Genomic DNA, 57,671 nt, shown 5'->3' with positions numbered 1-57,671 from the left:
GCAACCCCGGATCCGAGTACAGCCACAACCGGCACAACGTCGGCCAGATGGTCCTGGACGAACTCGCCTCGCGCGTCGGCGGTGGCTTCAAATCGCACAAATCGCGTGCCCAGGTCCTCGAAGGGCGCCTGGGCATCGGCGGACCCCGGATCGTGCTGGCCAAGCCGCTGTCATACATGAACGTCTCCGGCGGCCCGGTGTCTGCCCTGGCCCAGTTCTACGGCATCGATCCGGCCCACGTCATTGCCGTCCATGACGAGATCGACATCCCCTTCGACACCGTGCGGCTCAAGATCGGCGGCGGCGAAGGCGGCCACAACGGACTGCGCGACATCTCCAAGGCCCTGGCCACCAAGGACTACCTGCGCGTGCGGGTCGGCGTCGGGCGTCCGCCCGGACGGATGGAGACCGCGGACTTTGTCCTGCGTGACTTTTCCGCGCCGGAGAAAAAAGAACTGGCCTTCCTCATCGACTCAGCTGCCGACGCCGTCGAAGTCCTGGTCCGGGACGGCCTCACCGCCGCCCAACAAAAGTTCCACCCCGCCAAGGCGACGTAGCCCCTCCCGGACGTAAAACGCAGGCAAAACAGCACGCAGCCGAAACGCCCCGACCGCGGGCCGGCCCGGGCCGGCGGCAGGCGGGCGGCGACTAAGTTGCATGCCGATTGCGTGTTTCCTTTCCAAGCTTTCCGCATTCCAGCTATGATCTGTCTACTCTCACGTCGGGGGATAGGGATACGCTACTTCTAAGTGGGCAGTCCGGGGTTGCTGTCTGCAAAGCGGTACGAAGGAAACTACATGTCGAGGGATTCGCTGGGCTGGGGGAATGTTTCCACTACATTGGCACCCGCCGAAGAAGAACATGCTGCCGGCCAGGTCGCGAGACACGGCTGGTCCGGTTTGGCGCGGAACGCTGATGCCGAGCGTGTCCGCCAGGAACTGCTTGCCCAGGACCGGATGGGCGTCGTCATCACCGGCGACCGCGGCGTGGGCAAAACGCTTGTCGGCCGGACCGCCCTCGCGGGCTTCGGCCCCGAGGTGTACACCATCCAGCTCCGCAGTTCGGGGCCGGGTTCGGCAACGCCGTACGGCTGCCTCGCCTTCACCCTTGCGCGGCTCCCGCAGAGTTCCCTGGGCTCGCCGACCGCCATCCTGCACGGCATTACCTCGCTGATCCGCGACGACGCCGCCGGCCGCCAGTGCGTGATCCTGCTCGACAACGCCGGCGCCCTCGATGAACTCAGCACCGGGGTCCTGCTCAACCTGCTCCAGACCCGGACCGCCCGGTTGATCGCAACGGCCCAGCGCACCACTGACCTTCCGCCCGATTTCTACTGGCTCATCACTTCCGGCCAGCTCGCCGAGGTCCGGCTCGCCAACCTGACCGAGCTCGAGACGCTGGAGGTCCTGCAGTCAGCTTTGGGCCATCGGGTCTCGACCGCCCTGGCAAGCCAGCTGCACCAGCTGGTCGGCGGCAGCCCCACGCTCCTGCAGGCCGTCGTCTCCGAACAAATCGAACGCGGAAACCTGGTCCTGTCCGGATCCGTGTGGACACTGCTCGATGAGGTTGTGCTGGATGGCCGCACGGCGCTGGAGGATATCGTCCGGGCCAGGTATGCCAGGGAAACACCCGAGGCCCGGGAGGTCATCGACGTCCTCTCCTGCGCCCGGACCCTGCCCCTGTCCCGGCTCGCCAGGATGTACAGCCCCGGTGTCATCGCCGACATGGAAGAGGCCGGCCAGATCGTGGTCGACCGCGCGGACCGGCACCTCGTTACACTGGGCGACCGCTACCTCGGCGACATTGTCCGCAACTGGCTCAGTGTGGAGCGCCGGCTGGAGCTCCGGGACAAGGTCCCCGGACACCAGGAACATGAACTGGACGAACTGACAGTCGAAGACCTGCTGGCCTACGCGGCGTGGACCCACGACTGCCACGCCCAGCTGGCCCCCGCCCACGCCGTCGCGGCTGCCAGTGCCGCCGTCAAGCTCTTCGACCCGAAATTTGCCCTTAAATGCGCCGGCAGCCTCTCTCCCTCGGACCCTGAATGGGCCGAAGGGCAGCTCCAGAAATCGGCTGCCTACCTCCAGCTCGGCCTGCCGCTGCAGGCCATGTCCGCGCTGGACGACGTCTCCGAACGGCAGGTCAACGGCCTTGCGGCCGAGAACTTTGCCGAATTCATCGCGGCGAAGGCTGACTGCATGGCGTGGCTGGACGACCGCTCCGGCCAGGTCCCCGAACTGCTTGGGCAGGCCAGGGTACGGCTCCAGGACCTGAGCCTGGACGAGCCGTCCCCCGCCCCTGCGGCGCTTGCCCGGGCGGGGCTCTGCCTGGATCTGTGCGAGTTCAACTATTTCTCTTTCATCGGGGATTTCCAGCCCATGATGCAGCGGCTTACCACCGCGGCCACCACGGACGTGCCCGGCGCCGATCCCGTGCACCGGCTCAGGTCGGCCATCATCCTGATGGAGGCCTGGTCCATGACCGGCCACGAACTCGACGCCCGCAAACTCATGCGGGAAATCGGCGGACAGCTGGGCGAGTGGTCCAACGTGCCGCGCATCCGGGAAAACTTCGCCTGGCGCTCTTTCAACGTGCTGCTCCTCTCGGGCCTGTGGCGCCAAGCCATCGACATGCTCAAGGACGCGAGCGGCCGGGCCGGGCACGGGCTGCATTCCGGCAGCGCCGCAACGGACCTCGCCGTCGGACTCGCCTATGTCTATGCCGGCCGCGGGTACATGGCTCTGGATCCGTTGCTGGCCGCGATCGCCCAGCTGGAGGTCCGGGCGAGCCTGCAGTCCCTGCGCCAGGCCTACGCCGCTACTGCTTTTGCCTACGCCCAGACCGGCAACTCGGTCCAGGCCACGATCTACCTGGACCGGGCCCGCTCGGCTGACGGCCCTGCCCGCTTCACGGTCGGCAGTTCCACCGAGTTCTGCATGGATATGGCGTCGCGGTGGCTCGGTGACCCCGAAGCCAAGGACCGGCTGATACGGACCGCGGAGGAGCATTTCCGGAAGGGCCGCTACACCCTGGCCGGCATCTGCATGCTCGGGGCCACCGTCAACGGCACCGTCAAGGATTTTCTTTTCATGGAGGAAATCGCCGGGCTGCGGCAGGGGCCGCTGGCCGAGCTGTCCCGGACGGTCGCCGTCGGCAGCCGGAAGAAGGACGCCGCGATCATGCTCGAAGCCGCCGGGCAGGCCGCGGGCCTCGAACTGGACGCCGTCCAGGCCCGGTGCGCCGCGCTCGCATTCGACTTCGCGAAGGGCGCCGGGCTGACCGCCAGCGCCAACGCCGCCTACAGCATGCTGGAGAGCCTCTCGGAGTCCGTACCGGCGCTGCCCGTCATGCCGCGCAACAAGGGCCCGCTGCTGACAGACCGGGAGCGGCAAATCGCCACCCTGGCCGGGAACGGGGTCTCCAACAAGGACATCGCCCTGGAAGTGGGCATTTCCGTCAGGACCGTGGAGGGCCACTTGTACCAGGTGTTCACGAAGCTCGGCGTTTCTTCGCGAAGTGATCTGCTTGGACTCATCTAAGGGGCCGGCGGGAAACCCCGGCACGGCGCCGGCCCGCGCCTTGACCGGGAGGTCGGAAGATTTGATGTCTGCAGTGGAAGCCCTCCAGGGCGGCAGCCATGTGGCCGTGTTCGTCCTCGGCGACAGCGGGATGGGCAAATCAAGGCTCATCGATGCCGTCGTCGGGGAACTGGGCCCCGAGGTGACGCCGGTGCCGATCCACGGCAGCGCGTCGCTGACCAAGGTGCCCTACGGTGTCCTGGGTCCCTTCATCGTCGGACTGCCGGTCCAGGAAGCAACATCGCAGCTGGCCGTGCTGAGGACGCTGTGGGCGCATCTGGAAGAGCAGAAGCGGGCCACCCAGAAGCCCCTCCTGCTGGTCGTTGACGACGCACACGATCTCGACGAGGCGACGGCCGGAATCCTCGCGGAGCTGGCGGCGGCCGGCTGGGCGAAACTGCTTGTGGGCGCGGCGGCCCGGCCCGGACTGCCGGAACCGCTCCTGCAGCTCTGGTTTGAAGGCATCGCCGAGCGGCACGACCTGCGCCCGCTCACCCTCGCGCAGACCACAGAGATGCTGGAGGGCGAGCTCGGCTCGCAAGTGCTGCCAAACGTCGCCGAGATCCTCTGGGAGGCCTCCGGCGGCAACCCGATGCTCCTCAACGGGCTCCTGGACGACGCCAGGAACGACGGGACGCTGCTGCGGCGCAACGGTGTCTGGTTGTTCACCCGGCACCTGAACAGCCACGGTGACCGGCTGACCGACGTCGTGCGCCGCCAGTTGCTGCTGCGCTCGCCGGAAGAACGGCAGGCCCTGAACCTCGTGGCGCTGGCCGAACCCGTGTCCCGGGAACTGATCGAGTCGGTGGCCGGCGAAGAGGCCGTGGGATCACTGATCGACAGCGAACTGATCCGGGTCACGGACACCGGGACGGGTGAGCTGCGGCTGTGGCATACCGTGTACGGCGACACCTTGCGGAACCTGATTTCACCGGCCAGGAGCCTGCAACTTCGGCAAAGCCTGCTGCGCAAGATGGACAGCGAGCCGACGTCTGCCGAGGGACTGCTGCGGCAAGTGAGCTGGTCGATCGAATGCGGCGCGGAGGTCGAGGACCGGCAGCTCCTGAGGGCGGCCGTGCTGGCGAGCCGGCTTTACGAGGACGAGCTCGCCCGCAAGGCTGCCGTCCTCGTCAAGGATCCGGAACTGCAGATGGCGGCCCGCGCCGTGATAGCACGGACCCGCTACAACGCCTCCGACTACATGGCGGCCCGGGACATCCTCGACGCCGATTTCGGGCAGGGAAACAGCATCCCCGGGCTCCTGGCCGGATCCCTCCTGTGGGCCGCAACGATGTCAGCGCTGGGCCACACACCGGCAGAGATCATCAAGCGGGCACAGGTGCTCCGACGCGCCGCCGAACGCCTCGCCGCGGCCCGGCCCGACGACGCCGAAGCCATTCACCGTGCCACGGAAGAGCGGCTGGAGATTCTGGAAGCCATGGTCCTGGCGCTGGCGGGCGAGTACGCGGCAGCCCCGGCCGCGGCGGCGTCCGGCGAGGACGCGGCTGCCGGCACCCCACACTCGAACACCCCACCCTCGAACACCCCACACTCGAACACCCTCGTACAGGCGTTCCGGCTCTGCCTCGACGCGGAGCGGCTCCTTGCCGGCGGCAAGGGACTGAGCGCCCTCGCCGCGATGACCCGGGCCATCGAGGCCGCCGGGGCCGATCACGATGAGCTCTACTTCCTCACCGACTTCCTCGTCGTCCGATCGGCGGCCGCCGCAATCCACTCCGGCGACTGGCAGGGGGCGGAAAGCCTCCTGACCGGCTTCGTCGCCGGATCCGGGCCCAACCTGATTTCCTTCGGCGGGGGAGTGCACGCGGCGCACGGCATCATTCTGCTCTACCAGGGCAAGGCCGCCCAGGCCCTGAACACGCTAAGTGCCGCGCTCGAAGCGCTGCGGTTGACCGACCCCCAGCAGCTGTTCGCGCTCACGGCGGCCATGGCCTTCGCGGCAGCCGCCGAAGTCGGTGCCCAGACGAAGGCGGAGCTACTCCTCGCCGACTTCGAGGCAGCACCCGCGGCCCTGCCGCGGTACATGCGCTCGCTGGCCGCGATGGCCGTGGTCTATGGAAAGGCCCGGCTCGGGAACTACCCGGGTGCCATCGCGGAACTGAAGCGGCTCGGCCGACCTTACCCGGAAGTGGACACCGCCGGGCTCGAACTCGACGCGCTGGCCTTCTGCCTGGCCCTGGGGGACACGGACTCGGCGCCGAGGCTGCTCGAACTCCGGGCCGGGCTCGAGGGGCCAAGGCCCGCCGCGATCTGCGCCTACGCCGCAGCCATCAGCGCGGACAACGCCGCAGACCTCCTTGAGGCCGCGAAAGCCTGCGAAGCGGCGGAATTGTGGGCCTTTGCCGCCCTCGCCTACGACGCCGCGGCGCACGCCTACCGGGCCGCGGGCGACACCCTCAGGGAGCGCATGGCCAATTCCCAGCGGAAGCGGTGCCTGGACCGGGCCGATGACCTTCCCGGCGACGAAGCGGCCAAGAACGATGACTCGCTCGGCATACTGACCCGCCGCGAGCGCGACATTGTGGCGCTGGCGGTACGCGGCCTCACTGACCGGCAGATTGCCGCAGAGCTCCAGGTGTCCGTGCGCACGGTTGAAGGCCATCTCTACCGCAGCTACGCGAAGCTCAACGTCAAGGGCCGTGAGCAGCTTCCCGGTATCGTCGGGCACTAGCGGCAAGCAAGGGAGAGGCCGCGTGGGTCCGTGTCCGCCGGCCGGCCGGCCGTGGCGGGGCTGCTTCCCCGGTGTCCGGGCCGCTACCGGCGCCGGACACGTGCGGCGGGATGGCGACTACTTGGTTTGGGCCTTGCGGCAGCGCCGGTCCAACTGAGTACAGCTACGTAGAGCGGGCGGAATACTCGCTAGGTAATCGAGTACTACTTACGCATACCGAAAATACGCGTAGTCCCTACCGTTGAGGTATCACCGCTCACACTTTGATTGCGAAGGTCTCTCATATGTTCCAGCAAGACGCCGGCTTGCCAACGGGCAGCGGCCAGACAGAAATAGTGTTTCCGGCGCAAAGAAACGGTCATGGCCGCAGTAAGGACAGACCCTTCACCCGCCAGGAGGTCGTTGCCGACATCGTTGAGACCCTGACGTCGGGTTCCGGCTGCGGCATCGTGCTCGTGGGCGACCACGGGGCCGGCAAGTCCTTTATCGCCCAGCGCGCCCTGGAGCAGCTCGGCGACGAGTACCTGGTAGTCCAGGTCAGGGGCAGCTCCATATCCTCCAAGCTTCCCTACGGGGCCTTGAGCGTCCTGCTCAACGACCTCGACGCCTCCCACCTCGAGCACCCGCTGATGGTGTTGCGCGGACTGACCCAGCTGCTCCACAACAAATCCGAAGGCCGGCGAATCGTCCTCTTCGTGGACAACGCCCATGACCTCGACGAGCTCTCCAGCATGATGGTGGCCCAGTTGAGCGCCGGGTCCCATGTCACGTTGCTGGCGGCGTGCGTTGACATGCCGCACATTGGCGGGGACATCATGGGCCTGTGGAAGGATGACCTGCTCCGACGGGTGGACCTCGGACCGTTCGACTTCGCAGAGACGGCAACAACGTTGCACCACGAATACGGCGGCCGGTTCTCCCTGACCGCTGCCCGGGCGCTTTGGAGTGCGAGCGGGGGCAATGCCTTGTTCCTCCATTCCCTGGCCCGGGAGCAGATCAAGCTGGGCACAGTGATCCGCCAGGACGGTGTATGGTTCCTGGGCAACGGCCCCATCGCCTTGACCGGAGAGATCCGGGACGTCGTGAAGGCACGCCTCAACCGGCTCGGCAACGGCCAGCGCGACGTCTTTGAACTGCTGGCACTCGCCGGGGCAGTCCCGCTGCAGACCCTCATGCTCATCGCCAACCCGCAGGATATGGACGCGCTCCAGGAGCGGGCCCTGATCCGGGTCACCCATGACCATCCGCCGATGGTCAGCATCGCCAATCCGGTGACCGCCGGAATTGTCGCCAACGTGGTCCCGCCCGGGCGCAGCGCCGAACTCCGCCGCCGGCTCACGGCCGTTCTCCAGGAATCGGACGCGCTGGACACCGGCGGCTCGGCCGGCGTCGCCTGGGCGCTGGATTGCGGGGACGAGGTGAGCTCCCAGGTCGCCCTGGCCGCCGCACGCGCCGCGAACGGTGCATCCGACCACGCGGCCGCCTTGCGATTTGTCCAGGAGGTCGAAGGAAGCGAACCCGCTGCCCTGATGGCCATCGAAACAGTCAATGCCCACATCTCGGTGAACAACGAGGACTCCGCACGCCGGGTTCTGGAGGCACTGGATGACGGCGCGTGCGCCAAGCTTCCCCTGACCGAGTGGACCGCTTTGCAGCTGCTGCGCGTGGAACTGGACAAACGCAGCACCGCCCCGGGCGCCGACCCCGAAGCCCGGATACAGGAGTTCGCCGAGCGGCTGGCTGCCGAGCCCGCCGCACAGAGTTCAGTTGCCGTTGCAGCCCGGGAGCGGCTGCGCCTGGCGGAGGCTGGGCTCGCCGCTTTCCGTGGACGCTACGACGAAGTCCTGGCCATAACCGACGGCGTGGACGCGGGGGACCTGGGCAGCGAACCAAGGATCCTGACCGCCAGCGTGCGCAGCGAGGCCCTGGCCGTCACCGGCAACGTGGTGCGGGCGCTCGCCCTCGGAAAGCAGATCCTGGCGGCCACAGCCGGCGTGCAGCTCCCGGACCATGCGGTTCGTGAGATCAGGGGCAGGTTCCTCCTCCTCCTTTTGCTCTCCGGCAAGTTCAGGGAAACGTCCGTCTATCTTGAGGAGACGTACAGCGGCGCAGAGCCCCAGACCAGGCTGGGCGGGATGTTTGAGATCGGGCACGGCGTCATGGACCTGCATGCCGGACACCTCGACGACGCCTTGTCCCGGCTCCAGGCGGGCCGGTGGCAGCTCCGGGCGCAGGACCCCGACGCTTTGGGCGGCCTGGCCGCGGCCGTGTGTGCCTATGCCGCCGCACTCCAGGGCGAAGAGGAAATGGCCGGCCTGCTACTGGACGATCTTGCCCAGGCCCGGCCGCCCGCGGCCTGGCTGGTGGAACGGCTCACACGCTATTTCGAACTGTCGGCCCAGGCCGAGCTCGGCCAGAGGGCAATGTCCATCCGTGCGCTCTCGGCCGAAGCGGGCAACGACGCCGAAACGTCAGCACTGGCCCCCGCGCTCCTGTTCCAGTCCGCCGCGGCCCGGCTGGGAGACCGCCAGACGGGCCAGAAGCTCGGCAGCCTGAGCGGGAGGGTGACCGGACAATTTGCGGCCCTGTGCTCGCGGCTGGCCGAAGGCATGCGCGAGGCTGACAGCGAGCAGTTACTGGCAGCATCCAAGGAAGCTGAGGCATGCGGCAACACCGTGTTCGCCCGGGACGCGGTGCGGAAAGCCGTCGGCTGCGCGAACGACGCCGGCAACCGCATCGCGCTGCGGATCGCCCAGCGGGCGCAGCAGTCTCTCGATGACAAGTTCGGCAGTCCGAAGAACGGGCTGCGGTCGCTTACAACCTCAACCCTGACGGCGAGGGAATGTGAAGTGGCGGTCCGGGCCGCTGCCGGTACGTCCAACCGCAAGATCGCGGAACAGATGCACGTATCCGTCCGCACTGTGGAGGGACACCTCTATCAGGTGTATTCGAAGCTGCACGTCGCCAGCCGATCGGAACTCAAAGATGTCATCTCGACTCCGGCAGACAGCGCCAGGCTCGGCTGAGCCCGGCAGACTGCAGGCGGCAACCCGGACGGCTATTCAAGACGGGCAGAAACTGGCAGGAAGAACCGGCGATGGAAAGCCTGGCTGAGACCTCGGCACTGATCGAGCGCTCGGCGCTGGTCAAGGACCTGGTGCGTTGCCTGCGTGACGACACCCGATCAGGTGCGCTCATCATCGGCGGCGCGGGCGCGGGCAAGACCGCCGTCCTCAAGGCCGCCATCCGCGAACTCGAGCCCCACCGCCGCCTGATTCGGCTGACCGCCACTCCGGCCCTGGCCAGCGTTCCTTTCGGTGCCTTGGCGCCGTACTTGTCCCGGCTTCCTGACCGGGAACTCGACTCCTACGCAGCCGTCGTGGAAGCGATGGCGCGCAGCCTGAAATCCGAGGCGGACCGCCCTCTGTTTGTGGTCGACGACGCGCATTGCCTCGATCATGGGACCGTCCGGCAGTTGGCTCAGGCGGCGGCGACCGGCGCCGCGGGAATCCTCGTGGCCTGCCGTCCCGGGCCGATGATTCCGGAAGAGTTCCTCGCGCTTTGGGACGACGGGATAATTGCCAAGTTCGACCTTTACCCGCTGAGCCGGATCGGAACCCACCAACTGTGCGAGCAGGTCCTGCGGGCCGACGTCTCTCCGTGGGTTAGTGCGTTGTTCCATAAGGCGGCCGACGGCAATCCGCTCATGCTGATGTCCCTGATCCAGCATGCCCGTGCCAGCGGCGCCTTGGGCCTCCGGCACGGAGTGTGGTTCCTGCTGGCCAACCCCGACATGGCCCAAGTTCCGGCCGCCGACGTTGTGGACCGGCAGTTGCGCTCCATGACACCGGAGGAAAAGACCGCCGCCACGATCGTTGCCATGGCCGGACCGCTATCCCTGTCCCAGATTCTGCGGATCAGTGGTCCTAAGGCCGTCGATGCCCTGGACACCGCGGGCATTATTGCCGTCTCCACGGGACATGACCGGCTGGTACGGCCCGCCAGCCCGATCCTTGGCGAAATTATCCGCCAGCGGGTCCCGGCCGGCCGCAGTTCGGCCCTGCGTTCGAGTGTGCTGTCGCTTCCGTCAGCGCGTGCCGCGGCGCCGGGAGCGGCACTCAACCGGCTGCGCTGGTCCATGGACTGCGGCGTAGAGATCCCTCCGATCCAGCTCCTGCAGGCCGCTGTCGCCGCGAACACGGACCTGGACCCTGCGACCGCGTCCCGGGTGGCTGGCGCCATCCGGGACGCCCGGTTCCTCCCCGAGGCCCGGATCCAGTTGGCCTATTCGCACTTTATCGCGGGGCGCACCGAGGCCGCTGTGGCGTGTCTGGAGGCCGCACAGCCGGTGCCCTCCGGACGGCCGTCCTACCTGGCTGCCCTCCTCGCAGCCCGGCTCGGGTCCGCAACGCCGGCCCGGCAACAGGAAGCCGACGCCGGGACGCACCGCCCGGCCTTTGGACTGTCCATGGAACCAGGGCTCCTGGAATCGCGGGCCCGGGATTCACTGTCTGCGGATTTCGCAACGTGCACCGACCTTTCCGGGCGCGCTCCGGCGGGACGGCCGTCGGACGTGACAGCTGCCGGGGGACTGGCCACAGAGCTTCTGAGTCACTCGTGGGACGGGAAGTTCATGGCAGTTGGAACCGTGCTGCGCGAACTCATCGCCGCGTCCGGCGCCTATCCCGAAATCCGGGTCCCGGCAGTTTCCCTCCTCGCCGAACTCTTGACCGCCCAAGGTCAACTCCGCGCAGGGCTGCGATTGGACGGAGAGGCATGGGGCGGCGCCCGAACCGCAAGCCTGGAACTTCCCTTGGTCTACGAGGACCTCGTGGTGCGCCACTGCCTGAATCTGATCTGGGCCGGCGACTGGGACCGGCTCGGAAATGTCCTGGACGATTACGCGGCCCGTGAGCCTGGGCGTCTGCTGTACAGCGGCGGCATGCTGCACCTCATGCGGGGCTATTCGCGGTTGCGCCAGGGCAGGATGCGTGAAAGCTTGGCCGAACTTCGGCTGAGTGTCGAAGAGCTTACTATCGCCGACCCGTTAGGTCTGTTGCCGTTTGCGCGCGCCGTTGCGGCCTACGCCGCAGGCGCCGTCGGACGCCACCATGAGGCCAGCCAGCATGTGCTGGCCTACCGGCTCTCGGAGTACCGGGAGCCGAAAACCCTTCACCTGCTGGCAGAGGCGTACTGCCGGGCGGCTGAACCCGGAGAAGGGCCCGGAGGGAGCGGTGCCGGAGCTTTGGCGCGGCTGGCGGACGAGGCCCTGCACGAGAGCCTGCGGGGCGTTGAAACCGATATCAGGCGGCTCGCGCTCCGCGGCGGTGACACCTCGGGCGCCGAAGCCCTCGCCCTCAGCAGCGGCGCAGTCGACGGCCCGGAAGCCAGGCTGGTGGAGTCCTACGCGCGAGCGGTGTCGGCGTCCGATGCGTCCGACCTCATTGGCATCAGCGACGACGCGCTCAATGCAGGGCACGGGCTCCTTGCCCTTGAGGCCGCCCAGCAGGCCGAGCGGATCCTGGCAGACGACCCGGAGCGGTGGCGGCTTACCGCGGTCCAGCGCCGGGTCCATCACCGCCTGGTGGAGGCCGGAATGTTGTCGCAATTGGAGGTCGTCCGCAGCGATCACGGCGCCCCGTTGACTGCCCGCGAGACCGAAGTCCTGGAACTGGTGTCGGGCGGGGCCACGAACGCCGAGATCGCCACCGCGCTCTGTGTGTCACTTCGGACAGTGGAGGGGCACCTGTCCCGGATCTTCGCCAAGCTCGGCGTGGGCCGGCGGGCGGACCTCCTGGACCTCGGCCCGCTGCCCTCCTGACCGGCCCGGCCCGGCATGGCGTGACCTGGCTGTGGCGTGCGTACAGCACGGGTGGCCTGCGGGACCAGCGGGAGTAGCTCCAAGTAGTGCCATGGCGAGTAGGGCGTCAGAAATCGGGTAAACGCTACTCGTGTGCAGAGTCCGTTCGGGCGATTGACTTAAGCCAGTCCCACGAACAGCCCCATCCCGAACAGCTCCACCCCGAACAGCCCCATCCCGAACAGCTCACAAAGGTCTCAAAATGAGGAACTTGAGGGCGGTCAGCAACCGCAAGCATGGCCCGAGGAAAGTGTGGTCTCAAATTCCTTGCTTGCGGATGCGGCCACTGCCACCATTAGAGGTGATCGGGCCGTAATCTTTCCCACTAACTCCTTCATTGGAATCGTGCGGTGCCTCAACAGGCAGCCGCGCGCCAAGGTCGGAGCCGGCGGCGTCAGAGCCTTCTGAGACCGAGGCTCTCCCCCCAGCCGCCGCCGGCTCCCTTAATCGGTCTACACGCGGGTCCGCGCCATCGAGAAGCGCGGACCTGACACCGGCGCCGTCGGGCATCGCCGCAGGGGGTAGCGGCGCGTGACGACGTCTTGTGTGCAAGCCCTCGCCGGCCCTGGCGTCACGCGCCGGCATGTCGGGCGAGCCTTGCGCCGCGCAGGCCTTGCGCCGTAGCAGTGAGAGCCGGCCGGATGTTCCGGTGCCCCTGTTGCATGTCGCTTTTTGGATGCCGCTGCTGGATCCCGTCGGCCCACGGCTCCCGCCAATGGGTCCAGGCGACGCACACCCGCGGCCCCTGCGATCATCGCCGCGGCCGCTATCGGTTGTCGTCTGCCATTTTCGGGCAGCACCAGCCCAACCCGCCTGGCTGGGGGTTGATTGCGGCTGCCCTTGGGCAATGCTCCTGTCGCGGTCCGGGTCTTGGCCGCCGAAGGGCACCGCCGCGGGAGCCGATGGCCGCCGGAGCCGGCTAACGGGGCGCGGACCTCCGCCCGGGTTCCGCGGTGTGCGGGTCCGCGCGGTGGCCGCGCGGTGGGCGCGCAGGAGGGCTGCAGGAACGTGGGATAATTAGGTTTAATCTGTGTGACGTATTTTGCACGCTGGCCGCCCGGCCGGCGCGGTGTACGCCGCAGCGAACGCCGATCCAGGAGTCTCCGCCATGGTTGCCACCCCAGCCCATCTCCGCCGCTCTGCCGCCGCGCTCGGAAACGAGGAGGTCCTGAGGATCCGCAACGACTTCCCGATCCTGCAGCAGCACGTCAACGGCAGGCCGCTCGTCTACCTGGACTCCGGTGCCACCTCGCAGAACCCGCTCAGCGTGCTCGAGGCCGAGCAGGAATTCTATGAGCAGCGGAACTCCGCGGTCCACCGTGGGGCACACCACCTCGCCGTCGAGGCCACCGAGGCGTTCGAAAACGCCCGGGAAACGGTGGCGGACTTCGTCGGGGCGGAGTGGGATGAGCTGATCTGGACCTCCAACGCCACGGAGGGCCTGAACCTGCTCACCTATTCCTTCCTCAACGCTTCCCTGCCGGGCGCCGGACCCGAAGCGGCCCGGTTCGCCCTGGCCCCGGGCGACGAGCTCGTGGTCACGGAGATGGAGCACCACGCCAACCTGATCCCCTGGCAGGAGCTGGCGGCCCGGACCGGCGCCGTCGTGAAGTTCATCCCGATCGACGACGCCGGCGCCCTTGACCTGGAGGCCGCTGCCGGCATCATCGGCCCGCGCACCCGCGTCCTGGCGTTCACGCACGCGTCAAACGTCCTCGGCACCATCAACCCGGTGGCCGCCCTGGTGGCCCTGGCCCGGTCCGCGGGAGCCCTCGTGGTGCTCGACGCCTGCCAGTCCGCACCGCACCTGCCCCTGGACGTGAAGGCGCTCGACGTCGACTTCGCGGTGTTCTCCGGCCACAAGATGCTTGCCCCCACCGGCATCGGCGCCCTCTATGGCCGCTCGGAGCTGCTCAACGCGATGCCGCCGTTCCTGACCGGCGGCTCCATGATCACCACCGTCACGATGGAACGGGCGGGTTTCCTGCCCAGCCCGCAACGCTTCGAAGCCGGCACCCAGCGCATTTCGCAGGCCGTGGCACTCGCCGCGGCGGTAAATTACCTCAGCGAAACCGGGATGGACCGCATCCACGCCTGGGAAGCCGAACTCGGCCAGCGCCTCGTGCGCGGCTTGGAGTCCATCCCCGGGATCCGGGTGCTGGGTCCGGCGGCCGGGCAGGAGCGGATTGGCCTGGCGGCATTCGACGTCGCTGGCGTCCACGCGCACGACGTCGGCCAGTTCCTGGACAGCCGCGGCATCGCCGTGCGGGTCGGCCACCACTGTGCCCAGCCCCTGCACCGCCGGCTCGGGCTGACGGCGACGACGCGCGCCAGTACGTACCTTTACAACACCACGGACGATGTGGACGCGTTCCTGAACGCGGTCGCCGATGTCCGTGCCTACTTCCAAGCCTAGGACGGACATCCATGAGTCTTGACCAGCTTTACCAGCAGATCATCCTCGAACATGCCAAGGCCCGGCACGGCAGCGGCCTCGCCGCCGCGGACGCGCCCAAGGAGGCCAGCTGCGGGCAGTCCCACCAGCTGAATCCGACCTGCGGCGACGAAATCACGGTCCGGGTGTCCGTGGCCGGCGGGAAGGTCAGTGAGCTGCGCTGGGACGGCGACGGCTGCTCGATCTCGATGGCCTCGGCGTCCGTGCTGACAGACCTCGCCGAGGGCATGACGGTCGAGGAACTCAGCACCGTCATTGACAGCTTCCGCGAGGTGCTGCGCTCGCGCGGCAAGGTGCCGGCCGACCCGGAGGTGCTGGGCGACGCCGCGGCGTTTGAGGGCGTGTCCCGTTATGCTGCCCGGGTCAAATGCGCCATGCTCTCCTGGGTGGCCGCGGAGGACGCCCTCGGCCAGGCGCTGACGGCCTGACGGCAACACATCAGGGCCGGCCCAGGCCCTTGTAGGTCCAGCCGGCCGCCCGCCACTTGGCAGGGTCCAGGACGTTGCGGCCGTCCAGGATGCGCGGCGCCGACACGAGGGCTTTGGCCGCGTGCGGATCCAGCTCCCGGTACGCCTGCCACTCGGTCAGCAGCAGCACGGCATCGGCCCGGTGCAGCGTCGTCTCCAGGTCCGGTTCCAGCTGGAGTTCGGGGAAGCGCTTGGCGGCATTGGGCAGGGCCTGGGGATCGGTGACCGTCACCACGGCGCCCTGCAGCTGCAGCTGCGCGGCGGCGCTCAACGCGGGGGAGTCCCGGACGTCGTCGCTTTCGGGCTTGAACGCCGCGCCCAGGACGGCGACCCGCTGGCCCAACAGGGACCCGCCGCACAGTTCGCGTGTCAGCTCCACCACCCGGGTCCGGCGCCGCATGTTAATCGCATCCACTTCCCGCAGGAAGGTCAGAGCCTGGTCCGCCCCCAGCTCGCCGGCGCGGGCCATGAAGGCACGGATGTCCTTGGGCAGGCACCCGCCGCCGAATCCGATGCCTGCGTTCAGGAACTTCCGCCCGATCCGCTCGTCGAGCCCGATCGCATCGGCCAGCCGGGTGACGTCGGCGCCGGTGGCTTCGCAGACCTCGGCCATGGCGTTGATGAAGGAGATCTTGGTCGCGAGGAACGAGTTGGCTGCCGTCTTCACCAATTCCGCCGTGGCGTAGTCCGTCACCAGCCGGGGTGTCCCGCCCGCCAGGGGAGTCTCGTAGACCCTGTCGAGGACGGCCACCGCGGGATGGTCTTCGCTGCCGTCCGGCGTGCCGTAGACAAACCGGTCCGGGTTCAGGGTGTCTGTCACGGCATGGCCTTCGCGCAGGAACTCGGGATTCCAGACCAGCGAGGCGCCGGGCTCTGCCTCCGCCAGCACCTCGGCCAGGCCCGCGGCGGTTCCCACAGGCACCGTGGATTTGCCGGCGACGACGTCGCCGGGGGAGACGTATTCAGCGAGCGAGGCGACGGCGGCGTCGACATAGCGCAGGTCGGCGCCGTTTTCGCCGCGTTTCTGCGGCGTTCCGACGCAGATGAAGTGGACCTCGGCGCCGCGGGCGGCCGCCATGTCGGTGGTGAACCGCAGCCGGCCCGATTCCTCAAGTTGGGACAAGAGTTCGTCGAGCACGGGTTCGTAAAAGGGGGCGTGGCCTGCTGAAAGCTGTGCCACCTTGTGTTCGTCGACGTCGATTCCGACGACGTCGTGACCCAGCTTTGCCATGCATGCGGCATGGACCGCGCCCAGGTAACCGCAACCAATAACCGAGATCCGCATAGTTCCGATTTCCTCCCGTCGGGCCCTGTTCACAGGGTACGTGGTGGACGTCGGGATCGCACAGCCTCACGGCGCGCCATGAACAGCCTGGCCACGAGCGCGCCGGCCATGGCGCCGATCGTGTTTGCGGCGACGTCGGCGACGGACGGAAAGCGCGCCGGCAGGAACGCCATCTGGCCGAGTTCGATCACGACGGAGAGGATAAACCCGGCAACGGCCCCGCCCCACCAGAGCCGCAGGCCCAGGATGATGGCGACCAGGGCGCCCAGCGGAATAAACAGGATCACGTTTGAGGAAAATTCCACCACCCCGTAGTCGAACCAGGGAGGGACGCCCCAGCTGTGCAGTTGCCGGAGCCACCGCATGAGGTAGGTGGCCGCGCCCCGGTCAACGGGCACCGGCCAGAAGGCAATCAGGCCGAGGACCGGAACGCAGGCGCACAGGCCCCAGATGGCGACGCGGCGGGGTAGCAACTGGCGTCCCCTTTCAGCGGTCCACCTTTTTGCTGATTCTAGCGGCCGGCGGCGGCAGGCGCAGGGTGCGCGTGCCGCCGCCGGTGTGCCGGATGCTAGCCGAGCAGCCCGGCCACGCCAATCGCCGCCGTCGCGGCCCCCAGCAGCATGGAGATGCTGACCAGGACCACATGGACGGTCAGGAAGCGCGTGGCCTTGCCGTTGGCGTCGCGGGCACGCGGATCCTTCATGACCCGGCGCAGGAACTGCGGCCAGACAACAAGGGACCAGACGCCGGCGACGATCAGGACGACGGCGAGGACCGCGGGCAGTTCCACGGGGTCAGTGGCTTTCGAGCCAGGCCTGGGCCTGCTGGGACTGCAGGTTCAGGGCCTTGCCGACCATCGGTTCTGCGGCGTCGGCGATCTTGCCGCCAAGGAACGGCACCGAGGAGGTCACGTCGCCCTCGAGCTCGATCCGGGTGCTGCCGCCGTCGGACACGAGACGCTGGACAGCCTTCACGTCCAGCGGGGCGCCGGAGACCTTCAGGGAGATCTTGCTCTGCCGGGAGCCGTCGGCGGCGGGGGCCTCCCAGGCCTCCAGCTGCGTCACCTTCAGGCTTTCGCCAACAAATTTCCGGGCAATGTCGGGCATCCGGGTGGTGGGGATGGTCCGCACCGTGGTGGTGTTGAAAGCGCCGGCGGTGTCACCGTCGATGGCGAAGGATTCCAGGGTGCCGCCGACGAGTTCGCTCGTGTGGCGCAGGAAGTCTTCATTGACGAAAACCGCGGTAACGCGGTCGACGCTGTGCGGAACGGTGGTGGATGCACTCAGGGCCATAGGGGGGTCCTCCGTGATGTGGAAGTGGACGTTTCGGGCTCCAACATCCTACGTGGTGTGCCGGGCTGGCTCCGATTCGAGGTTTTCCAGATCCCGGGCGGCGGCGGTGATATTCCGCGACATGGCGGGAAAAATGACGCTGTGGAACGGCAGCACTGCGAGCCAGTAGAGGCGGCCGCTGAGGCCCTTGGGGAAGAAGATGGCGCGCTGGCGGTAGCGGCTGCCCGTCCCCTCCGGCTCCACGGAAAGTTCGAGCCAGGCCCGGCCCGGGGCCCGCATTTCGGCCCGCAGCCGCAGCAGCCGGCCACGGTCGATCCGCTCGACCCGCCACCAGTCCACCACCTCGCCCTCGGCCAGCAGGTGCGGGTGCCGGCGGCCGCGCAGCAGCCCCGCCCCGCCGGTGAGCTTGTCCAGCCAGCCGCGCACCTGCCAGGCCAGTGGCAGGGAGTACCAGCCGTTCCGGCCGCCGATTCCTTCGATGACGGTCCACACATATTTGGGGTCCACGTCGCTTTGGAAGCTTCGCTCGTCCACGTACACGGCGTGTCCGGACCAGTCCGGGTCGCTCGGCAGGGGATCGGCGTCGACGCCGGCGCTGGCCCACGTGGTCTCCACCTGGCCGTCGCGTTCCTTGCCCAGGGCGAGGGCCACGGCCCGCCGGTAGGGGGTCAGGCCGCCCTCCGGCGCAGGGATGTACGCGTCGATGTCGTGCTCGGCGGCGACGGCGTCGTGCTGGAGTGATTCGACGAGCGGCAGGGACATGGAGAGCGGGATGGGGGTGGTCAGTGCCACCCACAGACCGGCCAGTTTGGGGGCCGGCACCGGCAGCGCCAGCACCACCCGGTGCGGCAGGCGGGCCTCGGCGGCGTATTCCTGCATCATTCCGGCGTAACTGAGCACCTGGCGGCAGCCGATGTCGAAGGTCCGGTTGATGGGTCCTTCCAGCGACGCTGCCGCCACGAGGTAGTACAGGACGTCACGGACCGCGATCGCCTCGATCTTGTTGCGCACCCAGCTCGGGGCGGGCATCAGCGGCAGCGTCTCGGACAAATGCCGGATCATTTCGAACGACGCCGAACCCGAGCCGATCACGACGCCGGCCTGGAACACCACCGCGTCCACCGGGCTGTCCAGGAACACCTTCCCCACCGCCTCGCGGGAGCGCATGTGGGTGGACAGTTCGGCCCCGGCCGGGTGCAGGCCGCCGAGGTAAACGATCCTGTCCACACCGGCGGCGGCCGCGGCCCGGGCGGCCGTCCCGGCCATCGTCTTTTCCTTGGCCTCGAAGCCGGCCCCGGCCGCCATGGAATGGACCAGGTAGTACAGGACGTCGACGCCGTCGAGCGCCGCCTGCAGGGCGTCCCCGTCGTCGAGGCTGCTGTGGATCACCTCGACGTCGTCCAGCCAGGGCACGCCGGCAATCTTGGCCGGGGTGCGGACCACGACTTTGACCCTGTGCCCGGCTTCCAGGAGCCGGGGGACAAGCCGGCCGCCGATGTAGCCGGTGGCCCCGGTGACGAGCACGGTCTTAGGGGATGAGGCCTTCGCGGTGGCTGCCTGCGGGGCTGGAGCAGGGGTTCCAGCGGGTTCGGGGGTTGCGGTTGTGGCGTTCATGGTGACTCCTTGTCAGCCAGCAGTTGGCGGGTGGCCTACCAAGCCATTCGGTGCGCGGCCCGCGTTGGATGGGCCGCCCGCTCCTGAAGCCAGCCTAGCCCCGTCGGCGGCGCCCCGGGCAGGTCCCGCCGGCCGGGCCCGTCGGCGGGCCCCGAGGCTCCGCGGTAGGCTTGGAGGGCCCGGGATTCTCGCGAATTTCGGCTATTCGTGTTGCCTGCACCCCGTGATCCCATCAGGAGCAACAGCTATGAGCCTCAACGGCCCCTCTCTCACCGGTTTGCGCCGTGTCCTCGCCGAAGACCGGAACTACGCCCGGATCCAGGCCGAGGCCGCCCGCGGGTTCGCAGCCCGCAGCGAGGATTACCAGATCAGCGCCCCGGCCGGAATGCGGTCCACGCTGCTCGCGGAAATGGCGGACGGACTTGCGACCCTGGCGGGAAACGAAACCGGCTCTGCAGGGGCTGGCCGGGGCGTGCCCGTGGTCCTGGCCGTCACCGCGACCGGCCGCGAGGCCGAGGACCTGACAGAGGCCCTGCGCGCCTTCCTGCCGGCCGAGACGATCGCGGAGTTCCCCAGCTGGGAGACGCTGCCGCATGAGCGGCTCTCCCCGCGCTCGGACACCGTGGGCCGGCGGCTGTCTGTGCTGCGGCGGCTCGCGCACCCCGAATCATCCACCGCCGGTGCGCTGCGCGTGGTGGTAGCCCCCGTCCGCGCCGTCGTGCAGCCGATCGTCGCCGGCCTCGGCGAACTGGTGCCGGTGACCCTGACGGTCGGCCAGGACGCCCCCTTCAGCGGTGTCGTCAAGAGCCTCGCCGACGCCGCCTACGCCCGGGTGGACATGGTGACCCGCCGCGGCGAATTCGCCGTCCGCGGCGGCATGCTGGACGTCTTCCCGCCCACCGAGGACCACCCCATCCGGGTCGAGTTCTTTGGTGACGAGGTGGAGCAGATGCGCTGGTTCGCCGTCGCCGACCAGCGCTCGCTGACCGCGCCCGGCCTGCACCATCCCACCGAACTCCATGCCCCGCCGTGCCGCGAAATCCTGATCACACCCTCCGTCATGTCCCGCGCCGCGACCTTGAAGTCCCAGCTCCCGGCCGCCGCGGACATGCTGGAGAAAATCGCCGGCGGCATCGCCGTCGAGGGCATGGAATCGCTGGCCCCCGTGCTGGTGGACGCCATGGTGCCGTTCCTGGACCAGCTCCCGGCGGGTTCCATCGCGGTGGTGATCGAGCCGGAGAAGGTCCGCACCCGGGCCCACGACCTCGCCGCCACGAACGAGGAATTCCTCGAGGCCGCCTGGTCCACGGCGTCCGACGGCGGCACCGCACCTCTTGATCTGACCTCTGCGGCGTCCGAAGCGCTGCACTCGGCCAGCTTCCGCTCGCTGACCGAAACCCGCACCGCGGCCCTCGAGCACGGCGTCTCCTGGTGGTCCATCACCTCGCTGGCCAGCGACGAGGAGCTGCTGCCCGACGTCGACGTGCTGAACCTGCACGCCCGGGAACCCCGCGGCTACCAGGGCGACGTGGCGGAAATGATGGACTTCATCGGCTCCCGCGTCCGGGACCAGTGGCGGATCGTCGTGGTCACCGAGGGCCCGGGCCCGGCGCAGCGCCTCGCCGAACTCTTCCACGACAACGACATCCCGTGCGCGCGGGTGGACACGCTCGAGGCCGATCCGCAGGCCGGGCTGATCGAGGTGACCACCGCCGCCGTCGGCCGCGGTTTTGTCCTGGATCCGCTCAAGCTGGCGCTGCTGACCGAGGCTGACCTGCTGGGCCGGACCTCTGCCGGTTCCACGAAGGACATGCGCCGGATGCCGTCCAAGCGGCGGAATGCCGTGGATCCGCTGCAGCTCGTGGCCGGGGACTCCGTGGTGCACGAACAGCACGGCATCGGCCGGTTCGTGGAACTGATCCAGCGCAAGGTTGCCGGTGGCGGCGAGGGCGTGCGCGAATACCTGGTCCTGGAGTACGCCCCGTCCAAGCGCGGAGCCCCGGGCGACCGGCTCTTCGTGCCCACCGACCAGCTGGACCAGGTCACCCGGTACGTGGGCGGCGACACTCCGGCGCTGAGCAAGATGGGCGGCGCGGACTGGGCGAGCACCAAGTCCAAGGCCCGCAAGGCGGTCAAGGAGATCGCCGGCGAGCTGATCCGGCTGTACTCGGCCCGGATGGCCTCCCGCGGCTACGCCTTCGGCCCGGACACCCCGTGGCAGCGGGAACTGGAGGAGGCCTTCCCGTACGTGGAGACCCCGGACCAGCTGACCACCATCAACGAGGTCAAGGCCGACATGGAGCGGGAGATCCCGATGGACCGGCTGATCTCGGGCGACGTCGGCTACGGCAAGACAGAGATCGCTGTCCGGGCCGCGTTCAAAGCGGTCCAGGACGGCAAGCAGGTCGCCGTGCTGGTGCCCACCACGCTGCTCGCCCAGCAGCACTACGAGACGTTCACCGAACGGTTTTCCGGCTTTCCCCTCGTCGTCAAGCCGCTGTCCCGCTTTCAGACCGGCAAGGAGGCCAAGGAAACCGCCGACGGCGTCAAGGCCGGTTCCGTGGACGTCGTGATCGGCACGCACCGGCTGCTGTCCAAGGACTTCGGCTTCAAGGACCTCGGCCTGGTGATCGTGGACGAGGAGCAGCGCTTCGGCGTCGAACACAAGGAAGCGCTGAAGAAGATGCGCACCAACGTCGACGTCCTGGCCATGAGCGCCACCCCGATTCCGCGCACCCTGGAAATGTCCCTGACCGGCATCCGCGAAACCTCCACCCTGGCCACCCCGCCGGAGGAACGGCACCCCGTGCTGACGTATGTGGGACCGTACACGGACAAGCAGACTTCCGCCGCGATCCGCCGTGAGCTGATGCGCGAAGGCCAGGTGTTCTTCGTCCACAACCGGGTGTCCACGATCGACCGCACCGCGGCGAAGATCCGCGAACTGGTCCCTGAGGCCCGGGTGGAGGTGGCGCACGGGCAGATGTCCGAGAGCCGGCTGGAGCAGATCATCGTGGACTTCTGGGAAAAGCGCTTCGACGTCCTGGTCTGCACCACCATCATCGAGACCGGCCTGGACATCTCCAACGCCAACACCCTGATCGTGGACGGCGCGGACAAGTACGGCCTCTCCCAGCTGCACCAGCTGCGCGGACGTGTGGGACGCGGCCGTGAACGCGCCTACGCCTACTTCCTCTACCCTTCGGAAAAGCCGCTGGGCGAGGTGGCGCTGGAACGGCTCAAGGCCGTCGCAACGCACAACGAGCTCGGCGCCGGCATGCAGCTGGCCATGAAGGACCTGGAGATCCGCGGCGCCGGCAACCTGCTCGGCGGCGAGCAGTCCGGCCACATCCAAGGCGTCGGCTTCGACCTCTACATCCGGCTGGTCGGCGAGGCCGTAGCCGAATACCGGGGCGAGGCGGAGGAGAAGGCCGCCGAAATGAAGATCGAACTGCCGGTCAACGCGCACCTGCCGCACGACTACGTGCCGGGCGAACGGCTGCGCCTGGAGGCTTACCGCAAACTCGCCAGCGCCATCACCTACGAGGCGATCGAGGAGGTCCTCGCGGAGCTCGTGGACCGTTACGGCGAGCTGCCGCTGCCGGCCACCAACCTGATCGACGTCGCCCGGTTCCGGGTGGGCGCCCGCGAGGCCGGATTGTCCGACGTCGCGCTGCAGGGCAACTTCATCAAGTTCTCCCCGGCGCAACTGCCCGAGTCCAAGCTCATGCGCCTGACCCGGATGTACCCCGGCGCGCAGGCGAAGCCGGCTCTGGACGCCGTGCTCGTTCCGAAGCCCAAGACGGCCAGGATCGGCGGCCGGGACCTGCAGGACGCCGAGATCCTGGAGTGGGCCAACGGCGTGATCCGCAACATCTTCTCCGACGCCCCTGTCTCTGCCACACCGGCGGTGAAATAAAAGAATGATGGGAGGACATCACGCCGCGTCGGGAGCCGCGGCGTGGGTAGCCATTGCCTCGACCGGCCCGTATGCGCTCGGCTGGTACCCCCTGGATCCCACCGGAATCGTGATCGGCGCGATGGCGACGGCGGGGACCGCGCTGGTCTGCGACTGGGACCACCGTGCCAGCACGGTGGCGCACGCGCTGCCGCCGCTGTCCAACCTGGTGGCGCGCGGCATTGAGAACGCCAGCGGGGGCCACCGGCAGGGCACTCATTCGGTGCTGGGCGCGGCGTTCTTCGTGCTGCTGGCCACGATCGCCGGGCAGTGGCAGGTGCAGACCCAGTGGGGGCTGCTGTCCGTCGGAGCCGGCCTGCTGTGCATGTTCATGATCAACATCGCCGCGAAGGCACTGAAACTCTTCCCGAAATTCGGCTGGATCAGCAACTGGATCGTCGGGCTGCTCATGGCCGGACTCGTGACGTGGTTCGCGCCGCACCAGTGGACCTGGCTGCCGGTTTCGATGCTTACCGGGGTGCTGGTGCACATTGTGGGGGACATGATCACCACCGGGGGAGTGCCGCTGCTCTGGCCACTGGTGATCAAGCCGCCCAAGGTCCTGCGGAAACTGCCGCTGCTGAAGAACATCTGGAGGGCCAACGGGGCGTTCTCCATCCCGCTGCTGGGCCGGGCGGGTTCGCGGCGGGAATGGTTCGTCCTGATCCCGGTAAGCGGCTACGCCATGGTGGGGATGTTTGGCGCCGGCCTGGCGGTGGCCAAAGCGCACTTCCCCGCGGCCCTGGCCCTCGGCACGGGGCTGGTCAAGGGCCTGTTCGCGCTGGTGCCCGGCTAGGACTGCCACCGGTTAAATGACTGAAGCTCCGGATGAACCGGAGCTTCAGTCATTTAAGGGTCAGGAGTGGCCTAGTTTTCGCCGGCCGAGTCCGAGCGTCCCAGCAGGGTCTGCGGGATCCAGAACGCGGCGGCGAAGAGAATCAGGCAGACGGCCATCGGCCAGGTGTTTTCCAGCGTCAGGAAGGACAGCGAGTAGATCGCACCGAGGAACAGGACCATCATCGGCACGAACAGGGCGATGCTGGATCCGAGGCTGTTCTCGACGCGCCGGGACGGGGTGGTGTTGCTGGACATTCGTTCCTCCTCGGCCCCGGGGGGCTCAAAACTGTGGGCGGTGCCGGCACGGTCAGTACGCGGACGAACCCTGTTCACCCTTGACGATCGCGATACCGGAGCTGGCGCCAATACGTGTTGCACCTGCAGCAATCATAGCCTGAGCATCGGCCAGGGAACGCACGCCGCCGGAGGCCTTGACACCCAGGTCCGGGCCGACGGCGCGGCGCATGAGAGCGACGTCCTCGGCAGTGGCCCCGCCGCCGTTGAAGCCCGTGGAGGTCTTCACGAAGTCCGCCCCGGCTTCCACTGCGGCCTCGCAGGCGAGCACCTTCTGGTCATCGCCCAGCAGTGCCGTTTCGATGATGACCTTCAGGATGGCTCCGCCCTCGTGCACGGCGGCCGCGACGGCGGCGATGTCGTCCACCAGCGCGCCCTTGTCATTGGCACGGGCCGCGGCGATGTTGATGACCATGTCCACTTCTTCGGCACCGTCCAGGACCGCGCCGCGGGCCTCGAAGGCCTTGACGTCGCTCGGCGTGGCGCCCAGTGGGAATCCCACCACGGAGCACGTCAGGACGCCGGATCCCTTGAGCGCTTTCTTGACGGTCTTGACCCATACCGGGTTCACGCAGACCGACTTGAAGTGGTACTCCGCCGCCTCGGCGCAGACCTTGAGGATCTCCGCCTCGCTGGCCTCCGGCTTGAGCAGGGTGTGGTCGATGTAGGAGGCGATGTTGGGCATCCCCCCGGTGGCGGCTTCTTGGCTCATGGTGGTCCCTTTCGTGGCGGGCCTGGGACGCGGCGGTCCCTTCCCGGGCCTTGTGGGCCTGCGGGCCCTGGCGGCGCCGCGTGGTGCGCGGCTTATCAGGGAACCATCTTGCCATAGGAATGTGCCCGGCGGATGCCCCCGGCCGGGCCTCCCCGGCACGTCAGGCGGCGGCCGCCAGGGCCCGGCCCATGGTGGCCTGAAGCAACTGGGAAGCGCACACCGACGCCGCGGAACCGGAGGCCACGAGCAGCCCCAGCCGGACGCCGTCGTAGGCTGCCGCGTCACCGATCGCCCAGATGCCCGGCACGGAGGTGCGGAAGTCCTGGCCGATGACGATCCCGCCGCCGGCAGCGGTCGCGAGCCCGGCCGTGGCGGCCAGCTCGTCGCGGGCGATGCGCTCCTCGGCGAGGATCACGAGGTCACCGTTCATGCTGGAGCCGTCCTCGAAGACGATGCCCGACGCCGGCAGGGCGGACCCGGCGGCGGTGGGAACGACGGCGGCGGGACGGACGGTGGTGCGGACCGGGCGGACGCCGCGGGACCGGAGCACGGCCTCGGCCTGGCCGGCGGCCGAACCCGTGCCGACCAGGATGCCGAGGGGGCGGCGGCCCAGGACCCGGGTGACGTCCTTGACGGCCTCGCCCAGCCCGGCGGCGTCGTCGATTGTGGAATAGCTCAGGCAGCGGGCGGCACCTTCCACCGGAGCCTCGGCGGGAGCGGAACCGGTGGCGATGACGAGCTCGTCGTAGTCGAACTCCATGCCGTCGGCGGTGGTCACGCGGCGGTTTTCCGCGTCGATGTAGCTGGCCGGCTGGCCGAAGCGGACGGATACCTGGGGCAGGACGGCGAGCTCCAGCAATTCCTCGGGTGCGTCGTCCCGGTTGCTGAGGACCGTGATGGCGCCGGCGAACGGGGTCCGGGTGAGCTGCCGGACGAGCGCCTGGGCGGCCCGGCCGGCGCCGGCGATGACGATCCTGGGCCGGGCGGCCGTGGTGGCGGGGGCAGCCGAAGCGCCTGTCAGGGAGGAAGTGGAGGTGGGAGACATTGCCGGAGCGGACATGTGCTGGCCCTTTCGCTGGGTGGCCATCGTGTGGCCGGTGTGCTTGATGAACCCCAGCGTAGGCGTCCGATTTTTCCGGGGTGTTTCCCGGGTGTTGCCGCTTCTGCCCTGCCCGTTCGCCAGTATTTACCGGCCGGTAATGCCGTGGGTCACACCCCGCGAAGGCCGGCAGCAAAGCAACGCGGGGTCACTTAGCGCCTATAGATAGCGGTGGGATGGGCGCTATGTGACCCCGCGTTGGGTTAGACCCGGATCCGGTAGCCGCGTTTCACCACGGTTTCCACCAGCCGGGTGTCCGGCAGCGCGGACCGCAGCCGGCTGACGGTCATGTCCAGGGCATGCACGGAACCGCGCAGCTCCAGCAGGTCCGAGAGCGCCTCGCGGGACAGCACTGCCCCGCCGGCGCCGATGAGCGCGCGCAGCAGCAACAGCGGTGCGGGCGCCATCTCGACCGGCTCGCCGTTGATGCGCAGCGACCGGCCGCGCAGCTCCACCCTGCCGGAAACGGTGTCGAGCCGGCGGACGTGGTTGAGTGCCAGGTGCTCGCAGACCAGCCGGATCAGGGCGCCCATCCGGAACCGTTCCGGGATCAGCGGATGCAGCCCGGCATCGAGCAGCGGCTGCGCGGTGATGGGCCCGACGACGGCGGTCGCCACAGTGGTCTTCAGGCTCTCCACGAGCTGTTTGTAGACGCCCATCTCGTGCGCCGTGCTCCACATCGCGTCCACGGCGGGCGCGCTGGTGAACGTCAGGACATCCAGGTTGCCGCTGCACGCGGCTTCGATCAGCTTGGGCAGCCGGTCGGCGCCGTCGGGCTTGACCCAGCGGTACGGGGTGACCGTCAGGACGGTGGCGCCGGACATGCGCAGGCGCTCGAGCTGGCGGACATCGGTGTAGCCGTGCAGCTGCACCGCGACTGTCTTGCCGCGCACACCCTCGGCCAGCAGCATGTCCACGAGCGTGGACGTGGTTTCGTCGCTGCTGATTCCGACGTCGGCGAGCCCGGCGGCGCGCACGGCGCCGCGGGCTTTGGGCCCGCGGACGAACATCCGGGTGGCGGAGAGGGTCTCCAGCAGCTGGTCGCCAATGCCAAACGTGTCCGCGGCCTCGCACCAGCGGCGCATGCCGTAGGCGGTGGTCGCGATGCAAAGATCGGGCCGGGCGGCGATGATCGCCCGGGTGTCCTCGATCAGGCTCTGGTCCTCCCGGACCGGGGCGATCTTCAGGGCCGGGGCGTGAAGCACCTCGGCACCGCGGCGTTCCAGGGCCTCGATGAGGTCCTGCGAACGGCGGTGCGAGGTGACGCCGATCCGGAAGCCGTCCAGGGGAAGGTCCCGGTCGGTCGCGTCCTCGGCGGGTTCGGGCGCGGGGGCGCCGGCGGTCGCGCCGGCGGTCAGTGCGGAGGCGAGGGCGGGGTTCAAGGGGGACAGTGGTGCGCCGGGCTCCGGGAGGGCTGCGGCGACGGCGTTCAGTGCGCTCATGGGAATCCTTACGCCTCCATCAGTGATGCGGCCAGTCGGTCGAGCTCTGCCGTGGCCTCGGCACAGCCCCGGTTGGCTTCGGCCACCCGGACAACGTCCCCGATCACCAGGACGGCGGGGTTGCTGCAGCCCGCGGCTGCGGAGGTGATGGTGCCCAGCTCGGCGATCGTGGTGCGCTGGCCGGGGCGGTAGCCGCGTTCGACGACAGCCATCGGCATGTCGGCCCGCATTCCGGCCCGGCGGAGTCCGGCCGCGAGGTGGTGCAGGGTGCCGATGCCCATCAGGACCACAATGGTTCCGCCGAGCCCGGCGAGGTGCGTCAGTTCGTTCTCGGCCAGCGGGGCATGGCCGGAGACCACGGTGAACATGTGGCTGACTTCGCGGTGCGTGACCGGGATGCCGGCGGCGGCCGGAACCGAGATGGCGCTGGTGACTCCGGAGATGACGCGGACCGGAACCCCGGCCGCGACGCAGGACGCGACTTCCTCGCCGCCGCGGCCGAACACATAGGGGTCCCCGCCCTTGAGGCGGACCACATTGTTGCCGGCCAGCGCGCTTTCCACCATGAGCTTTTCGATGTCGGCCTGGCTGACCTTGTGGTGGCCGGGCTTCTTGCCCACATCCACGAGCTCTGCCGAGGTCAGGGACGGCAGGTCCTGGTACGGGGCGAGCCGGTCGTAGAAGACGACGTCGGCATCGCGCAGCGCGGCGACGGCGGCGACGGTGAGCAGCTCGGTGGTGCCGGGTCCGCCGCCGACCAGCGTGACGTGGCCCGCCGGGCCGGCCGGGGGCTCGGCCGCCACCGGAATGCCGGTGGCATGGCACCGGCCGAGGAGGGCCTCCCAGCCGGGCTGGCCGTCGTCGACCGCCGCGACCAGGAACGGGCGCTCGGGCAGCGGGCCGTCCATGCCGGCGCCCTGCGGGGTGCTGAGGCGGAACACGACGGCGCCGGCCGCCTCATAGCGCCGCACGGCCTGACGGGCGGCGTGGTCCGCGCCCGTGACCAGGACTTCGCGTCCGGTGAGGTCAATGGTGAGCTGCATGGCTATACCTCGTTCTCGTCAGGCAGTCCCGGGGTGGTGGCTCGGACCGGAATGGAAGCCCCGATCAGGACCGGCTGCTGCCCGGCCCGCGCCTTCTCCTCCGCTGTCGCGGGGCGCATCTGGCCGCGCTCGTCGGAGACGAAGGTGATCGAATCGTCTTTCTGGTCCGGGGCGTTGACGAAGGAGCGGAAGCGGCGGAGGCGCTCGGGATCCTTCAGGGTGTCGGCCCATTCGTCGACGTAGGTGTCAACGTGCTTGGCCATGGCGGCTTCGAGGTCCTCGGCAATGCCCAGGGTGTCGTGGACCACCACGTCCTCGACGTGCTTGATGCCGCCGTCGAGCTCTTCCTGCCAGCGCGCGGTGCGCTGCAGCCGGTCGGCCGTGCGGATGTAGTACATGAAGTAGCGGTCGATGTACCTGATCAGGGTTTCGTCGTCGAGGTCCTTGGCCAGCAGCTGGGCGTGCGCCGGAGTGGCGCCGCCGTTGCCGCCGACGTACAGGTTCCAGCCGTCGGCGGTGGCGATGACGCCGACGTCCTTGCCCCGGGCCTCCGCACATTCGCGGGCGCAGCCGGAGACGCCCATCTTCAGCTTGTGCGGGCTGCGGAGGCCGCGGTAGCGCAGCTCGAGCGCGATGGCCATGGCCACCGAATCTTGGACCCCGAAGCGGCACCAGGTGGAGCCGACGCAGGACTTCACCGTGCGCAGGCTCTTGCCGTAGGCCTGGCCGGATTCGAAGCCGGCATCGACCAGGACCTTCCAGATTTCGGGCAGCTGCTCCAGCCGGGCGCCGAACATGTCGATCCGCTGCCCGCCGGTGATCTTGGTGTAGAGGCCGTACTGCTCGGCGACCGCGGCGATCACGCCGAGTTTCTTCGGGGTGATCTCGCCGCCGGCGATCCGCGGGACCACCGAGTAGGTGCCGTCCTTTTGCATGTTGGCCAGGGCGCGGTCGTTGGTGTCCTGCAGGGTGCCGCGGCCGGCGTCCAGGACGTAGGCGCTGTTCTGGCTGGCGAGGATGTTGGCGATGGTCGGCTTGCAGATATCGCAGCCGGCGCCGGTGCCGTACTTGGCCATGATCTCCTCGAAGGAGGTCAGCTCCAGGACCCGGATGGCGTCGAAGAGTTCCTGGCGGGACAGCTCGATGTGTTCGCACAGGGCCTTGGAGACTTCGACGCCGGACTTGGTCAGTTCGGTTTCGAGCAGCTTCTTGAGCATCGGCACGCAGGAACCGCAGCTGGTGCCGGCGCGGGTGCAGCCCTTGAGCTCGCCGAGTTCCCGGACCGGCGCGTTGCCGTCGCAGCTCCCGCAGCCGTTGACGGTGTCACGGATGGTTCCGGCCGAGACGTTGTTGCAGGAACACAGGATCGCGTCATCCGGCAGTTGGATCTCCAAGACTCCGTCCCCGGCGTCGCCGCCGCCGGCCGCGGTGAGGTAGGCGCCGGGTTCGGCGGCCAGTTCGCGGCCCAGCATGGGGCGCAGGGAGGTGTAGGGCGAGGCGTCGCCGACGAAGATGCCGCCGAGCAGGGTCTTGGCATCGTCGGTGGTGACGATCTTCTGGTAGACGCCGCGGGCGGGGTCGGCGTAGACGATCTCGAGCGCGTGTTCCGTTCGGGCGAAGGCGTCACCGAAGCTGGCGACGTCGACGCCGGAGAGCTTGAGCTTGGTGGCGGTGTCGAAGCCGGGGAAGGTCGCGTCGCCGCCGTGCAGCCGGTCCGCGACGATTTCGGCCATCGTGTTGGCCGGGGCCACGAGGCCCAGGCACATGCCGCCGAAGTTGGCGACCTCGCCGATCGCCCAGATGCCGGGAACCTCCGTGGAGCAGTCGTCGGAGATGACGACGCCGCCGCGCTGGCCGAGCTGGAACTGCTGCGGTCCCTTTTGCCCATCCGGGCCATCCGCCGCCCGGAACAGTTCGTCTCGGGGCCGCACGCCGATCGCGACGATCACGATGTCGGCGTCGATGATCCGGCCGTCGGCCATGAGGACGCCGGTGACCTGGCCGTCGTCGTCGGAGATAACCTCGGAGGGGAACACCCCGCCGTGGACGGTGAAGCCCTTGGCCTCGATCAGCCGGCCGAGCGCCTGGCCGGCACCCTCGTCCAGCTGGGTGTTCATGAGCCACGGCGAGCCGTTGATGACGATCGGGGTGGCGCCGAGCTGTTCGGTGCCGGCGGCTGATTCCAGGCCCAGCAGACCGCCGCCGATCGTGACCGCGTTGACCTTCCGGCCCAGCTTCGCGGTGAGGTCCGCGATGGCCTTGTTGATGGACCAGACGTCCTCAAGGGTGCGGTACACATGGGTGAGTTCGGCGCCCGGGATGGGCAGGCGGGCAGCGTCCGAGCCCGTCGCGACCACCAGCTCGTCATAGGGATAAATGGTTCCCGCCGCGGTCCGGACGGTCTTGCCGGCGGCGTCGATGCTGGTGACGCGCTCGCCGGTCTTGAGGTTCAGGGCCGTGTGGTCCCACATGGAAGCGCTGCCCAGGGTGAGGTCGACGTCGCTGTCGGTGAGTGCCTTGCTCAGCGCGACGCGGTCATAGGGGAGGTGGGCTTCCTCGGTGAGGACGGTAACGTGCCAGCCATCGAGTCCGCGGGCGTGCATGGCATCGGCGAACCGGTGCGCTGCGGGGCCGCCGCCGGCCACCACAATACGGCGCGGGGCGGCGCTGGTTGCGCCCTGGTTCGGGTGGCTTGAGGGGTGTCCGGTCACGGTGGGCCTTTCGCATGGGCCGCAGACGGTGCTCTGCAGCTTGTCGTCCCAGACTAGGCAACCGGAATTTCGCTTCAGTTTCCCTTATGTTTCGTGATCTTAACTTCTGCATCACGAATGCATTTCCCGCCGTGTGAGCTCTCTTTTACGCGCCGGACACATCCGGCGCGTCCGGATGAAACACCGCGCGCCTAGCTTGAGTATGTGGCCGCAGCAGCGGTTGAGCCCGTAAGGGATGTATCAGAGAGGGGCCGGGATGACCGCCGTACTTGAAACCGCCGTACACGACGTTGAGGACCAAATTACTGAAGCCGCAGCCGGCTGGCACCGGGTGTGCGCCGTGGCGGACCTGGAACCCGCCTGGGGCGAGGCGGCACTGATTGCGGGCCGCCAGGTGGCCGTGTTCCGCACCCTGTCCGGTGAGGTTTTCGCCGTCGCGCAGGAGGACCCGGCCACCGGGGCGAACGTCATGGCACGGGGCATCACCGGATCCCGCGGGGACCGGCCCACGGTGGCATCTCCGTTGCACAAGGAGGTCTACGACCTCGGCACCGGAGAATGCCTCGGCAGCCCGGAACTCCGCCTCGCCACCTTCGGTACCCGGATTGTGGGCGGGTACATTGAGGTGCGGCTCTAGAGGCCCAGTGCCTCGCGGACGTCCGCAAGGACGCCGTCCAGGGCCGTGCGGGCCTCGTCCCGGGCTGCCGGAAGCTCGGCGGCCGAGCCGACACTGCGGATGACTTCCAGGTAGCACTTGAGCTTCGGTTCCGTACCGCTGGGACGGATGATCACACGGCTGAGGTCCCGGGTCAGGTACAGCAGGCCCTCGGTGGGCGGGAGGAGTTCGCTGCCCTCGGCAAGGTCCGTGACGGCCTCGACGCCGGAGCCGCCGAACGATTCCGGCGGGCTCACGCGCAGCCGGTTCATCATCGCGTCCAGCAGGCCGAGGTCCGCCACCCGGATGCTGAGCTGGTCGCTCGCGTGCAGCCCGTGCACCAGGTAGAGCTCGTCCAGGGTGTCAAAGATCGTCTTGCCCTCGGCCTTTGCGGCCGCCGCGAGTTCGGCAATGAGGACCGCGGCCGAAATGCCGTCCTTGTCGCGCACCAGCGAAGGAGCAACGCAGTAGCCCAGCGCCTCCTCGTAGCCGTAGACCAGCCCCGGCACCCGGGCAATCCACTTGAAGCCGGTCAGGGTTTCCTCGTGCGCGTAGCCTGCCGCGGCCGCGATCCGCGCCAGCAGCCGGGAGGACACGATCGAGTTGGCGAACACGCCGGCCGGTGCTTCGCCACTGGCGGCCTGCCGCGCCACGATGTGGGCACCGAGCAATGCGCCTACCTCGTCGCCGCGCAGCATGCGCCACGCGCCGGTATCAGGATCCTTCGCCGCCACCGCTGCCCGGTCGGCGTCGGGATCGTTGGCGATCACGATGTCGGCGTCCTCGCGCGTCGCCGCCTCGAGGGCGAGATCCAGCGCCCCGGGCTCCTCCGGGTTCGGGAAGTTCACCGTGGGGAAGTCCGGATCCGGCTGCGCCTGTTCGGTGACGAGCGTGACGTCGTCGAATCCGGCGGCGTTCAGCACCGCCACGGCCGTTTCCCCGCCCACCCCGTGCATGGGGGTCAGGACGATCTTCAGCCCGCGGGCCGGGAAGTGCTCAGGAACCGCCAGGGCCGCGACGGCGCGCTGGTAGTCGGTCGCGATCGAGGGCTCCAGCACAGTCCACCCGTCCGCGGCCAGGACGATCGAGTCCAGGGCACCGACGGCGTCGATCTTCGCCGCTATCAGGGCATCGTAGGGTGCCACGATCTGTGCGCCGCGGCCGCTTTCCTCCACCGCGTGACGGCCGAGGTACACCTTGTAGCCGTTGTCCTGCGGCGGGTTGTGGCTGGCGGTGACCATGACGCCGCCGTCGCAGTCCAGCGCCCGCACGGCGTAGGCGAGCAGCGGGGTGGGCAGCGCTGCCGGCATCAGGAAGGTCTCAACCCCCGCCGCGGTGAGGATCGCCGCTGTTTCCTCGGCGAAAATGTCGGAGTTGTAACGGGCGTCATAACCGACGACGGCGCGCGGCCGGGTGCCGGGGGAGGCCTGCCCGACCGCGTTGGTGAGGAAGGCGGTGAAGCCGGCGGCGGCGCGGCGGACCACCACGCGGTTCATCCGGTTCGGACCCGGGCCGAGGGCTGCCCGCAGTCCAGCGGTGCCGAACTGCAGGGTGCCGCTGAAGCTGTCGGCCAGTTCCTGGCGGGCCGCGGCGACGCCCCCGTCGGCGCGGCGGACGAGTTCGGAGAGTGCGGCGGCGGTGGCGGGGTCCGGGTCCTGGCTTGCCCAATCGCGGGCATCGCTCAGGAGGCGGGCGAGTTCGGCATCAGAAGACGTCATGGAACCAAACTATCGCCAATCGTGGGCGATTCCTGCCCAGACAATCGGGAGTTCGGGTTTCAGTTCCATCTCGAGGCTTTTCGCGGGACCTTGACACCCAAATTTCCGGACACGTAACGTCTGGAATATGAAGATGGGCCGTGGTGTCGAATGGGCCGTGCACAGTTGCGTCAACATGGCATGGACACCGCCCGGTGAACCGGTGAACAGTGCCCGGCTGGCAGAGTTCTACAAACTCCCGGCGGCCTATCTCAACAAGCAGTTTCAGTCGCTGGTCCGCGCCGGCGTCCTGGACTCGGTGTCGGGTCCCCGCGGCGGCTTTCTCTTGGCGCGCCGGCCCGAAAATATCACCGTGCTGGACATCGTGCTGGCGCTGGAGGGCCAGGACCCGGCGTTCCGGTGCGAGGCCATCCTCGGAAATGTTCCGGAACCGGACCGGCAGGAGAACTTCGCGCGGACGTGCCTGATTTCCCAGACTATGCGCCAGGCCGAACTCGCCTGGCGGCAGGCGCTGGCCCGCCAGAGCATCGCCGGGATCGCGGACTCGATGGAGCGGCGGTTCCCGGCGGATAAGGCAAAGGTCCTGGACTACCTGGCCGCGGAATAGCCGCAGCCGGGTGGCCCAGGACCTGTCGCGGGGCCTAGCCCAGAGCCAGGATCAGAGCTTGGCGATGATGTCTGCCAGCAGCTTGGAAATCCGCGGGCCGGCGGCCTCGCCGGCTTCGAGGACTTCCCCGTGGCTGAGCGGCACGGGGCTGATCCCGGCGGCGAGGTTGGTCACCAGCGAGATGCCGAAGACCTCCATGCCGGCGTGACGGCCGGCGATCGCCTCAAGCGCCGTGGACATGCCCACCAGGTCGGCGCCGATCCGCTTGGCGTACTGCACCTCGGCGGGCGTCTCATAGTGCGGGCCGGTGAACTGGGCGTAGACGCCCTCGTCCAGCGACGGGTCCACCTCGCGGGCCAGCCCGCGGATCCGGGAGGAGTAGAGGTCCGTCAGGTCCACGAACGTTGCCCCTTCCAACGGAGAGGTGGCGGTGAGGTTGATGTGGTCGCTGATGAGCACCGGCGTGCCGGGCGTCCAGTTCTCGTTGAGCCCGCCGCAGCCGTTGGTCAGCACGAGGGTCTTGCAGCCGGCCGCGGCGGCGGTGCGCACCCCGTGCACCACGGCTCGGACGCCCTTGCCCTCGTAGTAGTGCGTGCGTGCGCCCAGTACCAGGGCGCGCTTGCCCTCTTTGGTCAGGACCGAGCGGATGGTGCCCACGTGCCCCACCACGGACGGTGCGGAGAAGCCGGGGATTTCGGCGGCGGACAAGGTGGCGGTCGTCTCGCCGATGAGCTCGGCGGCGTCGCCCCAGCCCGAGCCGAGGACCAGCGCGACGTCATGGGAGTCGACGCCCGTCTCTGCGGCGATGTAGTCGGCGGCGGCGCGGGCGGCGTCGAAAGGGTCCGTGTTCAGGAATTCTGTTGTACTCACCGGTACAAGTTATCGCGGCCGGGGCCCGCTGCCCAGCATGCACGGCCGGACCCGCGCGCGGCCCGGATTCTTGGTGGCTCCGGTTCAGATGGTGGACAATGGTTGATTGTGACTACGCATCCTGACTTCAGTTCACCCCGCATCGCAATTCTCGGCGGAGGCCCTGGCGGCTACGAGGCCGCCATGGTCGCCGCCTCGCTGGGGGCGCAGGTCACCATCATCGAGCGTGCGGGGCTCGGCGGCTCGGCGGTGCTGACCGACGTCGTTCCGTCCAAAACCCTGATCGCGACGGCAGATCTGATGACCCGCGTCGGCGAGGCCGGCGAGCTCGGGGTTAAATTCGACCTCGACGGCGGCGACTGCACCCCCACGATGCGCGCGGACCTCAAGCACATCAACGACCGCCTGCTGCGGCTGGCGCGGAAGCAGTCGGAGGACATCCAAGTCGGGCTGGAACACCAGAACGTCCGCATCCTGATCGGTTCCGGCAGGCTGCTGGACAACCACACCATCGAGGTCCTCACCGCCAACGGCACCGAGACGGTGGAAGCAGACACCATCCTGCTGGCGGTCGGCGCCCACCCGCGCGAGCTGCCCACGGCCCGCCCGGACGGTGAGCGCATCCTCAACTGGGCCCAGATCTACAACATGGACGTGCTCCCCGAAGAGCTGATCGTGGTGGGTTCCGGCGTCACGGGCGCGGAATTCGCCTCGGCCTACAACGGCCTGGGTTCCAAGGTCACCCTGATTTCCAGCCGCGACCGCGTGCTGCCGGGCTCGGACACCGACGCCGCCGAGGTCCTCGAGGGCGTTTTCGAACGCCGCGGGCTTAAGGTCCTCTCCCGCGCCCGCGCCGAGACCGTCGAGCGCACGGACGACGGCGTCGTGGTCACCCTCGGCGACGGTTCGAAGGTGACCGGCAGCCACTGCCTGGTCTGCGTCGGCTCCATCCCCAACACGGCCGGCATCGGCCTGGAGGAAGCCGGCGTCGCGCTGACCGAGAGCGGCCACATCAAGGTCGACGGCGTCTCGCGCACCACTGCGCCGAACATCTACGCTGCGGGCGACTGCACCGGCGTGCTGGCGCTCGCCTCCGTCGCCGCGATGCAGGGCCGGATCGCGATCGCGCACTTCCTGGGCGACAGTGTCATGCCCCTTAAGCTGCACCAGGTGGCATCCAACATCTTCACCTCGCCCGAGATTGCGAACGTGGGCGTCTCCGAGGCCGAGATTGATTCGGGCAAGTACCAGGCCGACGTCATCAAGCTGTCCCTGCGCAGCAACGCCCGCGCCAAGATGCGCAACCACCGCGACGGTTTCATCAAAATCTTCGCCCGCAAGGGCTCCGGCACCGTGATCGGCGGGGTGGTGGTGGGCCCGAACGCCTCCGAGCTCATCTTCGCGATCTCGATCGCCGTGACCCAGAAGCTGCACGTCGACGACATCGCCAGCACTTTCACCGTGTACCCGTCCCTGAGTGGCTCCATCTCCGAAGCAGCCCGGCGGCTCCACGTCCACATGTAGATTGCGCACGTAGAGTTACAGAGCGGGCCCGCCGCAATCCGGAGGCTGATGCCATGCAGAGTCCCCAGGCGCTGGTTGAAGCCGCCGAGCGGGCCGCCGCGCGCTCTACTGCGCACGGCGCCGCGGGGGACGTCGCGGGGGGAGAAGAAACCTTCACCGGGTTCGGCGTCACCGGGGTTCCGTTCAGTTCAGGCTACGTACTGGCGTTGCGGCGCTTCGCCGGGTCATCGATCGGGCCGGGGTACACCTCGGTCTGGATCCGCGACCCCGCCGGAGCATGGTCAATGCATGGCACCGTGGCCCCAGGACTCTCGTGCCCCCGGTACTTCGGCGCCGCCCTCGATTCGGCGTCAACCTCCCGCATTTCCCTCACGTGGAGCGGCAGCCACGCTTTCACGGTCGACGTCGACGGCGGCGCTGCGCTGCACTGGCAGCTCACGCTGCGCTCCACGACGATCACCAGATTCATGACGGTGGTGTCCGGTGCCGTTCCGGACCGGCTGTGGCGCAGCCGGGCGTTCCTGCGCGCCATGGGTGCCGTTGCCGGACCGCTCCTCGGGGCGGGCCACCTGGGCCTGACTGGCCTCGCCCCCAACGGCCAACGATTTGCCGTCCACCCTCGGCGCATGTGGTTCGTCGCAGACAGCCGGGCCGTGCTCAAGGGACGCGACTTGGGAGAACCCGCTGCCTTGCCAGTCCAGGACAGGTTGGGGGACTTCTGGATACCCCGGCGCGGCATCCTGATGATGGGAACCGCGGTGTTCGAGCCGGGAGATTAAGCACGACGGTTGACCGGCGCCTGAGGTTCCGCGTCCACTGATCCGGGTCTAGCCTCCTGCGCCGCACACATGCGCGGGTGAACGCAGTGTAAATTCTCGCCGCCCAACAGGCATTCATGTCCGACGGCGGCCCTAGGATGAATCTCGTCATTCGCACTCATTCAAGGGGACTACATGAGTTATCCGCAGCAACCGAATGCATTTCCGCCCCAGACCGGAGAGACTCCGCTTTGGGCGCCGCTCTATGGGGCTACCCTCAAGCAGGCCGTCCAGCGATTCTTCAAGAAATACGCCATCTTCTCCGGCCGGGCAAGCCGCAGTGAGTACTGGTGGTGGGCACTGGTGTCCCTCATCGTCGGGATAGTCATCAACATCATCACCAGCACCGGCACGACGACTAATGCGTCCGGAACCGCCGTGACGGGACCGGGTGCCATTGTCGGCTTGATCCTTGCTGTCATTTGGGGGCTCGGGACAATCGTTCCGTCCGTTGCCCTGCTGGCACGGCGCCTCCACGACGTGAACCTGAGCGCCTGGCTGATCCTGCTGGTCCTGGTGCCGTTCCTCGGCGGCCTGGCGCTGTTGGTGATGACAATTCTGCCCTCCAACCCTGCCGGCCAGCGGTTCGACCAGCCCTCCGGCTACTAGTGCGCTTCCGCTGAGCGAAGAATCCCTGGCCGGGAATCCGGGCAGGGATTCTTCGTTTTCGGCAGTCGGGCGCACCGCCGTGCGGGGGCCGCGGTTTCGCGTCAACGTCGCAACACCTAACTGGGAAGGGTGCTGTTTTATGGGACGTTCGGCGCGTAGTTTGCGGAAAATGGGACCACCGGGCCTGCTTGATAAGCGGCCCGGATATGTTCAGCTCATGAAAGGCGGGCATTCGAACTTAGCGGCATGAAGGATCCTCGGGACCAGCCGGAACACAGGGAGCCGTAGCCGGCCCGGCGCTGGGGGCGGTGCACTTCGGGCTGACGGGCGGACCGGCTCCGGCCATCGTGCGGGCAGATCGGGGCGAATGACCGCCGGACATTCGCCCCGATCTGCCCGCGGAGTCCGGCTCCGCGCCATCTGCGGCGTGGAACTCCCGCATTTACCCGGCCTAAAACGGGTACGGCGCGATGTCCGGCCGCACGGTCAGCCACTGGATTTCCGTGAAGGATTCCATGTTGGCGTGATGGCCGCCGATCCGCGAGCCGTTGCCCGAGTTCTTGACCCCGCCGAAGGGCGAGTTGGCCTCGTCGGATACGGTCTGTTCGTTGATGTGGACCTTGCCGGAGTCGAGCCGGTCGGCGATCGTCATGGCCATGCCGACGTCGCCAAGAATCCCGATGGAGAGCCCGTATTCGTTGTCGTTGGCCAGGGCCACGGCCTCGTCCACGGTGGAGAACTTCATCACCGGCGCCACGGGGCCGAAGATTTCGTCCTTCCACGCAGGGCTGGCGAGGTCGAGGTCGGCGAGCACGGTGGGCTGGTAGAAGCGGCCGTCGTGGCTGCCGCCGGCGGCCAGGCGCGCGCCGCCCTGCACCGCGTCCTGAACGATCGTGTCCACCCGGTGGAGCTGCTTCTCGTCGATTACCGGGCCCAGCGCCACTGTTCCGCTCTTTGGGTCGCCTACCGGTAGATGGCGGGCCTTTTCCGCCAGGGCGCTGACGTAGTCCTCGTAGATGTCCTCGTGCACGATATGCCGGCCGGACGCCATGCAGATCTGACCCTGGTGCATGAAGGAGCCAAACGCGGCGGCGGAGACAGCTTTGGGGAGGTCGACGCCGGGCAGCACGATCATTGCGTTGTTCCCACCGAGTTCCAGGTGGGCGCGCTTGAGCAGCCGGCCGGCCGCCTCGCCCACTTTGCGCCCTGCCGCCGTCGACCCCGTGAAGGCGATGACGCGGACCTCGGGTGCCTCTACGACGGCCGAGCCGATCTCGGCGCCGCCGGGCAGCAGGGAGAGCAGGCCGGGCGGAAGACCCGCCTCCTCGAACACCCGGACCAAGGTGACGCCACCACAGACCGCAGTGCGCGGGTCCGGTTTGAGCAGGACGGCGTTGCCAAGGGCCAGCGCCGGGGCGACTGCGCGGATGGAGAGGATCAGCGGGAAGTTGAAGGGTGCAATCACCGAAACGACGCCGACGGGCCGGCGCCGGGCGAAGGACCAGCGGCTCTCGTTTGAGGTCAGCACGTCGCCAGCCGGGAGTGAGGGCAGGGCGGAGGCGTCGTAGCATTCGTTGGCCGCGATGTGGGTTTCCAGCCCGGCTTTGGGCGGGATGCCGCCGGATTCGCGGACGATCCAGGCCTGGATTTCCGCCGAGTGTTCCTCCCAGAGTTGTCCCGCGCGGCGGAGCACGGCGGCGCGGTCTTCCGGGTTGCGGGCGGCCCAGTCCTTTTGCGCTTTCGCGGCTACCGCGGCGGCTTCGCGGACATCCTCCACGGAGGCCACGCCATAGCGGCCCAGCGTTTCTCCGGTGGCTGGTTCGACGGCGTCACCGGTCCCGCCGCGCCCGGGCCGCCAGCTGCTGAGGTAGATCTTGCCGTCCCAGAGGGCGGAGTCGAGCAGGGACATGTTGCGTCCTTTCATCGAGGGTTCTGCTTGTGTACCGGCCGGTCGAAACAGAACCGCACCGGGCCTTCGTCCATCTCATGTCGGTAGGCCGCCGCCGTCAAGAGTGCGGGCGTCAAGAGGGCCGTGCGTCGCCGCCCGCGGGACCTTCGGCCGTAGTGCGTCACAGCCGGGCGAGGTCAACTTGGCACATGGCCAAAATCTATATCCCCTACGGGACAGTCGAAGGACAAACCGCGCAGATCGTGGAGTACATCGCCGAGGTGGTCCGGGCGAACGGGCACCAGGCGGAGACGGCGGACCTCAAGCATTCCCCGGACCCTCTTCCGGGCGGCTATGACGGCGTGATCGTGGCGGCCTCGGTGCACGTGGGAAAGCACGAGGGGTACGTCACGGACTTCGTGAAGAAGAACCGCGGTGAGCTCGAACGCTTGCCGTCGGCCCTGGTTTCGGTGAGCATGGCCGCCCACGGAGACGAGCAGACCGCGGAGGGCTACGTGGAGAAGTTCGAGCAGGACACAGGGTGGCGGCCCGCGCACGTCGGGTTGTTCGCCGGCGCCGTGCTTTATACCCATTACGGGTTCATCAAGAAGCACGTCATGAAGAAGATCGCCGGCGACAAGGGATCCCCGGACACGGACACCTCCCGTGACTACGTGTACACCGAGTGGGATGGCGTCCGGCGCTTCACGGAGGACTTCCTGGCCCGGTTGCCCGAGCCGCCCGCCGAGCCGCCCGCCCAGCCGTAGGACTCAGGAGTAGGCGTACGGCGGAACCGTGTCGCCGGGGGCAAATGGCCGGAACCAGTGCTCGAAACCCAGGCTCCCGACGTCGGTTCCGTCGTCGCCTCCGTCGTTGGGGCCGCCGTCGGCGTCGTCGGCGTACAGTGCGTCACTTTCGGCGTCCTCCAGCAGCACTTCCTCGACGGCGGCACGCCAGTCCTCCGGAAGGTCGAGTTCGTAGATGTCCTCGGTGATTTCCGCCTGGTCGAGCAGGCAGCGGACGGCGAGTTCCGCCGCCAGGCAGCCGGGGGCGGTCCAGCCCCTGACCAGGCACGCGGTGATGTCGGCTGCGACCACGATGAATTTCTGGGTGAATTTCGCGTCGTAGCCGGCGGCGAACTGTGGCGGCAGCGAGGACAGGACCGAGGTCCCGGCAATGTCGGTGGGAGTGGCTAGATCCAGCGTGCTGAGCGTTCCGAGATCGCGGAACAGTTGGTCGATGAGGATGCTCGACGAGTTCCACAGGAGTCCGGCCAGCAGGCGGGTCTGGCCCACGGCTTTGCGCCGGGCTTCGGGGGAGACGGCGGCCATCTCGGCCAGGTCCTCGGGATCAAACTGGAGCCGCTGCTCGGCCGTCATGTCGTCCGGGTGGGGGTCAAGCCCGAGCAGTTCCAGGCTCAGCCCGGTCAGCTTCCCGGCGTCGGCCAGCAGTTCTTCGGTGATGTCGTCGTCGTCGGCGCTCATGGCCCCGATGCTACCCGCCGTTTGCCCGCGGCCCGATTTGCGTTACGCGGCCGGGTTTGGCGGCGGTGCGGCAGCCTCAGGCGGCCGCCGGGTGAATGGTTCCCGACGTCGAACCCGCCCTGGCCATCCGGGCGGACAGCAGATAGGCGATCCCGCAGGCCAGGGGAACCAGGCTGGCGGCGATMAGCGATCCGACCGCACCCGACCTTCCGATGATCGTGATCAACAGCGGCAACACCCCCAGGCCCGCCAGCAGCCAGCCGGCCAGTGCGGTGACTTTCAGGCCGAGGATTGCGGCCGGGAACGCCAGCGCGAGAACGCTGACGGCGATGAGAGGGCCGTTGTCGGTGAGGAAGGCGCTCAGGGCAGCGGGGTCGAAGGCGAGCCACACGCACGCGGCAATGAAGGCCGAGGCGAGGGCGAGCAGCAGGGGAGCGGTTGCCGCCGGCCAGAACCAGGCCGAGACCGCGAGGATGAGCATCGGAACCACCCAGGCGAGCGTGATCAGCGTTCCGGTTGTTCCGCCCGGGTCCTGCATGGCGAAGCCGCCGATGAAGATTCCCCCGATGATGGTGAACGCCGCCATGACGGCCGCTCCGGTGCGCGTCAGCGCGGCCGCCCGCCGGTGCGGATCCTTTTCGCGGGACATGACAACACCCATCACGACGGCGAACACAACGATCGCGCCGAGCGCCAAAATGACCGGGACGTTCATGGGATGCCTCCTGCGGCTGAACGGAACCTACGTTTATTGCAGCCCCGACCCTCGGCCGTGCCAAGGGGAGAAAGGCCCGCTTCGGGGCGCAGGGCGGTGCTGAGTGCAGTGAACTCCGGGCTGCCCGATTATTGTTCAACCCAGATGGCGTGGGACAGCCGAACCGTATGTGGCAACTTGGCCTGCCCCGCAGTCCGGGGTGGCCGGACGCACTATACCGCGAGGGGAATGGGATGCACCTCGTCCGCAGGGTGACCCGTGCGTTCATGAATGCGCTTCACAGCATCCGCGGCTTTAATGTTCCTCTTCGGGGGAATGGTGACCGCCAGCTCCAAGTTACAGACGGTTAAACTCCTGCTGCCACCGTGCCTTATCCCACCTCTCCTGCAGCTTTCGGTCCATGGTCCATTTACTCTCCCATGTGTCGAAGTTGGCCTTGAAGGTGGGCACGTAGTAATTGGACCCCTTGCGGTGGGTTCTCTTCTTGAGTCTCAGCAAGAGGCCGAGCAGGATCCACACTGCGATGAGAATTACGACCAGGAAGAATATTGTCTCCACGGGCAACCAGTCCTCGAAGGGGTTTAATGCCCCCAGTTTAATCCAAGTAGCGCCGGATAACGAAGCATGCCGCTTCCCACCGGCAGTGCCACTGCCCGTACCGTTGTCGCACGAACAGGAGTTCTGTTCGCCGGTAGGGAAAACAGCTGAGACCTTCGTCCATCTAAGCCCCCCAAGTGTCGCAAGCGTGCGTCTGACTGACAATGGCCGGACTCGGACTTGCCCGACGTGCGGTTACAGCTGGCGGGCGGTTGGTGCACTGCGTTTCAACAAGGTCCGGGCTGCCCGGTATGTGTTCACTTCGGTATGGCTTGGAAGGCCGAGTGGCCTTAGCGGAGCGCAACCGGCCAGAGCCCTCACCGTTGGTCGGGGCCCTCCTCAATGATGGCCAGACCAGCTTGGAGTTCTCTTCGGGTGCGCGGGTCTTCCTTGCGCGCCGCCGTGCTCAAACCACGGGAGTAAGGCCTCTACCTCCTGGCGTCAACCAAAGGCATAATGTCGCCATGTGGATCCCCGCCCTATTTCTCATCTTGGTCGTCATCGGGATACTGGTCACTTATTGGCAACTCACCCTGACAGGACTCTTCATCTGGGCGCTTGTGGCCTGGAAGAGGCACCACACAGCCGACACACGGTCGAGCTACCCCCGGAAGCCCGTCCCGACCCGGCCTGTGGCCAAGCAGGTCCAGACCCGCCCCAGACCCAAGCCTGTGCAGACCCGGCCTGAGCCCACGCACAGGTCCAAGCCTGCCCGCGAGATACCAGCGCTCGAATATCTGCCCAGGTGGACTGCGGACCGCCGGTTGGAAGCGGGCCTCGAGCATGCCCAGTGGCAGAGGAACTTCGATAACCCAGCGGGTTAGTACTCAGGCAGCCGCCCCCTGAAAGTGGGCCTCGATGATGCCCTTGATGTCCTCGTGGCAGCCGCCGCAGCCCGTGCCGGCGCGGGTGGACGCCGATACCTCGGACACCGTTCCGCAGCCCTCGGATACGGCAGTGGCAATGGCCGTTCCACTGACACCGGCGCACCGGCAGACCGTCCGGGCAGGGTCGGCGGCACCAGGGGAAGCGACCTGGTCCGGGCCGTCCAGGCGCAGCAGTAGCGACCGGTCGGCGGGAAGTTCCGCGCCGCGTTCGAAGAGCTGCACCAGCTCGGCAGAGGTGCGCGGCATGCCCACGGCCACGAGCCCTTCCAGCACGCCGGCGCGGGTGGTCATCTTGACGTAGCGGCCGTGCTCGGGGTCGGCCCACTGGGCGATCTGCAGCCGGGCCCGGCCGTTCACGGACCCGGAGCTCAAGGCTTCCTCGTCCCAGGGATCTGCGGACACGTCCCCGGCCACGGCCATGTTCATGCCGCGGGCCTTGAGCACGATCACGCCCGGCAGTTCCGCCGGCAGGGACGGCAAAGCCTCGGCCTCCGCCTCGGCGCCGGACGCCAGCAGGGTCAGATAGTCGGCGAGCCATTCGGCCTGCCGCCAGCCCGGGCCGACCAGACCGGAGGGTCCCTTCGCAGTCCGGCACTGAACGCACTCGGGGTCCGGGCAGCGGACCTCGGCGCAGTCGCCGATCGCGAAGATGTGGGGTTCGTGGTGGGCGCGGAGCTTGTGGTCCACCAGGATCCCGGCACCGGTGGAGAGCCCGCAGCCTTCCGCCAGTTCGGTCCGCGGCCGGACACCGCAGGAGAGAACCAGGAGGTCGCCGTCGATCGCGGAGCCGTCATCCAGCAGCAAGGCGGAGAAGCCGCCGTCGGGCGCGTTGTGTTCGACGCCGACCGAGCGGGCGTTGCCGGCCACCCGCACGCCGCAGTTCCGCAGGGAAGCCGCGAGCACGGCGCCCCCGCCGCGGTCGATGTTCCGGCCCAGGGGATGCGGGCCGTTGTGCACCACGGTGACCGTGGCGCCTTCCTCGGCCGCGGCGAGGGCCGTCTCCAGGCCCAGCACCCCGCCGCCCAGGACCACCACGCGCTTGCCGCCGGCCACGGCAGAGTGCAGCACGGACGCGTCGCGGAGATCGCGCAAGGCGGTCACGCCCGGCGGCAGCACCGGCGCGGCCGGGTCCGGGTTGAGCCCGGTCAGGTTCGGGATGACCGGCCGTGAACCGGTCGCGAAGACGAGGCGCTCGTAGCCGGGGGAGGTGCCGTCGCTCAACAAAACCCGCTGACGGGCGCGGTCCACGCGGCGGACGCGGACGCCCAGCCGGACATCGACGCCGTCGGCCACCAGTGCCGCCGCGTCCGCGAGGGCCAGCGCGGCCGGCGTCGTCCGGCCGACGCCAAGATCCGCCACCAGCACACGGTTGTACGCCGCCTCGGATTCTTCGCCGACCACGGTCAGGTGCGCGATGCCGCTGCGCACGGCCGGCAGCAGCTCGTCGATCAGCCTCGCGGCGACGGGACCGAAGCCCACCACCACAATCCGCTCAGTCATGAGGTCTCCTCTGCTTGAAGAAGGCGGGCTGGAACGCCGCTGTGCTTGCCGGCCAGGGCATCCAGGGAAGCTGACGGGCGGATCCACACCTTGCTGGTCTTGAACTCGGGCATCCCGGAAATAGGGTCCGTGGCCGCCTCTGTGAGCCGGTTGGCGCTCTCGATCTCCGGGAAGTGGAACGGCAGGAACACCGTCTCCGGCCGGATGTCCGTGCTCAGTTCGGCGCGGCAGCTGACCACGCCGCGTTCGTTGGAAATCGAGACGTAGTCGCCGTCGGCGATGCCCTGGGCGGCGGCCGCGGCGGGATGGAGCTGGAGCCGCGCCTCCCGCTGGGCTTCGGCCAGGGCGGCCACCCGGCGGGTCTGCGCGCCGGACTGGTAGTGCTCCATCAGGCGGCCGGTAATGAGGGTCATCGGCGTGCCGGGACGATCGTCGCCGGCTCGGTCGTCCCGCTGGTCCGCCCGGCGGTCCGCCGCGGACGGGACGCCCGCAGAAGAAGAACGACGCCGGGGCGTCACCGGCGTGAACACTGCCCGGCCGCCCGCATGGGCGAAGGCGTCCAGGAAGAGCCGCGGCGTGCCTGCGCTCCCGGCGGGGTAGGGCCAGTAGGGGGCCTCGCCGCGGTCCAGCATGGCGTAGTCGATCCCGGAGTAGTCGGCCAGGCCGCCGGAGGAAGCGAGCCGGAGCTCCTCGAACACTGTTTCCGGATCCTCGCTGAAGGTGGAGGGCGCGTGCAGCATTTCGGCCAGCCGGGTCATGATCCACAGCTCGCTGCGGACACCGGGCGGGGGAGTGAGGGCCCGGCGGCGGCGGAGCACGCGGCCCTCGAGGTTGGTGAGGGTTCCTTCTTCCTCGGCCCACTGGGTCACCGGCAGGACCAGGTCCGCCTCGGCGGCGGTCTCGGAGAGGAAGAAGTCGCACACCACCAGGAAGTCCAGGCTGCGCAGGCCCGCGATCACGGCATTCGCATCCGGGGCGGACACCGCCACGTTGGCGCCGTGCACGAAGAGGCACCGGACGCCGTCGGGCTGTCCCAGCGACTTGAGCAGTTCGACGGCGGGGAGGCCGGGGCCGGGAATCAGGGGTTCAGGCACGCCCCACACCCTGGCCATGTGAGCGCGTGCGGCGGGGTCGGTGATCTTCCGGTAGCCGGGGAGCTGGTCCGCCTTCTGGCCGTGTTCGCGGCCGCCCTGGCCGTTGCCCTGGCCGGTGAGCGTGCCGTAGCCGCTGCGCGCGGAGCCCGGCAGGCCCAGCAGGAGGGAGAGGTTAATGGCGGCCGTGGCGGTGTCAGTGCCGTCCACGTGCTGTTCGACGCCGCGGCCGGTGAGGATGTAGCTGCCGCCCTTGCCGGCGCCGTCGGCCAGCCGCCGGGCGGTTTCACGGATCAGCCCGGCGGGGACGCCGGTGATCGACTGGACCCGTTCGGGCCAAAAGCTTCCGACGCTGCGGACCGCGGCGTCATAACCCGTGGTCCGGTCCGCGATGTATCGCGCGTCCGCGAGGCCCTCGTGGATCACCGCGTGGGAGATGCCCAGGAGCAGGGCGAGGTCGGTGCCGGGCAGCGGCTGCAGGTGCAGCCCGCCGCCGTCGGAGGTGAAGGCGGCGGTGGCGGAGCGCCGGGGGTCGACGACGATCAGGCCGCCGGCGTCGCGCGCCCCCTGGAGGTGCTGGACGAAGGGCGGCATGGTCTCGGCAACGTTGGAGCCGAGCATCAGGATGGTGCTGGCGGTGTCGAGGTCCGCGAGCGGAAACGGGAGCCCGCGGTCCAGGCCGAAGGCGCGCATGCCGGCCGCGGCGGCCGAGGACATGCAGAACCGCCCGTTGTAGTCGATCCGTGAGGTGCCCAAAGCCAGCCTGGCGAACTTGCCCAGCTGGTAGGCCTTCTCATTGGTGAGGCCGCCGCCGCCAAACACGCCGACGGCGTCAGCCCCGTGCTCGAGGCGGGCCTGCTTTACGGCGGAGACGATCCGCATGAGGGCCTCGTCCCAGCTGACCGGGTGGTGGACGCCGTCGGCGCCCTTCAGCAGGGGCTCCGTGACGCGGCCCGGGTGGTCCAGCAACGAGGCGGAGGTCCAGCCCTTGCGGCACAAGCCGCCGCGGTTGGTGGGGAAGTCCCGTCCGGCGACTGTCAGGAGCGGCGCGGACGTTGGGGTAGTGGCGGGGCCCGGTGCAGCGTCTACGGGGTCTGACCCCGGCTGGACAGCCGGGGTCAGAGCCGCTGGAGATGTGAGCGTCATGGCGCACTGCAGAGCGCAGTAAGGGCAGTGCGTGTCGGCGCTTTTGGTCATGTTAGACGTGTCCCATCGCATTTCGGTTGGCGTTGCGGATGTAGCAGAACCAGCAGACCACCAGCATCAGCACGTAGGCCCCCACGAAGCCGTAGAACGCCGAGGTGTAGGAACCGCTGGCGGTGTTGGAGGCGTTGAGGACCTGGGGGATGATGAATCCGCCGTAGGCGCCGATGGCCGAGATCAGGCCGAGGGCCGAGGACGCGAGCCGCTGGGTGGTGTGCGTGCTGGCCCCGGCGCGGGCGGCCCGGCTGGAGGTGGCGAAGATGATCGGGATCATGCGGTAGGTGGCGCCGTTTCCGAAGCCGCTGGCAGTGAAGAGGAGCAGGAACAGGAAGAGGAAGAGCCAGAAGTTCTTCAGCGGCAGGGTCCAGAGCATGGTGAGGGTGATGACGGCCATGGCGGCGAAGGCGGCGACGGTCATGCGGGCCCCGCCCATCCGGTCTGCCATGCGTCCGCCGTACGGGCGGGCCAGGGACCCGACCAGCGGGCCGAGGAAGGCCAGGGACAGGGCCACGGTGCCGACGGAGATGGAGGAAAATGCCGGGAAGTAGTCCTTGATGAGCTTGGGGAAGACGCCGGCGAAGCCGATGAAGGAGCCGAAGGTGCCGATGTACAGCAGCGCCATGATCCACAGGTGCGGCTCTTTGACCGCGGCCAGCGAACCTGCGACGTCGCCCTTGGCGCTGGTGAGGTTGTTCATGTACTTCCAGGCACCAAAGGCTGCCAGCAGGATCAGCGGAACCCACATGAACCCTGCGACGGGCAGGTTCACGGTGCCGGCTGCCAGCAGGGTGATGGCGATCGGCACGGCCAGCTGTGCGACGGCGGCACCGAGGTTTCCGCCGGCGGCGTTCAGGCCCAGGGCCCAGCCCTTTTCCCGTGCGGGGTAGAAGAAGGTGATGTTCGCCATCGAGCTGGCGAAGTTGCCGCCGCCGAAGCCGGCCAGCGCGGCCACGAACAGCATGACGCCGAACGGGGTGGCCGGGTTGGCGACGCACAGGCCCAGGCCGATCGTGGGGATCAGCAGCAACAGGGCGGACACGATGGTCCAGTTGCGGCCGCCGAAGCGGGGAACCATGAACGTGTAGGGGATCCGGAGCGTGGCGCCGACGAGGCTTGGCATGGAGATCAGCCAGAAGATCTCGTTGGTAGAGAATTTGAAGCCGGCGGAGGGAAGCTGGACCACCACGATCGACCACAGCTGCCAGACCACGAAGCCCAGGAACTCGGCGAAGATGGACCAGTTCAGGTTGCGCCGGGCGATCGAGCGGCCGGCCGACTCCCACTGCTCCTTGTTTTCCGCATCCCAGTTGGCGATCCAGCGGCCGGGCCGGTGGTCGAGGGTAAGGGTGCCGCCGGTACTGGCGGCGCCGACCTCTGCGGTGCCGATTTCGGCGGTGCGTTCAGCAGTCACTTGGGAGACCTCCTTGGGGGGTGATGTCCTTCAAAGGTAGGGACGCCGCGTTTCCGGGACGGACGCGGTTTATTAACGCGCTGTGACTTTTGCCTATCGGGGCTTTTATGACGGTGTGAGAATAGGTGTGACGACCACCACGTGAGACAACGACACGAAGTCCAAATAGCGGACTATTTGTCCATTGACTGGACGGTGGGAACTATTATCAGACGTATACGAATCCCTAGCCGGCGGTCCCGGGCATCGGGCTCTTGGGGAAATATCCGACCGGTCTTCATGAAAGCGTTACTACATGTCATCCACTGCCACCTCCGCGGAGCATGGGTCCACCAAGCAGGTGAATTCGCGCGGCCGCGTGATTGTCGCCAGCCTGATCGGTACCACCGTCGAGTTCTATGACTTCTACGTTTACGCCACTGCGGCCGTGCTCGTTTTCCCGAAGCTCTTCTTCCCCGGGCAGAACGAGACGACCCAGCTGCTGGCATCCTTCGCCGTGTTCGGCGTCGCCTTCATCGCCCGCCCGCTCGGCTCGGTCATCTTCGGCCACTTCGGTGACAAGTTCGGCCGCAAGGGCACGCTCGTGGCCTCGCTGCTGACCATGGGCATTGCCACCTTCCTGATCGGCTGCCTGCCGACGGCAACCGTCCCTGGCTGGACCTTCCTGGCCCCGGCACTCCTCGTGGTCCTGCGCTTCTGCCAGGGCCTGGCCCTCGGCGGCGAATGGAGCGGTGCGGCGCTGCTGGCGACCGAAAACGCCCCGTCGAACAAGCGGGCCATCTACGGCACGTTCCCGCAACTGGGGGCCCCGATCGGCTTCATCATCGCCAACGTGATCTTCCTGGTCTTCAGCTACACCCTGACGCCGGAGGCCTTCATGGAATGGGGTTGGCGGGTGCCGTTCCTGCTTAGTGCCGTCATGGTCATCATCGGCCTCTATGTTCGGCTCAAGCTGATCGAAACCCCCGCTTTCACCAAGGTCCTCGAATCCAATGAGGTTGCCAAGCTGCCGCTGGCACGGGTCTTCAAGACCAGCTGGCGCCCGCTGATCCTTGGCACGTTCATCATGCTCGCCACCTACGTGCTCTTCTACCTGATGACCACGTTCACGCTGACCTACGGCACCCGGGCGTCCAGCCTGGACACGGCGAAGGCCGCCGCCGAAAAGGCCGGCAAGCCGATGACCGAGGCCGCTGCCGCTGCGTTCGTCCCGGGCCTGGGCTACAGCCGGAACGATTTCCTCTGGATGCTGATCGCCGGTGTCGTATTCTTCGGTATCTTCACGCTGGTCTCCGGCCCGCTGGCCGAAAAATTCGGCCGCCGCAAGATGCTGATTGTTGTAACTTTCGGCATCCTCGCCTTCGGCCTGCTGTTCGTTCCGCTGTTCAGCGCCGGATTCGTGGGCGCCATGGCATTGCTGATCATCGGCTTCTCGCTCATGGGCCTGACGTTCGGTCCCATGGGTGCGCTCCTGCCGGAGTTGTTCCCGGGCAATGTCCGCTACACCGGCTCCGCCATCAGCTACAACGTCTCCAGCATCCTGGGCGCTGCCGTGGCTCCGTTCATCGCCGTCTGGCTCTGGGAACTGGCCGGTGGCAGCACCGTGCTGGTGGGTGTCTACCTCGCCGCCATGGCGGTGCTGACGCTGATCGCCCTGTTCGTGAGCAAGGAAACCCGGGACCTCGACTACACCAACAACGTAGCCTGACGTCCGGCCCTCTTTCCTGACAGAGGAAGCCCGGTGTGTTCATTGAACACACCGGGCTTCTTCGTTGGCGGGGCTCAGCTCGCGTAGCGCTCCACAAAGTTCCGCAGGATCTTCATCGGTTCTGTCGCAGTGAACTGCCGGGCGTCATCCATGAGCATTTCGGCCGATTCCGGCGGGAAGTAGCCGGCATGGCGGTAGATATCGATCCTGGTCACGAGCCCTTCAGCATCGAGCTCGGGGTGGAACTGCGTGGCGTACAGGTTGGTCTTGATCCGGAACATGTGCACCGGGCAGGCGGCCGAGCTGGCCAGCAGCACCGCATGGGAGGGCAGGACGGTGCAGGCTTCCTTGTGGCCGGTGAACGCCGTAAAGCTCTCCGGCAGCCCGCGCAGGAGGGGATCCTGCAGCCCCTCCGCCGTCAGTTTGATGGTGACGCCGCCGAGCCCTTCACCGTACGTCCTGTCGATCACGGCGCCCTGGTGCAGTCCGAGGGTGCCGACGCCGTAGCAGGCGCCGAGGAACGGGAAGTCCTCGGCCACGATCCAGTCCAGCAGCCCGGCGAGTTCGCGCTCCACCCGGTGCTGGGTGGCGCTCTTGTGCTCGGCCGGGTCGCTGGACGTAAAGGGACTGCCGCCCACAATGACGCCCGAATAGTCGGACAACTCAAGCGCGGGCAGCGGGGCGGCCTCCATCCGGATGCGGTGGAGCTGCTCGGGCCGGAGACCGCAGTAGCGAAGGTAGGCGCGGTATTCGTCCTCGGCGGCGGTGTCTTCCGCGCGCGAGGCGAGGAGCAGGAATGGCTTCACACTCCAAGTCTCTACTGGCCGGTCGCGGACGCGCCAGAGGCGCGCCCGCGGCCGGCAGCGGCGCCTGCCGTCCGCCGTCGCCGTGCCGTGTGCGCTTACTCCGCGGCGCCGTCCTCGATCATGGCGATGATGGCGCCGGCGGACACGGTCTCGCCGGCCGCTGCGGCGAGGCCGATGACGATCCCGGCGCGGTGGGCGGTGAGCGGCTGTTCCATCTTCATCGCCTCGAGCACGACGACGAGATCGCCCTCGGCGACCGTGTCACCCTCGGCGACTGCCACCTTCACGATGGTCCCCTGCATGGGGGAGGTCAGGGCGTTGCCGCTCGCGGCCGCGGGTGCGCCGCCACCCCGGGAGCGCTTCTTGGCCTTGGCCGGCTTGGCGCCTCCGGCGTTGCTGACTGAGCCCAGCGACGCCGGCAGCACGACTTCCAGGCGCTTTCCGCCGACCTCGACGACGACGCGCTGGCGGTCACCGGCGTCGGCCGCTTCAGCCTCGGTGCCGGTCGGGGTCCAGGCCGGAATGTCATTGACGAAGGCCGTTTCGATCCAGCGGGTGTGGACCTTGAAGGGGCCTTCGGCCGGTGCGAAATCGGGGTTGGTGACGACCGCGAGGTCGAACGGGATGACGGTGGGGATGCCCTCCACCACCATTTCCTCCAGTGCCCGCCGGGAGCGCTGCAGGGCCTGGGCACGGGTGGCGCCGGTGACGATCAGCTTCGAGAGCATGGAGTCGAAGTTGCCGCTGATGACATCGCCCTGCTCCACGCCGGAATCGACGCGGATACCGGGACCGGTGGGGTTTTTCAGTACCGTGATGGTGCCGGGGGCGGGCATGAAGTTCCGGCCCGGGTCCTCGCCGGTGATGCGGAATTCGATCGAGTGGCCGCGGACTTCCGGGTCGCCGTAGCCGAGCTCCTCGCCGCGGGCCAGCCGGAACTGTTCGCGGACGAGGTCGATCCCGGTGACTTCCTCGGAGACGCAGTGCTCCACCTGAAGGCGGGTGTTGACCTCGAGGAAGGAGATGGTGCCGTCCTGGCCGACGAGGAATTCGCAGGTGCCTGCGCCGAGGTAGCCCGCCTCCTTGAGGATGGCCTTGGAGGATTCGTAGAGCCGGCGGTTCTGTTCCTCGGTGAGGAACGGGGCCGGGGCTTCCTCGACGAGTTTCTGGTTCCGGCGCTGGAGCGAGCAGTCGCGGGTGGAGACCACCACGACGTTGCCGTGGGCGTCGGCCAGGCACTGGGTCTCGACGTGGCGCGGGGCGTCCAGGAAGCGCTCAATGAAGCACTCGCCGCGGCCGAAGGCGGCGGTGGCCTCGCGCACGGCGGATTCGAAGAGTTCGGGGATTTCTTCGCGGGTGCGGGCCACCTTGATGCCGCGTCCGCCGCCGCCGAAGGCCGCCTTGATGGCGACGGGCAGGCCGAACTTGTCCACGAAGTCGAGGATTTCCTCGGCGGATTCGACCGGGTCGGCGGTGCCGGGGACCTGCGGGGCGCCAACCTTCTCGGCAATGTGGCGGGCCTGGACCTTGTCGCCCAGGGCAGAGATCGCTGCGGGGGAGGGGCCGATCCACGTAATGCCGGCATCGATCACCTTGGCGGCGAACTCGGCGTTCTCGGCCAGGAACCCGTACCCGGGGTGGATGGCGTCCGCGCCGGACTGGCGGGCGACGTCGATGATCTTGTCCATCACCAAGTAGGACTCCGCGGCGGTGTTGCCACCGAGCGCGTAGGCCTCGTCCGCGAGCCGGGCGTGCAGCGCGTCGCGATCGGGGTCCGCGTAGACCGCCACCGACGCGATGCCTTCATCGCGGGCGGCGCGGATGATGCGCACCGCAATTTCTCCGCGGTTGGCGATCAGCACCTTGGTCAGCCGGCGGATGCCCGCGGCTGTAGATGACTGCGTTGATCCCGGCACGGTGGGTGCGGACTGCTCCGAATTTGCTGACAAGGCGTCTCCTTCTTTCCTTCAGGGAGCCTAGCGCGGTTTTGAGGGTTCCGCCGATATTACTTGCGGATTCCGCGCGTATACGGCCCTTCCTTTGTAGGGTTGCCACAAAGGGCGGCGAATTGGCTCACTCCGCCACGCATTCCGTCGTTACTCGGCGCGGACGTCCGCCGGGTCCACAGCCCCGCCGGTCCAAAGCTCGGTGATCCCCACATTCGCCTGGCCGAGCAGGGCGCGCAGGGTGGAGATGGAGAGCCCGACGACGGTGTGGGGATCGCCGTCGACCTTGCGGATGAATGCCCCGCCGTAGCCGTCGATCGTGAAGGAGCCGGCGCACTGGAGCGGCTCGCCGGTGGCGATGTAGGTTTCGATTTCGTCAGCGCTCATCTCCATGAAGTGGACCTCGGCCGAGGACACCGAGCCCAGGGTGGCGCCGGTGCCGCGCGCGCCGTCGTCGCCGTCTGTGTCGTCGTTGGTGTCGGTGTCGGTGTCGGTGTCTGCGTCTGTGTCAGCGTCTGCGACGGCCGTGTCGCGGCAGTCCACGAGCCAGTGGCCGGTGTGCAGGACGCCCATGCTGCCGCTCATGCGGAGCATACGCTCCCGGGCGACGTCGGCCGTGTAGGGCTTTCCGTGGGCCTCGCCGTCGAACTCGAAGACCGAGTCGCAGCCGATCACGATTGCGCCGTCCGCCTCGGGCAGGGACGCGACGGCCTCTGCCTTGGCCCGGGCAAGCAACAGGGCCGTGTCATGCGGATCCGTCACGCCGTAGCGGGCCTGCACGGCGTCCTCATCCACGTCCGAGACGAGTACATCGTGGGCGATGCCGGCGTTGTGGAGCAGCTTGGTGCGGGCGGGGGACTGGGAGGCAAGAATGAGGCGGGTCACGGCTCCAGCCTAATCCACGGCAGCACAGCAACACGGGGTCCCGGAAGGGCGCCTAAACTGGGCAGAAGACCCTGTCTGCGGATACGTGACAGTGGTGGAGTTGAACCGGCATCCTAAAAAGAATCGAGCAGCTCATGTCTGGATGGCTCGTGGCAAGCGTTGGCATGGTTGGTGATGGAACATATTTTGGCTGGGACGGCTTCACCATCCAATCCGGAAACCTGATCGTGATCGTCGTGATGATCATCTTGTTCATCCTGGCCTTGGTCCTGCCTTTTCCCGGAGGGAAGCGGCGGAAATGACTGCCCCCGCAACACCGGGACACGGCGCGCAGGTCGATGAAACAGACGCCCGCACCTTGACCGGCAGGGCCCGCCGGTGGCTCCTGAGGAAGCTTCCGCCGGACAAACTCTTGCCCGAGGACCAGCCAAGCTTCGTGGCATCCTGGGCGTACGTATTCGGCATGGGGGCCATCGCGTCCCTGCTGTGGATCATCGTTTCCGGGATCGTGCTGGGACTGAACGGACCCCAGTGGTATCACGTGTCCTCGCTGGGGAGTTTCGTCAACAGCACGCATTTGTGGAGCGTGGAGTTCTTCTTCATCTTCATGGTGGTGCACCTGTGGTTGAAATTCTGGATGGCGGCCTGGCGCGGGGGCCGGATGCTGACCTGGATCACCGGCGTGATCTCCTTTGTTGTTTCCATCGTGGCGGCCTTCACCGGGTATCTGCTCCAGACGAACTTCGATTCGCAGTGGATTGCCTTTGAAGCGAAGGATGCGCTGAACGCGGTCGGCGTAGGCGCTTGGTTCAATGTGGCCAACGTCGGTCAGCTCTTCACCTGGCATGTCACGCTGCTGCCCTTGGCCGTGGGCGCTGTGGTGGTCCTGCACGTCCTGCTGGTCCGGGTCCACGGCGTTGCACCTCCACTGGATGCCGCGGAGTCCGACGCCCAGCTGCTTCACAACCGCCCGGAGGCCACCGAACCTCCGGAGGCCACCGAACCCAGGGGCACAGAATCCGGGGGCGCAGTGCAATGACCAGAAAAAACAGCAGTACCTCCTGGCGGAAGGCAGACGACGTTGCCAGCCGGCCCTGGACGGGCAGCGTCCGCGAATATGACCTCATCAAGGAACTGATCATCGGCGTTGTGGTGGTCGGCCTGCTCGTGCTCGGTGTGTCCGCCATCTTCGGGTCCCCTGATGAGCCCAGCGTGAGCCTCAAGGCGTGGGCCACGGCCGCCCCGGCGGATTTCGTTGGCACCGCTGCAAAGGAACTGGCCGGCACCAGCGATACTGCCGGATACGGGCCGCCCTACAACTCGACCCCGGACGCGACGCAGAAGATCGGCCCCGTGGACCTTCAAAGCCTCTCCGGCGTTCGCCTCCCGGTTGATACCGCCAATGACTTCGTGATCGCCCCGCTGGCGACGCTGCCGTCGCCGCCGGCAGAGCTGGCGAGCTGGACGGCCGCCACGGATCAGCAGCGCTCAGCCTGGGCAGCTGCCTATTCGGACGCCCTTGCCGCTGCGCCGGATAACGACCCGGCCCAGGTGGGCGACGGCGACTATGGCCCGGTCCCTGCACTGACCGGAGCGCTGCTGGAGATGGCGCGCCAAGGCAGTCTGGACGGCGTGCTGCAAAGCGGCGGAAACTTCTACAACATGGACTACACACGCGGCCTCCTCTTTTTGGGCGACGGCGGCTACTTCCCGGATCTTGCGGCCAGCCAACACCTCTCCGGGGATCAGTGGGGCGTGATGAACGAAACCGGCGATACGCCTGGGCAGTCCTGGTTGTGGCTCTTCTCGCTCCTTTACCAAGTGGAACCGTTCAAGAGCTCGCCTAATGCCGATGCCCTCGTCGTCGTCACGATGTTCGTGCTGACGGCGTTGCTGGCCCTGCTGCCGTTCATCCCCGGACTACGGTCGCTGCCGCGGGTGATCCCCCTCCATCGCCTGGTCTGGAAGGACTACTACCGCAACCGCTGAGTCCGCCGGCAATCCGTGACGCCTAGCTTCGGCTGAGGAGTACAGGCGCGTTATTGTCGGGGGTCCCTGAAACACTGGATTCATGGACGGCAATCAGGGGCCCGAAGTGGTTCCGGCAGGACACGGCGACGCCGGCTTCGGCCGCGCCGCGAGCGACGCCGCCGGCATTCCGGGCACCAGGGAGGCGGCCGTCGCGGGCCGGCTGGCCGCCGGGCCGGTGGGCTTAGGCTGTCCGCCCACGGACAGTGCCGGGATCATTGACCGGATCCGGGAACTGGAGGACTGGAAATCCGCCGCGTCCGCGGAACAGGCCCGGCTCGCCGTGGCCTTCGACCTGCTCCAGCGCCGCGAACAAGCCAGGCTCGGGGTCCCGGCCGAGAGGCTCGGCGCCGGGGTCGGTGCGCAGATTGCCCTGGCCCGGCGCGAATCCCCGGCCAGGGGCGGCCGGCTCCTGGGCCTGGCCAAAGCCCTCGTGACCGAGATGCCGCACACCCTCACCGCCCTGCAGACCGGGCAGCTCAACGATTGGCGCGCCACCCTGCTGGTGCGTGAAACCGCGTGCCTGAGCGCCGCGGACCGGGCCGGCGTCGACGCCGACCTCGCCGCCGATGCCGGGACGTTCGCCGGTGACCGGTCCCTGGTCGCCGCGGCCCGGGCCGCCGCGTACCGGCGTGACCCCCGCTCCGTCACCGAACGCGCCGCGCACGCCGCCAGTGAGCGGCGTGTCAGCCTCCGCCCGGCCCCCGATGCGATGACCTGCCTGACCGCCCTGCTGCCCGTGACCGCCGGCGTCGCCGTCTACAAGGCGCTGAACGGGCACGCCGACACCCTCCGCGCCGCCGGGGACCCGAGGGGCCGCGGGCAGCTGATGGCCGATGCCCTGGTCGAACGCACCACCGGCACCCCGGGCGGGATCACCGGCGTCGAAATCCAGCTCATCATCACCGACCGCACCCTCTTCCAGGGAGACGCCGAACCGGCCCGGCTCCCCGGCTACGGCACCGTCCCCGCCGCCTGGGCCCGGGAACGCATCGGCGCCGGGACGAACGCCGAGGACCGGAACTTCAACACCTGGCTCCGCCGGCTCTACACCCACCCCGGCACCGGCGAGCTCATCGCCATGGACTCCCGCGCCCGGCTCTTCCCACCCGGGCACCGCCGCTTCATCCAGGCCCGCGACGACACCTGCCGCACCCCCTACTGCGACGCCCCCATCCGCCACCTGGACCACATCGTGCCCTGGCACACCGGCGGCCCGACCACCACGGACAACGCCGCCGGACTTTGCGAAGCCTGCAACCACACCAAAGAAACCCCCGGCTGGAAAGCACGCCCCAGCCCCGAAGCCGCACCCGGATCCGCCTCGAGCATCGGCGCGAGGCACACCATCGAACTCACCACCCCCACCGGCCACACGT

General features: G+C 68.2%; 43 protein-coding genes (1 of these 43 running past the window's edge). 20 read left to right on the top strand and 23 right to left on the bottom strand.

Annotated elements, in window-relative coordinates; genetic code table 11:
* The 7 genes from pth to sufU all read left to right on the top strand — a co-directional run.
* Positions 1-557, top strand: partial view of an aminoacyl-tRNA hydrolase gene (gene pth / locus AC1DGD_RS08745; RefSeq protein WP_476856550.1) — the 3' portion only. Its footprint begins 31 nt before the window's first position; the window shows 557 of its 588 coding nt (coding positions 32-588); its start codon lies beyond the left edge, outside the window; it ends in the stop codon at positions 555-557.
* Between the two features lie 240 nt (positions 558-797).
* Positions 798-3,542 (top strand): helix-turn-helix transcriptional regulator, encoded by a 2,745-nt coding sequence (locus tag AC1DGD_RS08740; protein ID WP_476856549.1) that lies wholly within the window; start codon positions 798-800, stop codon positions 3,540-3,542.
* Entirely contained in the window at positions 3,520-6,273 is a 2,754-nt protein-coding gene (locus AC1DGD_RS08735) for a LuxR C-terminal-related transcriptional regulator (protein ID WP_476856548.1), read from the top strand. Before AC1DGD_RS08740 ends, AC1DGD_RS08735 begins: the two co-directional genes overlap by 23 nt.
* A gap of 284 nt (positions 6,274-6,557) precedes the next feature.
* Positions 6,558-9,299: a LuxR C-terminal-related transcriptional regulator gene (locus AC1DGD_RS08730; RefSeq protein WP_476856547.1), complete on the top strand. Its 2,742-nt coding sequence runs from the start codon at positions 6,558-6,560 to the stop codon at positions 9,297-9,299.
* Between the two features lie 71 nt (positions 9,300-9,370).
* Entirely contained in the window at positions 9,371-12,094 is a 2,724-nt protein-coding gene (locus AC1DGD_RS08725; protein ID WP_476856546.1) for a helix-turn-helix transcriptional regulator, read from the top strand.
* 1,147 nt (positions 12,095-13,241) lie between these two features.
* Positions 13,242-14,549, top strand: coding sequence for an aminotransferase class V-fold PLP-dependent enzyme (locus AC1DGD_RS08720; RefSeq protein ID WP_028276482.1), 1,308 nt, complete (start codon positions 13,242-13,244; stop codon positions 14,547-14,549).
* 11 nt (positions 14,550-14,560) lie between these two features.
* Entirely contained in the window at positions 14,561-15,016 is a 456-nt protein-coding gene (gene sufU / locus AC1DGD_RS08715; RefSeq protein ID WP_028276481.1) for a Fe-S cluster assembly sulfur transfer protein SufU, read from the top strand.
* A gap of 10 nt (positions 15,017-15,026) precedes the next feature.
* On the opposite strand, the gene AC1DGD_RS08710 is transcribed toward sufU, so the two are convergent.
* The 5 genes from AC1DGD_RS08710 to AC1DGD_RS08690 form a co-directional block, all read right to left on the bottom strand.
* The gene (locus AC1DGD_RS08710; protein ID WP_476856545.1) at positions 15,027-16,340 is read right to left on the bottom strand and encodes a UDP-glucose dehydrogenase family protein; all 1,314 of its coding nucleotides are present in this window, start codon (positions 16,338-16,340) and stop codon (positions 15,027-15,029) included.
* 29 nt (positions 16,341-16,369) lie between these two features.
* Positions 16,370-16,813 (bottom strand): VanZ family protein, encoded by a 444-nt coding sequence (locus tag AC1DGD_RS08705; protein ID WP_230009621.1) that lies wholly within the window; start codon positions 16,811-16,813, stop codon positions 16,370-16,372.
* Positions 16,814-16,908: 95 nt separating this feature from the next.
* Positions 16,909-17,130, bottom strand: a complete 222-nt coding sequence (locus AC1DGD_RS08700) for an SCO4848 family membrane protein (protein ID WP_476856544.1) — start codon at positions 17,128-17,130, stop codon at positions 16,909-16,911.
* Between the two features lie 4 nt (positions 17,131-17,134).
* On the bottom strand, positions 17,135-17,632 hold the full coding sequence (locus AC1DGD_RS08695; RefSeq protein ID WP_223914131.1) for a DUF2505 domain-containing protein: 498 nt from the start codon (positions 17,630-17,632) through the stop codon (positions 17,135-17,137).
* A 48-nt stretch (positions 17,633-17,680) separates the two neighbouring features.
* Complete coding sequence (locus tag AC1DGD_RS08690; RefSeq protein ID WP_476849039.1) at positions 17,681-19,246, bottom strand: SDR family oxidoreductase; 1,566 nt, start codon at positions 19,244-19,246, stop codon at positions 17,681-17,683.
* A 247-nt stretch (positions 19,247-19,493) separates the two neighbouring features.
* Here AC1DGD_RS08690 and mfd point away from each other — a divergent pair, with 247 nt between their 5' ends.
* Positions 19,494-23,165 (top strand): transcription-repair coupling factor, encoded by a 3,672-nt coding sequence (mfd, locus tag AC1DGD_RS08685; protein ID WP_223914130.1) that lies wholly within the window; start codon positions 19,494-19,496, stop codon positions 23,163-23,165.
* 4 nt (positions 23,166-23,169) lie between these two features.
* Positions 23,170-24,000: a metal-dependent hydrolase gene (locus AC1DGD_RS08680; RefSeq protein ID WP_018774647.1), complete on the top strand. Its 831-nt coding sequence runs from the start codon at positions 23,170-23,172 to the stop codon at positions 23,998-24,000.
* A gap of 71 nt (positions 24,001-24,071) precedes the next feature.
* Here AC1DGD_RS08680 and AC1DGD_RS08675 read toward each other — a convergent pair whose 3' ends face one another.
* From AC1DGD_RS08675 to nirB, 6 genes are all read right to left on the bottom strand, one after another.
* Positions 24,072-24,296: a hypothetical protein gene (locus tag AC1DGD_RS08675; protein WP_230010712.1), complete on the bottom strand. Its 225-nt coding sequence runs from the start codon at positions 24,294-24,296 to the stop codon at positions 24,072-24,074.
* A 52-nt stretch (positions 24,297-24,348) separates the two neighbouring features.
* The gene (gene deoC / locus AC1DGD_RS08670; RefSeq protein WP_476856543.1) at positions 24,349-25,047 is read right to left on the bottom strand and encodes a deoxyribose-phosphate aldolase; all 699 of its coding nucleotides are present in this window, start codon (positions 25,045-25,047) and stop codon (positions 24,349-24,351) included.
* A gap of 160 nt (positions 25,048-25,207) precedes the next feature.
* Positions 25,208-26,107 carry an FAD-dependent oxidoreductase gene (locus AC1DGD_RS08665; protein ID WP_476856542.1) on the bottom strand — a complete coding sequence of 300 codons (900 nt, stop codon included), beginning with the start codon at positions 26,105-26,107 and terminating at the stop codon, positions 25,208-25,210.
* Positions 26,108-26,349: 242 nt separating this feature from the next.
* A complete protein-coding gene (locus tag AC1DGD_RS08660; protein ID WP_476856642.1) occupies positions 26,350-27,504 on the bottom strand; it encodes a uroporphyrinogen-III synthase in 1,155 nt (384 codons plus the stop codon).
* 92 nt (positions 27,505-27,596) lie between these two features.
* Positions 27,597-28,631: a uroporphyrinogen-III C-methyltransferase gene (cobA, locus tag AC1DGD_RS08655; protein WP_476856541.1), complete on the bottom strand. Its 1,035-nt coding sequence runs from the start codon at positions 28,629-28,631 to the stop codon at positions 27,597-27,599.
* A 2-nt stretch (positions 28,632-28,633) separates the two neighbouring features.
* Entirely contained in the window at positions 28,634-31,342 is a 2,709-nt protein-coding gene (gene nirB / locus AC1DGD_RS08650; protein WP_476856540.1) for a nitrite reductase large subunit NirB, read from the bottom strand.
* A 256-nt stretch (positions 31,343-31,598) separates the two neighbouring features.
* Here nirB and nirD point away from each other — a divergent pair, with 256 nt between their 5' ends.
* On the top strand, positions 31,599-31,979 hold the full coding sequence (nirD, locus tag AC1DGD_RS08645; RefSeq protein ID WP_476849033.1) for a nitrite reductase small subunit NirD: 381 nt from the start codon (positions 31,599-31,601) through the stop codon (positions 31,977-31,979).
* Here the strand turns inward: nirD and AC1DGD_RS08640 are convergent.
* The gene (locus AC1DGD_RS08640) at positions 31,976-33,715 is read right to left on the bottom strand and encodes a phospho-sugar mutase (RefSeq protein WP_476856539.1); all 1,740 of its coding nucleotides are present in this window, start codon (positions 33,713-33,715) and stop codon (positions 31,976-31,978) included. The two genes, nirD and AC1DGD_RS08640, sit on opposite strands and share 4 nt — an antisense overlap.
* Before the next feature lie 127 nt (positions 33,716-33,842).
* Here AC1DGD_RS08640 and AC1DGD_RS08635 point away from each other — a divergent pair, with 127 nt between their 5' ends.
* The gene (locus AC1DGD_RS08635) at positions 33,843-34,322 is read left to right on the top strand and encodes an RrF2 family transcriptional regulator (protein WP_028278356.1); all 480 of its coding nucleotides are present in this window, start codon (positions 33,843-33,845) and stop codon (positions 34,320-34,322) included.
* A gap of 51 nt (positions 34,323-34,373) precedes the next feature.
* Here the strand turns inward: AC1DGD_RS08635 and AC1DGD_RS08630 are convergent, their stop codons facing one another.
* Positions 34,374-35,192, bottom strand: a complete 819-nt coding sequence (locus tag AC1DGD_RS08630; protein ID WP_028278355.1) for a purine-nucleoside phosphorylase — start codon at positions 35,190-35,192, stop codon at positions 34,374-34,376.
* Positions 35,193-35,300: 108 nt separating this feature from the next.
* On the opposite strand from AC1DGD_RS08630, the gene AC1DGD_RS08625 reads away from it, so the two are divergent.
* The 3 genes from AC1DGD_RS08625 to AC1DGD_RS08615 all read left to right on the top strand — a co-directional run bounded on the left by AC1DGD_RS08625 (position 35,301) and on the right by AC1DGD_RS08615 (position 38,143).
* Complete coding sequence (locus AC1DGD_RS08625; RefSeq protein ID WP_028278354.1) at positions 35,301-36,716, top strand: NAD(P)H-quinone dehydrogenase; 1,416 nt, start codon at positions 35,301-35,303, stop codon at positions 36,714-36,716.
* 53 nt (positions 36,717-36,769) lie between these two features.
* Positions 36,770-37,495: a hypothetical protein gene (locus AC1DGD_RS08620; RefSeq protein ID WP_476856538.1), complete on the top strand. Its 726-nt coding sequence runs from the start codon at positions 36,770-36,772 to the stop codon at positions 37,493-37,495.
* Between the two features lie 174 nt (positions 37,496-37,669).
* A complete protein-coding gene (locus tag AC1DGD_RS08615) occupies positions 37,670-38,143 on the top strand; it encodes a DUF805 domain-containing protein (RefSeq protein ID WP_476856537.1) in 474 nt (157 codons plus the stop codon).
* Between the two features lie 451 nt (positions 38,144-38,594).
* Here the strand turns inward: AC1DGD_RS08615 and AC1DGD_RS08610 are convergent, their stop codons facing one another.
* Positions 38,595-40,052, bottom strand: a complete 1,458-nt coding sequence (locus AC1DGD_RS08610) for a benzaldehyde dehydrogenase (protein ID WP_476856536.1) — start codon at positions 40,050-40,052, stop codon at positions 38,595-38,597.
* A gap of 188 nt (positions 40,053-40,240) precedes the next feature.
* Here AC1DGD_RS08610 and AC1DGD_RS08605 point away from each other — a divergent pair, with 188 nt between their 5' ends.
* Positions 40,241-40,798, top strand: coding sequence for a flavodoxin domain-containing protein (locus tag AC1DGD_RS08605; protein WP_476856535.1), 558 nt, complete (start codon positions 40,241-40,243; stop codon positions 40,796-40,798).
* A 3-nt stretch (positions 40,799-40,801) separates the two neighbouring features.
* Here the strand turns inward: AC1DGD_RS08605 and AC1DGD_RS08600 are convergent, their stop codons facing one another.
* From AC1DGD_RS08600 to AC1DGD_RS08575, 6 genes are all read right to left on the bottom strand, one after another.
* Complete coding sequence (locus tag AC1DGD_RS08600; protein ID WP_476856534.1) at positions 40,802-41,515, bottom strand: hypothetical protein; 714 nt, start codon at positions 41,513-41,515, stop codon at positions 40,802-40,804.
* 76 nt (positions 41,516-41,591) lie between these two features.
* On the bottom strand, positions 41,592-42,230 hold the full coding sequence (locus AC1DGD_RS08595) for a hypothetical protein (RefSeq protein WP_476856533.1): 639 nt from the start codon (positions 42,228-42,230) through the stop codon (positions 41,592-41,594).
* 336 nt (positions 42,231-42,566) lie between these two features.
* Positions 42,567-42,788, bottom strand: a complete 222-nt coding sequence (locus AC1DGD_RS08590; RefSeq protein ID WP_476856532.1) for a hypothetical protein — start codon at positions 42,786-42,788, stop codon at positions 42,567-42,569.
* Positions 42,789-43,654: 866 nt separating this feature from the next.
* Positions 43,655-45,214: an FAD-dependent oxidoreductase gene (locus AC1DGD_RS08585; protein WP_476856531.1), complete on the bottom strand. Its 1,560-nt coding sequence runs from the start codon at positions 45,212-45,214 to the stop codon at positions 43,655-43,657.
* A complete protein-coding gene (locus AC1DGD_RS08580; protein ID WP_476856530.1) occupies positions 45,211-47,502 on the bottom strand; it encodes a molybdopterin oxidoreductase family protein in 2,292 nt (763 codons plus the stop codon). The genes AC1DGD_RS08585 and AC1DGD_RS08580 overlap by 4 nt, the downstream gene beginning before the upstream one ends.
* 1 nt (position 47,503) lies before the next feature.
* Entirely contained in the window at positions 47,504-48,895 is a 1,392-nt protein-coding gene (locus AC1DGD_RS08575) for an MFS transporter (RefSeq protein ID WP_476849155.1), read from the bottom strand.
* Between the two features lie 319 nt (positions 48,896-49,214).
* Between AC1DGD_RS08575 and AC1DGD_RS08570 the strand changes: the two genes are divergently transcribed.
* On the top strand, positions 49,215-50,627 hold the full coding sequence (locus AC1DGD_RS08570; RefSeq protein WP_476856529.1) for an MFS transporter: 1,413 nt from the start codon (positions 49,215-49,217) through the stop codon (positions 50,625-50,627).
* 74 nt (positions 50,628-50,701) lie between these two features.
* Here AC1DGD_RS08570 and AC1DGD_RS08565 read toward each other — a convergent pair whose 3' ends face one another.
* From AC1DGD_RS08565 to AC1DGD_RS08555, 3 genes are all read right to left on the bottom strand, one after another.
* Positions 50,702-51,433 (bottom strand): glutamine amidotransferase, encoded by a 732-nt coding sequence (locus tag AC1DGD_RS08565; protein WP_476856528.1) that lies wholly within the window; start codon positions 51,431-51,433, stop codon positions 50,702-50,704.
* Positions 51,434-51,528: 95 nt separating this feature from the next.
* The gene (locus tag AC1DGD_RS08560; RefSeq protein ID WP_476856527.1) at positions 51,529-53,382 is read right to left on the bottom strand and encodes an acetyl/propionyl/methylcrotonyl-CoA carboxylase subunit alpha; all 1,854 of its coding nucleotides are present in this window, start codon (positions 53,380-53,382) and stop codon (positions 51,529-51,531) included.
* Between the two features lie 147 nt (positions 53,383-53,529).
* Complete coding sequence (locus AC1DGD_RS08555) at positions 53,530-54,264, bottom strand: Maf family protein (protein WP_476856526.1); 735 nt, start codon at positions 54,262-54,264, stop codon at positions 53,530-53,532.
* A gap of 134 nt (positions 54,265-54,398) precedes the next feature.
* Between AC1DGD_RS08555 and AC1DGD_RS08550 the strand changes: the two genes are divergently transcribed.
* From AC1DGD_RS08550 to AC1DGD_RS08535, 4 genes are all read left to right on the top strand, one after another.
* Positions 54,399-54,566 carry a hypothetical protein gene (locus AC1DGD_RS08550; RefSeq protein WP_223914108.1) on the top strand — a complete coding sequence of 56 codons (168 nt, stop codon included), beginning with the start codon at positions 54,399-54,401 and terminating at the stop codon, positions 54,564-54,566.
* Positions 54,563-55,303 carry a cytochrome b N-terminal domain-containing protein gene (locus AC1DGD_RS08545; RefSeq protein ID WP_476856525.1) on the top strand — a complete coding sequence of 247 codons (741 nt, stop codon included), beginning with the start codon at positions 54,563-54,565 and terminating at the stop codon, positions 55,301-55,303. The genes AC1DGD_RS08550 and AC1DGD_RS08545 overlap by 4 nt, the downstream gene beginning before the upstream one ends.
* A complete protein-coding gene (locus AC1DGD_RS08540; protein ID WP_476856524.1) occupies positions 55,300-56,253 on the top strand; it encodes a hypothetical protein in 954 nt (317 codons plus the stop codon). The genes AC1DGD_RS08545 and AC1DGD_RS08540 overlap by 4 nt, the downstream gene beginning before the upstream one ends.
* Positions 56,254-56,335: 82 nt before the next feature.
* Positions 56,336-57,671: HNH endonuclease (locus AC1DGD_RS08535; protein ID WP_476856523.1), on the top strand; the 1,336-nt coding region annotated here is incomplete at its 3' end.

Source organism: Arthrobacter sp. 05T45 (genome assembly GCF_056395875.1).
Note: the sequence above shows the minus strand (reverse complement) of the source record. Positions and strands in the feature narration are given on the sequence as shown.

What these genes read in the sequence shown, in the direction of transcription:
- AC1DGD_RS08740 (WP_476856549.1), top strand. Translation starts at nt 798, where the DNA reads ATGTCGAGGGATTCGCTGGGCTGGGGGAATGTTTCCACTACATTGGCA.
- AC1DGD_RS08730 (WP_476856547.1), top strand. Translation starts at nt 6,558, where the DNA reads ATGTTCCAGCAAGACGCCGGCTTGCCAACGGGCAGCGGCCAGACAGAA.
- AC1DGD_RS08725 (WP_476856546.1), top strand. Translation starts at nt 9,371, where the DNA reads ATGGAAAGCCTGGCTGAGACCTCGGCACTGATCGAGCGCTCGGCGCTG.
- AC1DGD_RS08720 (WP_028276482.1), top strand. Translation starts at nt 13,242, where the DNA reads ATGGTTGCCACCCCAGCCCATCTCCGCCGCTCTGCCGCCGCGCTCGGA.
- sufU (WP_028276481.1), top strand. Translation starts at nt 14,561, where the DNA reads ATGAGTCTTGACCAGCTTTACCAGCAGATCATCCTCGAACATGCCAAG.
- AC1DGD_RS08710 (WP_476856545.1), bottom strand. Translation starts at nt 16,340, where the DNA reads ATGCGGATCTCGGTTATTGGTTGCGGTTACCTGGGCGCGGTCCATGCC.
- AC1DGD_RS08695 (WP_223914131.1), bottom strand. Translation starts at nt 17,632, where the DNA reads ATGGCCCTGAGTGCATCCACCACCGTTCCGCACAGCGTCGACCGCGTT.
- AC1DGD_RS08690 (WP_476849039.1), bottom strand. Translation starts at nt 19,246, where the DNA reads ATGAACGCCACAACCGCAACCCCCGAACCCGCTGGAACCCCTGCTCCA.
- mfd (WP_223914130.1), top strand. Translation starts at nt 19,494, where the DNA reads ATGAGCCTCAACGGCCCCTCTCTCACCGGTTTGCGCCGTGTCCTCGCC.
- AC1DGD_RS08680 (WP_018774647.1), top strand. Translation starts at nt 23,170, where the DNA reads ATGATGGGAGGACATCACGCCGCGTCGGGAGCCGCGGCGTGGGTAGCC.
- AC1DGD_RS08675 (WP_230010712.1), bottom strand. Translation starts at nt 24,296, where the DNA reads ATGTCCAGCAACACCACCCCGTCCCGGCGCGTCGAGAACAGCCTCGGA.
- deoC (WP_476856543.1), bottom strand. Translation starts at nt 25,047, where the DNA reads ATGAGCCAAGAAGCCGCCACCGGGGGGATGCCCAACATCGCCTCCTAC.
- AC1DGD_RS08665 (WP_476856542.1), bottom strand. Translation starts at nt 26,107, where the DNA reads ATGTCCGCTCCGGCAATGTCTCCCACCTCCACTTCCTCCCTGACAGGC.
- cobA (WP_476856541.1), bottom strand. Translation starts at nt 28,631, where the DNA reads ATGCAGCTCACCATTGACCTCACCGGACGCGAAGTCCTGGTCACGGGC.
- nirD (WP_476849033.1), top strand. Translation starts at nt 31,599, where the DNA reads ATGACCGCCGTACTTGAAACCGCCGTACACGACGTTGAGGACCAAATT.
- AC1DGD_RS08640 (WP_476856539.1), bottom strand. Translation starts at nt 33,715, where the DNA reads ATGACGTCTTCTGATGCCGAACTCGCCCGCCTCCTGAGCGATGCCCGC.
- AC1DGD_RS08635 (WP_028278356.1), top strand. Translation starts at nt 33,843, where the DNA reads ATGAAGATGGGCCGTGGTGTCGAATGGGCCGTGCACAGTTGCGTCAAC.
- AC1DGD_RS08620 (WP_476856538.1), top strand. Translation starts at nt 36,770, where the DNA reads ATGCAGAGTCCCCAGGCGCTGGTTGAAGCCGCCGAGCGGGCCGCCGCG.
- AC1DGD_RS08615 (WP_476856537.1), top strand. Translation starts at nt 37,670, where the DNA reads ATGAGTTATCCGCAGCAACCGAATGCATTTCCGCCCCAGACCGGAGAG.
- AC1DGD_RS08610 (WP_476856536.1), bottom strand. Translation starts at nt 40,052, where the DNA reads ATGTCCCTGCTCGACTCCGCCCTCTGGGACGGCAAGATCTACCTCAGC.
- AC1DGD_RS08605 (WP_476856535.1), top strand. Translation starts at nt 40,241, where the DNA reads ATGGCCAAAATCTATATCCCCTACGGGACAGTCGAAGGACAAACCGCG.
- AC1DGD_RS08600 (WP_476856534.1), bottom strand. Translation starts at nt 41,515, where the DNA reads ATGAGCGCCGACGACGACGACATCACCGAAGAACTGCTGGCCGACGCC.
- AC1DGD_RS08585 (WP_476856531.1), bottom strand. Translation starts at nt 45,214, where the DNA reads ATGACTGAGCGGATTGTGGTGGTGGGCTTCGGTCCCGTCGCCGCGAGG.
- AC1DGD_RS08580 (WP_476856530.1), bottom strand. Translation starts at nt 47,502, where the DNA reads ATGACCAAAAGCGCCGACACGCACTGCCCTTACTGCGCTCTGCAGTGC.
- AC1DGD_RS08570 (WP_476856529.1), top strand. Translation starts at nt 49,215, where the DNA reads ATGTCATCCACTGCCACCTCCGCGGAGCATGGGTCCACCAAGCAGGTG.
- AC1DGD_RS08550 (WP_223914108.1), top strand. Translation starts at nt 54,399, where the DNA reads ATGTCTGGATGGCTCGTGGCAAGCGTTGGCATGGTTGGTGATGGAACA.
- AC1DGD_RS08545 (WP_476856525.1), top strand. Translation starts at nt 54,563, where the DNA reads ATGACTGCCCCCGCAACACCGGGACACGGCGCGCAGGTCGATGAAACA.
- AC1DGD_RS08540 (WP_476856524.1), top strand. Translation starts at nt 55,300, where the DNA reads ATGACCAGAAAAAACAGCAGTACCTCCTGGCGGAAGGCAGACGACGTT.